This window comes from Streptococcus sp. Marseille-Q5986, assembly GCF_946902915.1.
Taxonomy (GTDB): Bacteria; Bacillota; Bacilli; order Lactobacillales; family Streptococcaceae; genus Streptococcus.
On sequence record NZ_CAMPPY010000009.1, the window covers coordinates 1 to 54,811 of the forward strand.

The window sequence follows — 54,811 nt, forward strand, 5'->3', positions numbered from 1 at the left end:
GATACCTTATCTGCTATCCATTTAGGAACTCCTAACTTAAGCAATCCCCACAATCGTCTAGATTTCTTCTTCCATTGCTTCTAAATAATCACTCGTAGGCGAGTACGCAAGCGCTCATGAGACCTCACGGGATAAGTCGTACATTTTTCCTCGTTTATACAAGATATGAGGACATTAAAAGGTTACAGTGAAAATAGGAAATCTGACGCAGAGTCTTTAGACTCTAGGAAGATTTATCTTTTTCACACAAACCTTAGTCCGAATTCAATTACTCTCGTGATTTACGTATATAGGTTACGACTACCTTTTTGGACTTTAGAGTTTGAAGCCCCCTTATCCGCTATATACGCCTTACTATCACGTTCCTGTTCGTAGAGCCACGATTTCGCTATCCCTTCCTCTGACGATTCTTATTTCCAGCGTCAGACTTAAAACGGTCTATCCCCAGACCGTTTTAATCCGCTACCTCACGATAGTCAGGCTTGGGAATCGCTATTGGTTTCACCGGTAGCGGGTGCCCACGGAGGACTTACACCTCAGATGCACGACATGCCCGTCGTACGTAAAAAAAGAGCAGTTCACATCTGAACTGCTTTTTTTGCTATTCTGTCTCTTCCTTCTTTTCTTCATTTTTAACTGGAGCTGGTTCATAAGCTCGGATAATTTGAGCGACAACTGGGTGGCGAACCACATCCTTGGCTGAAAAATGAACAAAGTCGATTTGGTGAATGTTCTTGAGCTTTTCTTGGGCATCAATCAAACCGGACTTGACATTACGCGGCAGGTCAATCTGACTGATATCTCCATTGACAATCATCTTCGAATTAAATCCTAAACGAGTCAGGAACATCTTCATCTGCATGATGGTCGTATTTTGTGCCTCATCGAGAATGACAAAAGCATCGTCCAAGGTCCGACCACGCATGTAAGCAAGGGGCGCAATTTCGATAATCTCACGCTCCATAAGACGAGTCGTTTGGTCTTTGCCGAGAATCTGATACAAGGCATCATAAACTGGTCGAAGATAAGGATCCACCTTCTCCTTGAGATCACCCGGAAGAAAACCTAGACTCTCTCCTGCCTCCACTGCTGGACGAGTCAGGATAATCCGCTTGACTTGCCCACGTTTAAGGGCAGTCACTGCCAAGGTCACTGCAAGAAAGGTCTTCCCTGTCCCTGCAGGCCCAATTCCAAAGGTCACATCATGCTGTTTGACACTGTCCACATAAAGCTTTTGACCCAAGGTTTTGACACGAATAGGCTTCCCTGTATTGTCCTTGATAATTTCTTCTTCGTAAAGGGCGACAAACTTATCAATTTCATCGTTTTTGACCATACTAATCGCAGTCACCACATCTGGCGTACCAACCGTCATCCCACGGTTCACCAAGACCATCAAAGATTGGATAACCTGACGAGCTTCCTCGCAAGCAGACTCTTCTCCCAAAACCTGGACAATCTCCGTACGAGCATGAATGACAACATCAAGCTCTTCTTCCATCAAACGAAGATGGCGCTCATTGGAACCAAAAAGATGAAACAGGTCATCAGGATGACTCAGTTGAATGTCTATTGAATGTTCCTTCAAATAAAGAACCTCTCTAATCCGTTTATTTCTTTTTATTATAGCAAAGAGAACAATAAAATACTAGCCTCATCTCATTGTCTCTAGTGTTCTAAGTATTCTTGCCAGATGGCGTCAAAGTCTCCTAGGTTGAAAGAGAAACTAGCATGCTCCTCCAAAAAGCGACTCACCTCATCAAAATCATCCGTGTGTTTTGGGAAGGCTGACTCCTCAAAAGAGAGGTCTGCCAAGATAGCTTTGGGACTGTTACTTTTAGGATTGCGCTCGGTCATGAGCCAAGTGTAAAATGATTTTCTCATATGTCACCCTAGATCAACTCAGTCCCAAACTGGTCTTGTTTGATTTTGCCAGCCTTCATCAAGCCCCCGAGTGCTTTCTTGAACTGACCTTTAGAAATACCAAAGGTTGCCTTGATGTCGTCTGGAGATGACTTGTCATTTAAGGTCATGAAACCGCCATTGCTTTCCAAATAAGTCAAAATCATCTGAGCATCGTTTTCCAACATTTCAAAGGAGCGTGGTTTGAGGGAGAGGTTCAGAGTGCGATCCACTTCACGGAACCCAATAACGCGCGCATCTAAAACTTGACCCAAACGTGGCTCTGCGTAACGCTCACTTGGGTGGATAAAGCCAAGCATGTTATTTTCTGGTAGGTAAACAAAGGTTCCTGACAGCTTGAGGCGGTAAACAATGGCTGGCCAGTTTTGGTTCTGCATGTTGTTGTAGGCAGGACGAGCCAAACGTTGGAAGTCTTCTTGATAAGCCAAGAGGCCCCAGATACGGTCTTTCTTGTCCACCTCAAGACGGATGTAGAGTTGGTCGCCCTTCTTAGGCCAGAGTTCCTTGAGCTCTGGAAGGATATCGAGTGACACTACGATTTCCTTGTCAGGTAGGCCTGTATCCACAAAGACACCCAAGTCCTTGCGTACTTCTGTGACACGACCCCATCCAAATTGGTCCTGAGTGGCAGTCACTTCTAGAGTTGTCAATCGGAGTTTTTGCTTCATATCCGTGTAGGCAAAACCTTTGACCGTATCCCCTACTGTATGTTGACCTTCTTCCTTAGCAAGAGCATAGGTTTGACCATCCTTTTGCACAAAGTAAAAACGGTCGTTTTCATCGATGATCAGTCCAACGATAAAACTTGCAAGATTTGTATTCATATTTCCTTCTTTCGAATAAAACTCAGCCAGCAATGCCAACTGAGTTTTTCTGTTTATTTTTAGACTTCCAAAAGTTCTTTCTCTTTGTTGGCAGTCATGTCGTCGATGTGTTTGACAGCATCATCTGTTACTTTTTGAATATCTTTTTCAAGAGTCTTCAATTCGTCTTCAGTGATTTCTTTTGCTTTTTCTTGTTTCTTAGCTTCGTCCATAGCATCGCGACGGATATTGCGGACAGCCACTTTAGCATTCTCACCGACCTTCTTCACTTCTTTAGCAAGGTCACGACGAGTTTCTTCTGTAAGAGCTGGGATAACCAAACGAATAACAGAACCGTCGTTAGCTGGTGTGATACCAAGATCAGAAGCGTTCAAGGCACGTTCGATGTCTTTCAATGAAGACTTGTCAAATGGTGTTACCAACAAAACACGTGCTTCTGGAATCGTAATTGAAGCGATTTGGTTAAGAGGAGTTTCTACTCCATAGTATTCTACATGTACACGGTCAAGCAAGCTTGCATTGGCACGACCGGCACGGATACCACCAAATTCACGAGCAAGTGATTGGTGAGACTGGGTCATTCTCTCTTTAGCTTTTTCAATAATTGCGTTAGCCATAATCTTTCTTATTCCTTTTCTTCGATATTATTTGAAACTGTTGTTCCGATATTTTCACCAAATACGACACGTTTAATGTTGCCTGGTTGGTTCATGTTGAAGACAACCAAGTCAATGTCGTTATCCATTGAGAGGGTTGAAGCAGTTGAGTCCATGATACGAAGACCTTTGTTGATAACATCACGGTGGGTCAATTCTTCCAACTTAACGGCTGTCTTGTCTTTCTTAGGATCGGCATTGTAAACACCGTCTACGCCATTTTTAGCCATAAGGATGGCATCCGCTTCGATTTCAGCCGCACGAAGAGCCGCTGTTGTATCTGTTGAGAAGTAAGGTGAACCAATTCCGGCACCAAAGATAACGATACGGCCTTTTTCAAGATGACGAAGGGCACGTCCACGGACGTAAGGTTCTGCCACTTGTTGCATAGCAATGGCTGTTTGCACTCGCGTATCGACACCAACTTGTTGCAATGAATCTGCCATCACAAGAGCATTCATAACGGTCCCAAGCATTCCAGTGTAATCTGCCTGAACACGGTCCATTCCTGCTTCTGCAGCAGGTTCTCCACGCCAGAGATTTCCTCCACCGATAACAAGGGCAATTTCGATACCTAAGCTATGAACTTCTTGAATCTCTTTTGCGATTGTTTGAACTGTTTGGATATCAATCCCTACGCCTCGTTCACCGGCAAGGGCTTCACCTGATAACTTGATTAAAATACGTTTGTACTTGGGATTCGCCATTTTCACTCTCCTTTTTTTATCCTACCTATTTTATCACAATTTCTAAGATTTTTATAGTATCATGAGCAATTCTTTCAAAAAAATTAGACCGTTAAAAATTCCTCTAAGTCGCCAAGAGCACGCTCTGCAATTTTTTCATAACGAGCCTTCTTATCACGAATACGCTCGCCTTCCAACTCCTTGATGATTCCAAAATTGACATTCATTGGTTGGAAATGTTTGCTGTCCGCATGGGTGATGTAATGAGCTAAGCTTCCAATCGCTGTTGTTTCTGGGAAAATAGCCTCGCTTTCTCCCTTGAAGAGACGAACCGCGTTAACTCCCGCAACCAAGCCTGACGCTGCGGACTCAACATAGCCTTCCACACCCGTCATTTGACCAGCAAAGAAGAGGTTTGGCTGTTTCTTGGAACGATAGGTTTGCTCAAGAAGATTTGGTGAATCCATGTAAGAATTGCGGTGCATGACACCATAGCGAACAAACTCCGCATTTTCAAGACCTGGAATCATTTGGAAGACACGCTTTTGTTCTCCCCATTTGAGGTGGGTTTGGAAACCAACAATATTATAGAGACTACCAGCTGCATTGTCCTGACGAAGCTGAACCACCGCATAAGGTGTTTTGAAATCGCCATCACGAGGTCCTGTGTAGTCGTCTGGATACTCAAGACCGACTGGTTTCATAGGGCCATAAAGCATGGTTTTAATACCTCGTTTGGCCATGACTTCGATTGGCATACATCCTTCAAAGTACTTTTCTTTTTCAAAAGAATTGAGCGGTGCTTCTTCCGCATTGACCAAGGCTTCATGGAAATCCATAAACTCTTGCTTGGTCATAGGGGCATTGAGGTAGGCCGCTTCTCCCTTATCATAACGAGATTTGAGATAAACCTTACTCATATCGATAGTGTTGACGTCGATAATAGGCGCTGCCGCATCATAGAAATAGAATCCATCGCCGTCATTAAGGGCGTGAATCTTTTCAGCCAAAGCATCACTAGTCAAAGGACCAGTCGCCACAACTGTAATAACATCTGTTGGTAATTCTGTAATCTCATCACGCACTACTTCGATTAAGGGGTGGTTGGCAACTTTTTCGGTTACCATTTGGGAGAAACCATCGCGGTCAACCGCAAGGGCTCCTCCAGCGGGAACACGTGTAGCTTCAGCAGATTCCAAGATAACAGAACCCAAGCGACGCATTTCTTCCTTGAGGAGACCCACTGCATTTGTCAAAGCATCCCCACGAAGAGAATTGGAACAAACCAACTCAGCAAAATTGTCTGTTTTGTGCTGGGGTGTTGACTTGACACCACGCATTTCATAAAGTTTAACTGGAATACCACGCTCTGCGATTTGGTAGGCTGCTTCAGAACCTGCCAAACCAGCACCGATAACATTGATATAAGATTGAGACACGACACTAATACCTCTTTGGGAGTGTGAAAACAAATTTCACATTGAAAAAGCCAATCGGACTTAAGAGCTTTCGAATTTCTTGGCTCAGGCTGAAAAAGTCCCCCAGACTTTTTCACTCCCACAAATCTTTCTAATTTTTTCTTCTACTAGTATAACAAAAAAAGGGAAGAAGGCAAACTTCCCTGTTTAGTCATTTTCTTGATTTTCTTCCCAGTCATGGTAGGCAGCGTATAGCTGGCTTTTATTCCACTGGTAAATCTTAGCGACTTCCTTGATAGCTTGGTTTTTCTTCATTCCTTGCTGGATACGGGCTTGGATTTCTAAGAACAAGTCCTCCTCGGCTTTTTCCTCCACATCCTGACTGGCACCTTCAACAATGAAAAGGCATTCACCCTTGAGAGACGTTTCAGCAATGCTTTCCAATAACTCAGAAATGGTACCTCTTTGATATTCTTCATAGATTTTGGTCAATTCCCTGACCAAGACGACCGAGCGGTCACCGTAGACTTCTAGCATATTTTCTAACGTATCTACCACACGATGGGGCGATTCATAGAAAATCTGAGTTTCAGGATAGCCTTTTTTTGAGTCGAAAAATTGCTTTTGCTGGCCTGATTTTCTCGGTAAGAAACCGTAAAAGATATGTGGCTGTGGCGCTAAACCACTGGCAATCAAGGCAGAAATCCCTGCAGAGGCACCCGGAACTGTGACAACTGCAATCTCTTCCTCGATGGCTGCCTTGACTAAATCATGACCAGGGTCCGAGATGCTAGGCAGACCCGCATCAGAGACCTGAGCGATACTTTGTCCCGCCTTCAGAAAACCAATCAAATCAGGAATTTTTTCCTTGGCATTGTGCTCATGAAAACTAATCTGCTTGGTAGAAATATCAAAATGTTTGAGCAAAAGCCCTGTATTGCGCGTATCCTCAGCAGCAATCCAATCCACTTCTTTCAAGGTCTGGATGGCGCGAAAGGTCATATCATCTAGATTTCCAATCGGTGTTGCCACTAGGTACAGCTTGCCATAGGGAGACTGCCCCTTAAAACTTTTTTGAATCTGCATGCCTACTCCCTGTATAACAACTCGTCACAGAACATACATTCCTCATCCTGCTCTCGACGTTGTCCATAAAAATCATTACAAACGTGAAATCCATCACGGTAAATGCGACGAACACTTTCGCGAACATGCTTGGCCTTGACGGGGGCATCTGCTTCCACCTCACCTAAGCGTTCCCGCAACTTACTATTTTCCAAGCGAAGAGCTGTATTTTCTTCTACTAGGCTCTTGAGATTCTTCTTGATGGCTTCCACATCGGCCAAGGTCACCAATAACTGTTGGGAAAAATCGTCCAGCGCGTCAAATAATTCTTTTTTGTCCATAAAACAGCCCTTTCCTTTCTTTATTGTTCATTTTTTAGTTTATATTTCTTTCAAGACCAGATATTCCATGGCATTTTGAAAGCTGACATTAGCTTGCCACATTTTTCTAGCTTCTAGTAAATCTTGTAGAATCATCCGCACTCTTGCTTGCAGAAGGTCCTGCCCACAGCGGACTTCAAGAATCCGTAAAATCTGATCTTGTTTTTCCTTGTCATCTGCCAAGCTAGCTAATTTGGCAACTTGCAAATAACTTTCTTTTTTCTTAGCTACTAACCGAGTCAGTAGGCGTTCACTTTCAGCGACCAAGGTCCAAAAACTTGCCTGATTTGCCAACTTCTCTGCTTCAGCGCGCGATTGACTAAACTGAGCTAGGAGAGTCGCTTTTTTCTTAACCATCCCCATTTGTTCTAAGATCAAGATGAGCTTTTCTTCTTGTTTTTTAAAGTAGAAAATCTGGGTCCGACTTCGGATGGTCGGTAAAATCTTTTCCTCATCGCTGGTCAAGAAGAAAATATACACCTCACTCTGGGGTTCTTCGATGACCTTGAGCAGAGAATTAGCTGCGTTGGGATGCATCTTCTCAGCTTGCTCGATAATAAAAACCTGTTGTTGGTTTTCAATCCCTGCTTGAGAAAACTGCCCCACCAATTCCCGAATCCGTTCTGTCTTAATGACCTGATTAACTGGCTTAATCAAAGTAACATCGGGAAACTCTCCCTGTTCAATCAGCTTACAATTTCGGCAGTTTTCACATGGCAACACGCCAACCTTATCTCTACAAAAGAGGCTCTTAGCTAGAAATTGAGCCATTTCCAAGCTTCCAAAAAAACCTGAAAAGAGATAGGTGTGATTGAGCTGGTCTTGTTCTAGGATACGGACAAAGCGCTCAAACTGGGCTGGTTGCCAAGCCTTTAGTTGATCTTGTTTCATTTGGCCAAGCCCATTCTGTCAAACAAGACAGCCTTGGTAATTTCCACAACTTGGTCCAAGGGGAGACTCGCATCAATCTTGACAATGCGATTTCCCTCTTTTTCCAGAAGAGAAAGATAGCCTTGACGGACTTTTTTGTGCAAGTCCAACCCTTCCAAGTCCAAACGATTGACCTCGCGATTGCTATTAGCAGCAATGCGAGCCAGTCCTTCTTCCACCTCGATGTCAAAATAGAGTGTCAAATCAGGTTTAAGACCATCTGTCGCAAAGTGATTGAGCCAGTCAATGGCGTCAATATCCAAGCCACGACCAAATCCCTGATAGGCAACGGAACTATCGATGAAGCGGTCCATAATGACCAACTTACCATCTTCAAGGGCAGGGAGAACTTTTTCCACCAAGTGCTGTCTGCGACTGGCGATATAGAGAAGGAGTTCTGTCTTCGCATCCATCTGAGTATGACTTGGGTCTAAAATCACTTCCCGAATCTTCTCCCCAATCAAGACTCCGCCAGGTTCACGGGTCGTCAGCACCTCTACCCCTTTTTCCTCTAAAATTGGGAGCAGATCCTCTAAAACACTGGTCTTGCCTGCTCCCTCTGGTCCCTCAAGAGAGACTAAAAATCCTTTTGACATGTCTAACTCATTTCTTTTTTACTACTTCTATTCTATCAAAAAAATGGAGGTTTGTGACAATCTTTTTGTCTTCTCATTTCAACCACCATAAAAGAGGCAGTCAAAGCCACCTCTTATTTACCTAGTTCTTGTGTTCGTTTATAGGCTTGCTGAACTGCCTCCATGACTGTCCCTCGAAAAGCATGCGTTTCTAGGCTTGCTACTCCAGCGATAGTCGAACCGCCTGGGCTACATACTTGGTCTTTCAAAACTCCAGGATGTTGCTGGCTTTCAAGGACCAATTGCCCAGCTCCTACCACAGTTTGGGCTGCCATTTTCAAGGCTGTTTCTCGTGGTAATCCCGTCTGAACACCCGCATCTGCCAAGGCCTCAATAAAGAGATAGACAAAGGCAGGTCCACAACCTGCAAGACCTGTCGCCGCGTCGATTAAGCCTTCTCCTAGTTCAACCAAGAGACCAGCCTTGGCTAAAAGCTGACAAAAGAGCTCACTGTCCTCAACCCTGCAATTAGGAGACAAGGCATAACTAATCACTCCTTGACCGATAGAAGCAGGGGTATTGGGCATCATACGAATAATTCGGTGTTGACTTGGAAGAAGACTAGCCAGTTTTTCTAAGGTCAATCCAGCTGCCATGGAAATCAAAAGAAGACTCTCTCTTTTTTCAAGGATGGTCTGATATTGAGAAAGCAGTTCAGAAAACTGAGCTGGCTTAACACCTAGAAAAATCACATCTGCTTCTGCGAAAATTTCTTCATTGCTGGAAGCCTGACCACTGAAGTCGTCAATAAAAGCATCCACCTTGGCTTGACTACGATTGGCAAGAAGAATGTCATCACACGTCTTGGCCTGCGAGACAGCCTTAGCCAAACTAGCTCCCATATTCCCCAAACCGATAAATCCAATCTTCATCTCTTACTCCCTTATCTGTCCGTCACCAGTAACCACATACTTGTAGCTGGTCAACTCTTTTAATCCCATTGGCCCACGCGCGTGCAGTTTCTGAGTAGAAATCCCCATCTCACAGCCAAGACCAAATTGTCCCCCATCGGTGAAACGAGTTGAGGCATTGACATAAACCGCTGCAGAGTCCACTTGATCTGTAAAGTAAGCTGCAGCTTCAGCATTTTCCGTCACAATGGCATCCGAATGATGGGTACTGTGGGTTTCAATATGGGCAACCGCTTCTTCTAAACTGCTCACAACCTTAACAGCTAGGACATAGTCTAAAAACTCGGTATCAAAGTCTTGTGCTTCAGCTGCTTGGCCTGAAACAAACTGACTTGCTTGGCTATCCAAGCGGAATTGAATTGGTTCAAGCCCAGCTTCTTTACGCTCTGCAACCAGCACGTGCTCCAAGCGGGGAAGGAAGCTTGCTACCTTGTCTTCATGAACCAGCAGAACCTCCATGGCATTACATACAGAAGGACGACTAGTTTTGGCATTGTTGATGATAGACAGAGCCTTGTCGTCGTCTGCGTCCTTATCCACATAAACATGGACAATCCCAGTTCCTGTCTCGATAACGGGTACAATAGCATTTTCAACCACGGCATTGATCAAACCAGCTCCTCCACGAGGAATGAGAAGGTCTAGATAGCCCTTGGCTTTCATCATAGCATAGCTACTTTCACGGCTGGTATCTTCCACCAGTTGAATCACATCTGGATGAATAGTCGTTGTCTCCAAGCCCTTTTTCAAAGCTTTAACAATAGCATGGGCAGTTTGATAGGCATCCTTCCCACTACGAAGAACAACCGCATTTCCACTCTTGAGAGCCAAAGCAGCCGCATCAGACGTCACATTTGGACGGCTTTCATAGATAATACCGATAACACCCATGGCCACACGTTTTTTGGTGATAACCAAACCATTTTCAAGATGATTGGTTTCTAAAACTTCACCGATTGGATCTGGTAAGGCAACCACTTCACGAATCCCAGTTGCCATCGCTTCTATACGCCCTGCATCCAAATAAAGACGATCCAGCATCACATCTGAGATTTTACCCTTGGCCGCTTCCATATCGAGGGCATTGGCCACTAAAATCTCCTCAGTAGCAGCCACTAAGTGATCAGCCATGGCTAACAAGGCTTGGTTTTTCATCTCTTCACTAGCTGTGTTGATCGATTTTTTAACAGCCTGTACCTGTTCAAATTGTTCTTGTGTACTTACCATAGTTTACCTCTAAAATTCTGTAAAGAGTAGTTGGATTTCAGGAGTAATGGAAATCCAGTCATCACGGTGAATCAAGACACCCTTGGCTTTTTGAGAACGCAACATATCCTCCAAAGCAGATGCTCCAAATTGCACGCGTCCTTTTCCAAGTGATTTTCCACTTTCCTTGTCAAATACTGTCACAATATCACCGTAAGAAAAGGCTCCTTCTGCTTCAACAATACCAGATAAGAGAAGACTCTTTCCATGTTGAGAGAGAGCTTCCGCAGCCCCTTTATCAACCCAAATAGAACCTTGGCTCTGAGCATAAAAGGCCAGCCATTGTTTCTGGGTACGAAGCCCCTTCTCTTGAGCAACAAAGTAAGAACCATTCTTAGTTTCATTTGCCGCCTCAATCATGGCATCTGCCTTCAAGGATGAGCAGATATAAACAGGAACTCCTGATTCTGTCGCGATAGTTGCAGCTTTGATTTTGGTTAACATGCCACCTGTACCATTAGACGAACCTGCTCCACCGGCCATATCAATAATCTCACGATTGATGCTCTCAATTTTCTCCAAGCGTTTGGCTCTTGGATCTGAATTAGGATTTCCTGTATAGAGACCGTCTACATCTGTCAAGAGGACCAAAAGGTCTGCTTGGACCATGGCCGCTACCTGCGCACTCAGAGTATCATTGTCCCCAACCTTGAGCTCATCAATAACAACACTATCATTCTCATTGATGATAGGAATCGCGCCACGGCTAAGTAAAACTGATAAAGCCTGATGGGCATTTTTATAACGGCGCTTATCCACAAAGTCATCCTGGGTCAGCAAGATTTGTGCAGAAACGATTTGGCGCAAGAGAAGATTGGTCGTGTATTCTTCCAACAAAAGCCCCTGCCCTACCGCTGCTGAAGCCTGTTTATCAGCAATCTTAGTCGGACGCTTTTTAAATCCTAAGGCTCCAAAACCAGCCGCAATGGCTCCCGACGACACCAAAATCAACTCATGACCCGCCTCGTGTAACATAGCCAACTGTTGAGTAATAGCCTTTACCTTACTACGTGATAAACTTCCATCCTCATTTGTCAGAGAAGAAGTCCCCACCTTAAAGACAATCCGTTTGTATTTCATAGTCTCACTCCGATTCTTCATATTTATCCATTATAACATGAATAGCAGGAAATAGAAAAGAGTTGATAGGAAAAAGGTCGAGACAAGCTATCTCAACCTTTTATCAAATCTAATTCTTTCTCAATCTCTCCAATGTTTCCTTAAAAATCTCTGGTATATCTGCTGTAAATTCCAAGGTCTCACCCGTTCTCGGATGCGTAAAACCTAAAGTCTTGGCATGAAGAAATTGTCCATGCCCTTTCAGGGTCTTACGTGGACCATAGACTTCATCACCAGCGACTGGATGGCCGATATAAGCCATGTGGACACGAATCTGGTGAGTGCGACCTGTCTCCAGTTGCAACTCTACTAAGCTGTAATCACCAAAACGTTCCAAGACGTGAAAACGGGTCACTGCAGGCTTACCTTTGGCAGTCACAGCCTGTTTCTTACGGTCTTTTTCACTACGGCCAATCGGTGCTTCAATTACACCCCGATCATTGGGCAAATTTCCATGAACAATCGCCCAATATTTGCGAAGAGACTTTTTATCCTTGAGTTCTTGGGCAAGTGCTAGATGCGCCTCATCGTTTTTAGCAATCATGAGAAGGCCTGATGTATCCTTATCAATACGGTGAACAATTCCTGGACGCAGAACCCCATTAATACCCGACAAGTCCTTAATATGATACATAAGGGCATTTACCAGAGTTCCACAAGTATGACCAGCACTCGGATGCACAACCATCCCTTGAGGTTTGTTGACAACAGCTACATCCTCATCTTGATAGATGATTTCGAGTGGTAGATTCTCAGCCTCATACTCTAAAACCTCTGGTTCTGGCACATGGTAGGAGACGATATCCCCCTCTTGGACAGTGTATTTTGCTTTCTTGGCTTGCCCATTAACCAAGACTTGTCCAGCCTTGATTTGTTCATTAGCGAGACTGCGCGACAATTCTGTAAGATCCGACAGGGCCTTGTCTAAACGTTGCCCACCAGTTTCAATTTTTATTTCCATTTACTTCCTCTTTAAGCATTGCAATCAATAGAACAATGACACCAACTGTTAAATAGCTATCAGCAACATTGAAAATTGCAAAGTTGATAAAGTCTAGGTGAAACATATCCACCACAAAACCTTGACTCATTCTGTCAATAAAGTTGCCAAGACCTCCCGCGATTATCAAGGTCAGTCCAAAGACCAGCCAGAGAGAGTCCTCCATGTGCTTATGTAGATACCAAATGGCACCTACCATAACGACCAGTGTAATGACAGCAAATAACCACTGCTGGTCTTGTAGCATCGAAAAGGCAGCCCCTCGATTTTGCAGGTAGGTTAGGCTAACGAGATTGGGTATCCACGAACGAACTTCACCCAGTGGAATCTGCTGGACGATATAGGATTTGACTAACTGATCCAGCGCAATCAAAAGCAGTACAATGACTGCCACCATTCCTCTTTTTTTCATGATTTCCTCTTCTGATCAAAATATTCTTGCATGACTTCTACGAAAAGAGTTCCAGCCTGACTAAGCTCCACTTCCTCACGTTTAACATAGACCATGTGATTATCCAAATTATCCTTGAGACGAATGACTGTGATGCCATTGACACTGTCACTATCTAAAAATCCTGAACCTGCCGCATAGGCGTCCGTCCGCTCCAAAATACCATTCAAAGTAGCACGGTCGGTCACATTGAACATCTGCGAGCTCGCGCTGGTGTCGACAAAGTTCTCTGAGTAGTAAAGGTACTCGTCTTTCTCTTGAGTGAAACGAACCGTTGGCAGATCCGCTAAATCCTCCATAACCAATTCCTCTTTCTGCGCTAAAGGATGCCCTTCACGCAGATAGATGTGAGTGTGAAAAGGAATTAGTTCAATAACTTCTAAACCAAGCTTTTCAACCCGTTGCATGATGCCCTTTTTATTTTGGTTGTTGAGGTAGATAATCCCAATTTCACTGTGTCCTTGGGCCACTTCGTCTAAGATTTGAACTGTAGTAGACTCAAAAATACGAAAGTTCTTGTAGTCAGGATAACGTTCTGAGAAGGCTGTAATGGTTGGTGGCAAGAAGTCATAGTGCTGGCTGGCAATGGAAAATTCAGCCTTTTCTTCCTCAGGATTGGCATACTGATTTTGAAAAACATCGAAGCCTTTGACCAACTCCTGCGCTTTCTCATAAAATTCCATTCCACGACGGGTCAAGAAAGTCCCTGAGCTGGTCCGACGGAAAATCTTAAAGCCCAATTCTTTTTCCAAATCACGAACAGAAATAGACAGACTCGGCTGACTGACATACATCTTTTCGGCAGCTTCACGGAAAGTACCACTATTGGCAATAGCCACAACATAGCGTAACTGTTGAATGTTCATCTTCTATCCCCAACTTCTCTATCTGTTCATTATACCATATTTTAGAAGTTTTCCACCTAGGAAAAATAATGTCACTCATAAAATTTATCTACACTAGTAACAAAGAATTATGGGTATCAAAACAAAAAATAGGCTCTCCGAAATCTCAGAAAGCCTTATTTGATGCTAGTTCTAGCTTCCTCGCCTTTACAGTTCAAGGCTCGGGATAAAAAGGTTCACTGGACCTTTTTATTTAGCGATTGGGTAAACAGAAACTTGCTTTTTATCGCGTCCTTTACGTTCAAAGCGTACTACGCCTTCAACTTTAGCGAACAAAGTATCGTCTCCACCACGTCCAACGTTTACACCTGGATAGATATGTGTACCACGTTGACGGTAAAGGATTGATCCACCTGTTACAGTTTGTCCATCGGCTGCTTTAGCTCCAAGACGTTTCGCTTGTGAATCACGTCCGTTTGATGTAGAACCTCCACCTTTTTTGTGGGCGAAAAGTTGCAAGTTGTTAAGAGTCATTTTTAACATAATGTTTTCCTCCGTGTTAGTTTTCTGTGATAACTCTGGTTTGGACGAACTCAGAAGAGCTCTCCGATAAGTTTGCCATACCTAAGAAAAATGATTCAAAGAATAACTGGGTCATTTCTCTCTGGTGTGAAGGAAGATCTTTTGGTATTTCAACCATCAGATAGCCACCTTCATCTTCGTTTAATTCTAGGATTGGTTCATAGCCTGCAAATTTTTCAATGGAATTGATAAAGTTAATGGCAAGCGTAGAAACCGATGCACACACGACATCTAAGCCGTATTCGCCACTCTCAGCGTGTCCAGTAATTTCCGCACTCCTCAGCTCGCCATCTTCGGCTCTCTCAAAGACTGCTTGTATCATGTGTTCTCCTTAAAATTAAGCGTTGATTGCGTTGATGACAACTTTTGTATATGGTTGACGGTGACCTTGTTTACGGTGGCTACCTTTTTTAGGTTTGTACTTGTAAGTAACAACTTTCTTTTGTTTTCCTTGTTTTTCAACAGTTCCAACTACAGTAGCTCCAGCAACAAGTGGAGTTCCGACAACAGTGTTTTCACCACCAACAAGAACAACTTCGTTAAAAGTAACTTCTTGACCAGCTTCAACGTTCAATTTTTCAACGTAAACTGCTTGACCAACTTCAACTTTAACTTGTTTTCCGCCAGTTTTGATAATTGCGTATGTGCTCATTATGCACCTCCTATGATTTTTATGGGTTTACCCGAATTTTTGTGAAGACTCGCCTAGCATCGTGGGACGAACCACTTAAAAGAAGAGCTCTAAGTATAACAAAGAATAAACTAGAAATTGAACCGAAGACTTAACTTATGCTAGTCAATGCGACAATGACGAAGTTTAAATTTGTTATACGATGAGCAACGATGTTCGTGCGGTTGCACAGGATCGTGCACAGTCAACTCTTCAAGTATAGCATATCTCCTATTTTCTTACAAGTAATAACACCTAAAATCAAGCTTTTTCTTTTACATTTTTCTGCCATGAAGCAAAAAGCATACTGAGATAAAAAATGCTCATTATAATAGGAACACCAAGAATGGTCTTTTCCTGATAGAAAATCGTCAAATAGGCCGCAAAAACCACTCCAAGGACAAAACTAGTAAGCAGGCTAACAAATATGAAACCTTCACGTAAAAAAGGCGTATGCTTGGTCCGGAAATAATCTCCAAAAGCTAACATGGTCCGTTTGATATTTCCTGTCATAAATGCATTGTTATAAGCAATCCCAGATACTTCTCCAAAAGCGGTTGTCACCAACCCCATACAAAAGGCCAGGGGCGGTACTAGATAGATATTATCTACAGTTTGCGGTACAAATCCAATAACTATTGATAGGATTGCCAAAGGAATCAATGACAAAATAGGTTTTTTTACAATTCTCAATTTTTCCTTATAAACAGTTAGTAAAAAGACCCCCATCATAAAAGCTAGCAAGGTGAAAATCTTGTCCCTAACATCTGAAACATTATTTTGGATTAATTCTACTGATAGAAAGACGACATTCCCCGTTTGTCCAGCTACAAGAGTATTTCCTCGCACAATAAAGGTATAGGCATCTACATATCCTGCACAAAAAGTCAAAAAAAGCGCTAGTCTCTTAGACTGACGTGATATTTTTCTTATAGGTAATAATCTCATTTTCCCTCCCATTTCATTATTGTACCACTTTCTTTAGAAAAGGCCTAGTAGCTTATTTGAAAATTTTTACCCCTTGTTGGATAGTCTCTGCCATCTATGTTATAATGAAGGAAGGATTTAAAATCGGAAAAGGAGTATCTATGCTTAAATTAGGTGTCATCGGAACAGGCGCTATCAGCCATCATTTCATAGAAGCAGCCCATGCTAGCGGAGAATACCAGCTGGTCGCAGTCTATTCTAGAAAACGAGAAACTGCCGCAACCTTTGCTTCCCGCTATCAAAATGTCCAACTCTTTGATCAATTAGAAGACTTCTTTAAGTCTTCCTTTGATGTAGTCTATATCGCTAGTCCAAACTCCTTGCATTTTGTTCAAGCCAAGGCTGCCTTGTCTTTTGGCAAGCATGTCATTCTTGAAAAGCCAGCTGTCACTCAGCCACATGAATGGCTGGATTTGAGACAGACAGCTGAGAAAAATCACTGTTTTATCTTTGAAGCGGCACGTAATTACCACGAGGAAGCTTTTACCACTATCAAAAACTTTTTAGCAGACAAGCAAGTGCTGGGAGCTGATTTCAACTATGCCAAGTATTCTTCCAAGATGCCAGACTTGTTGGCTGGGCAGACGCCAAATGTCTTTTCAGACCGTTTTGCTGGTGGAGCACTTATGGATTTGGGGATTTATCCTCTCTACGCTGCCGTTCGCCTCTTTGGAAAGGCTCAGGACGCGACTTATCAGGCTCAACAGCTTGACAATAGCATTGACCTAAATGGAGATGGCATCCTCTTCTACCCTGACTTTCAAGTTCATATCAAGGCTGGAAAAAATATCACTTCCAATCTTCCTTGTAAGATTTACACAACAGATGGAACCTTGACCCTCAACACGATTGAACATATCTGCTCAGCTATTTTTACCGACCACCAAGGAAATCAAGTTCAATTCCCTATCCAACAGTCTCCTCATACGATGACTGAAGAAGTTGCTGCATTCGCACAGATGATCCAGCAACCAGACCAGACGCTCTACCAAACTTGGCTAGATGATGCAGGCTCTGTTCATGATTTACTCTATACCATGCGCCAGACTGCTGGCATTAGATTTGAGGCAGAAAATGAAAACTAAACTACCGACTGAATGGCAGAAATTGAGCGACCAACTCGGTTTCCAAGAATTTACCCCCATTCAAACTCAACTATTTGAGCCAATACTTGCTGGAGAAAACCTCCTAGGAGTAAGTCCAACAGGAACTGGTAAGACTCTCGCTTACCTCCTACCAAATCTTCTCAGACTACAAAAGAAAAAAGCCCGACAACTCTTGATTCTAGCACCAAATACAGAACTTGCTGGACAAATTTTTGATGTGTGTAAAACGTGGGCAGAGGCTATCGGATTGACTGCTCAGCTCTTCCTATCAGGTTCGAGTCAGAAACGCCAGATTGAACGCCTTAAAAAAGGACCAGAAATTCTAATTGGAACCCCTGGTCGTATCTTTGAGTTGATTAAATTGAAAAAAATCAAGATGATGAATGTGGAAACCATCATCCTGGATGAATTTGACCAATTGCTCGATGATTCTCAGATTCACTTTGTCGAGAAAATCACTCACTACGCACCTCGTGACTACCAACTCATCTACATGAGTGCGACGACCAAATTTGGCCAAGAAAAGATTGCACCGAACACACGTACCATTAATCTCTCTGATCAAAAACTGGACAACATTCAACATTTCTACATGCAGGTAAACCAACGTCACCGAGTAGATATGCTGCGAAAACTGGCTCATGTAGAGGATTTCCGTGGTTTAGTCTTCTTTAACAGCCTATCAGACCTTGGAAGTGCAGAAGAAAAATTACAGTATCGGGATATCTTGGCTGTCTCCCTCGCTAGCGATGTCAATGTCAAGTTTAGAAAGGTTATCCTAGAAAAGTTTAAGGACAAGCAGCTAACCCTACTCCTTTCAACTGACCTTTTGGCTCGTGGAATTGATATCGATAGTCTAGAATGCGTCGTAAACTTTGATGTTCCTAGAGATATTGAAACCTACACTCACCGTGCTGGCCGTACAGGTCGTATGGGCAAGGAAGGTTATGTTATCACTCTCGTCACTCATCCAGAAGAAATCAAAAAACTCAAAAAGTTTACAAGTGTACGAGAAATTGTCCTAAAAAATCAAGAACTCTATATCAAATAAGGTTGGCATTTGCCAACCTTTTTCTTATCCCCAGGTAATTTCTAATTGATAGCTGGCAAAGGGGTGTCCCTCTTTATTTTGCAGTTGATAGGCGAGCTCAATCTTTTGCCCATCCACTTGATAACGATTCGTTTGAATGATAAATTCCTGCATTCCCATAGGAGTCGGAATATAGGCTAAACTATCGCTATCCTTTAGAAATCTCATAATGGTTTTGGGACTCGAGAAACGTGTCATCACCAGTTCTTCTTCATGAAACTTGAGAACCACTTTTTCCTTTTCCTCATTGTAGAAAAGCAGATAGCGATAATCTCCTTTTTCATGCACTTCCACGTCATAAAGCTGGTCAATCACTTCCAACTGCTCATCAAACTGAATCGTATTTCGCATCCGAATCTTCACATCAGGTCCTCTTTCTTGTCTCTTGTCCTACTATTTTACCAAAAAGAGCAGGATTTTGCTATAATGGTCATATGAACGAAAAAGTATTCCGTGACCCAGTTCACAACTACATCCATGTCAATAATCAAATCATCTATGACTTGATTAATACAAAAGAATTTCAGCGTTTGCGTCGTATCAAACAACTGGGAACTTCCAGTTATACCTTCCACGGTGGGGAACACAGTCGCTTCTCTCATTGTCTAGGCGTCTATGAAATTGCACGACGCATCACGGAGATTTTTGAAGAAAAATATCCAGAAGAATGGAACCCTGACGAGTCTCTCTTGACCATGACCGCTGCTCTTTTACACGACCTTGGGCATGGTGCCTACTCCCATACTTTTGAAAATCTCTTTGATACAGACCATGAAGCCATTACTCAGGAGATTATCCAAAGTCCTGAGACAGAGATTCACCAAGTCCTGCTACAAGTGGCGCCCGATTTCCCAGAAAAGGTAGCCAGTGTCATCGACCATACCTATCCTAACAAGCAGGTCGTGCAACTCATTTCTAGTCAGATTGATGCGGATCGTATGGACTATCTCTTGCGCGACTCCTATTTTACAGGTGCTTCCTATGGGGAATTTGACCTGACTCGTATCCTACGGGTCATTCGACCTGTCGAAAGCGGGATCGCCTTTCAGCGCAATGGCATGCACGCTATCGAAGACTATGTCCTCAGTCGCTACCAGATGTATATGCAGGTTTATTTCCACCCAGCAACACGTGCCATGGAAGTTCTCCTACAAAATCTCCTCAAACGCGCCAAGGAACTCTATCCTGAAGACAAAGATTTCTTTGCACGAACTTCTCCACATCTCCTCCCTTTCTTTGAAAAAAATGTGACCTTGTCTGACTATCTAGCTCTGGATGACGGCGTGATGAATACCTACTTCCAACTCTGGATGACCAGTCCTGACAAGATTCTCGCAGATTTGTCGCAACGCTTTATCAACCGCAAGGTCTTTAAATCCATTACTTTTTCACAAGAAGAACAAGACCAACTCACTAGCATGAGAAAATTGGTTGAGAATATCGGCTTTGATCCGGCCTACTACACTGCTATTCATAAGAACTTTGACCTCCCTTATGATATCTATCGTCCCGAATCTGAAAATCCACGGACACAGATTGAGATTTTACAGAAAAATGGTCAACTGGCAGAACTCTCTAGCCTATCTCCTATCGTCCAATCCCTTGCTGGCAGTCGCCACGGAGATAATCGTTTCTATTTCCCAAAAGAAATGTTGGATCAAAACAGCATCTTCGCAAGCATCACCCAGCAATTTTTACACTTGATTGAGAACGATCATTTTACCCCAAATAAAAAGTAGAAGAGGAAATTTATGAGTATTAAACTAATCGCCGTCGATATTGACGGAACCCTAGTCAACAGCCAAAAAGAAATCACTCCTGAAGTTTGTTCTGCCATCCAAGATGCCAAAGAAGCTGGTGTCAAAGTCGTCATTGCAACTGGCCGCCCTATCGCAGGTGTTTCCAAACTTCTGGACGACTTGCAGTTGAGAGATGAAGGTGACTATGTCGTGACCTTCAACGGTGCCCTTGTCCAAGAAACTGCTACAGGTCATGAGATTATCAGCGAATCCTTGACCTATGAGGATTATCTGGTTATGGAATTCCTCAGTCGCAAGCTCAGTGTTCACATGCACGCTATTACCAAAGACGGTATCTACACGGCCAATCGCAATATCGGAAAATATACAGTGCACGAATCAACCCTCGTCAGCATGCCTATTTTCTACCGCACTCCTGAAGAAATGGCTGACAAGGAAATTATCAAATGTATGTTCATAGATGAGCCAGAAATTCTCGATGCTGTGATTGAAAAGATACCAGCAGAATTTTATGAGCGCTACTCTATTAACAAATCTGCTCCTTTCTACCTTGAACTCCTTAAAAAGAATGTAGATAAGGGTTCAGCTATTACCCACCTAGCTGAAAAACTCGGATTGACCAAAGATGAAACCATGGCAATCGGTGACGAAGAAAATGACCGTGCCATGCTGGAAGTCGTTGGCAACCCTGTAGTCATGGAAAATGGAAATCCAGAAATCAAAAAAATCGCCAAATACATCACTAAAACAAATGACGAATCCGGCGTTGCCCATGCCATTCGTACATGGGTACTGTAAAAGGGAAGAATATACGAAAACTGCTCAGCTGAGCGATTTTTCATATCTAATTACTGCCCCCTGCCGGAATCGAACCAGCAACTACTCCTTAGGAGGGAGTTGTTATATCCATTGAACTAAGGGAGCTAGATAAAAACTCTGCTGAAGAAGCAGAGTTTTTTAGTCGAATTAACGACGGATTTCTTTGATACGAGCTGCCTTACCTTGAAGAGCACGTAAGTAGTACAATTTCGCACGACGTACTTTACCGTAACGAACAACTTCGATTTTTTCAACACGTGGAGTGTGGATTGGGAAGATACGCTCAACACCTACACCGTTAGAGATTTTACGAACTGTGTAGTTTTCTGAGATGCCAGCACCTTTACGTGCGATAACAACACCTTCAAAAATCTGGATACGTTCACGGTTACCTTCGACAACTTTCGCGTGTACACGAACAGTGTCACCAGGACGGAATGATGGGATATCTGTACGAAGTTGACCTTCAGTCAAGCTTTGGATTAATGGATTCATTTTATTCTCCTATCTTTGTCAATCTTGAGGAATCTTCCTCAGCGGATAAACTGTATTCTTGTGCGTCCATTACACACAAGATACAGTTTACCAAATTTCCACAAAAAAGTAAAGAAATTTACAACAGAATTCCTAAAAAAATCGCAATCAAACCACCTAGGTAGGTCAAAGTCAAATAAGAATAAAATACCTTCTTATCACTTAACAGTCTTTGGAGTTCGTCATTCAAGGTCGAAAAGGTTGTTAAACCTCCACAAAAACCCGTCGCTAAAATAGCATAAACTTCCTTAGACTCTACATGATTGTAGAATAATCCAATCAAAAAGCAACCTAGAAGATTGGCTATGAGCGTTCCCAGGGGTAATTTAGAAGCTTGATTATAGCGGGAAAAGAAATACCGTACGAGTGCTCCGAAGCCACAAGCGATTGCAAGATAGACGATTACCATTTCTTCCTCCCCAAATAGTAAGCTAAAAGCAGACCTCCACCGATACTCAAAAGCAAATACAGTATCAAACTAAGATAACGCCCTGTATCCAGTAATTTCACAGCATCAAGCATGAGACTAGAAAAGGTTGTTAAACCTCCACAAAAGCCCGTCCCCAGTGCTAAAACCAATCCTTTACTACTTCCCTTATAAACTAGATAGCCCTTAACAAGATAAACCAAGCAGAAAATGCCTAGATAGTTGACAAGAAGGGTTCCCCAAGGAAAATCTGGACTGGCTGGTAAGCAAGTAGAAACCAAGTAGCGAACCAATCCCCCCAACATAGCAGCTAGAAAAATCCCTAGCGGATAAAATTGTTCTTTTTTCATTTGATGTTTTGATCCTGATAATCACGCGAACGTTTGAGTATGTCCGAAAAAGTCGCGACAATAGTCTCCTGATAGCGCTTGTTCTCTACATGACTCCTAACCTTTTCAAAAATAACTGCTTCTCTCTTGGTATCTAAAATCGGTTTACCTGAAGCCTTCTTATAAGCGACAACGCCCTCAACCAAATGCATTCGTTCTTCTAATAGTTTGACAATTTGATCGTCGATTTGATCAATTTCTTGGCGAATAATATCTAAATCCATACAGTCTCCTCCTTTATTTGAATTATTGTATCAAAAAGCCATCAAATAGGCTAGTAAAATCCAAAAAAGTAATAAAAAACTGCATAGACTTATTCCAGTCAGCGCAGTTCGCTTCTTATCCTACTTTTGCAGCCAATTCTTCTGCGAATTGTTCCAAGCGTTCGATGTCTTCTTCTTCAGCAGAAAGGTCTACTTTAACACACTCTGAACCTTTTTCTGCTCCTGTCGCTACAAAAACGCGATCAAAATCATCGACAGCCTTACAGAATTCGTCATAGAAGGTATCACCTGAGCCGACCACTCCGTAGATTTTGCCATTCAAGTTGAGGTCTGCTAGATCTTCGTAAAAGTCCATCATCTCATCAGGCAATTCTCCATCACCATAAGTATAGGTCGCAACGATAGCGATGTCTGCTTCCAAGAAGTCTGAAGCGTCAACAGTTGTACATTCATCAACATCGACATCCAAGCCCAAGTCACGTAATTTGTCTGCTACAATATCTGCAATTTCTTCGGTATTACCGGTCATACTGGCAAATACAATTTTTGCTAATGCCATATCGTCCTCCTCAATTCATCTTTCTCCATTATATCACATCTTTTTCATTTTAAAAATAAAAATTCTTGTGCTACAATGAAATGAGAAAGAATTGAGGTTATTTATGGACATTTGCCATCAAATTTTAGAAAAAATCAAAGAATACGACACGATTATCATTCACCGTCATATGAAACCAGATCCCGATGCCATAGGGAGTCAGGTAGGCTTGAAAGCTCTTCTCACACACCATTTTCCAGAAAAGACCATCAAAGCAGTCGGTTTTAACGAACCAACTCTAACCTGGATGGCAGAAATGGATACTGTCCAAGATAGTGACTACCACGAAGCTCTTGCTATTATTTGTGATACAGCAAATCGTCCTCGTATCGATGATAAACGCTATGAACAAGCTGCTTTCACCATCAAAATCGATCACCATCCAAATGATGATATCTATGGTGACCTATCTTGGGTGGATACAAGTTCAAGCAGTGCTAGTGAAATGATTGCTCTATTTGCTCAAGAAAATCAGCTGGCTTTGTCTAGTGAAGTGGCACGACTTCTCTATGCAGGAATTGTCGGGGACACTGGGCGTTTTCTCTACCCTTCAACTAGTGCCCGTACCTTTAGAATAGCTGGCCAGCTCCGAGAAGTTGATTTTGACTTTGCTGGATTGTCTCGTCAAATGGATACCATGAGCTTCAAGATTGCAAAATTGCAAGGGTATGTTTATGATCACTTAGAAGTTGATGATAATGGGGCTGCACGCGTTCTGCTTACTCAAGACATCTTGGAAAAATATAAGGTTACGGATGCTGAAACGGCTGCGATTGTCGGAGCACCTGGTCGAATTAATACCGTTAAGGCTTGGGCCATCTTTGTTGAGCAAGTTGACGGTCACTTTCGTGTGCGTATGCGCAGTAAAATCACCCCTATCAATGAAATTGCCAAAGAACACGACGGAGGAGGACATCCATTAGCTAGTGGCGCCAATTCCTATAGTCTAGAAGAAAACGAAATCATCTATCAAAAGTTAAAAAACTTGCTTAAAAACTGATAAAATACTTGCCAAACTTTTCAGAATCTGATAGACTAGTATGGTGACAATCTATGGCTCGCAAAGAGACCATGGCAGAAAGGAAATATTGCAAAATGAAAAAAGATATCCATCCAGAATATCGCCCAGTTGTCTTCATGGACACAACTACTGGTTACAAATTCCTTAGCGGTTCAACTAAACGCTCTAACGAAACTGTTGAGTTCGAAGGCGAAACTTACCCATTGATCCGTGTGGAAATTTCATCAGACTCACACCCATTCTACACTGGACGTCAAAAGTTCACTCAAGCAGATGGACGCGTGGATCGTTTCAACAAAAAATACGGTCTCAAATAATCATAAAAAGAACAGTTACCACTGTTCTTTTTTTTACTTCTTTTTATGTTTTAATGAACCAACCACTACTATTATCTCAATATCAAGCTTCAAGCTAGTGCCGAAAACTAATTTGAACAAGTTTAAAAAATATCAAAAAGAAGTTTGATATTGAGAATAGTTAAGATAATGGAAACCGCGTAACCTAGGATTGTGTTCCACTTGGCATTGGTGAATTCTCCCATCAGTGACTTTTTAGAGGTTAGATAAATCAAGGGAAAGATTGAAAACGGAAGAGCGATTGACAAAAAGACCTGTGAATAGACCAATAACTGATCCAAGGTTTTTTCTTGATGTCCAAACAAAACGGCAACAATAATCACAGGAAGCAATGCAAAAATACGTGTACCGATACGGATAAGCCACTGAGGTAATCTTAGATGCAAGAACCCTTCCATGACAATCTGTCCTGTCAGGGTACCTGTAATAGTCGAATTTTGACCACTTGCTAAGAGGGCTAGAGCAAACAAAGTTGACAGAGTCGAGCTGGCTATGGCTCCTGCTATTGTCGAATCCTGTAAAGCATTGTACATTTGAGAAAAAGCTGAAATTTCAGATGCATGACCAAAAAAGAGGGAGGCACCTAAAATGAGAAGTAAGGAATTGACGATAAAGGCTAGGGACAACTGAAGATTTGAATCCCAGGTCATAAAGCGCACTGCTTTTCGAACATCCTTCTTATCTTTGTGATTGATTTTCCTTGTTTGGGATAGAGAGGAATGGAGATAGAGATTATGGGGCATGACTGTCGCACCTACAATCCCTAGAGCCAAGGTCAATTGACTTTCATGACCTGGTAACGGTGTTTCAAATAAAGTTGAAGTTGGTAAATAACCACCAATAATCCCCTGGATACTTGGATTGGATAAGGCCACAAGATAGGTAAAGATGGCTAATATGGTTAAAATAAGAGTCGTAACAATAGCTTCAATTTTTTTGAAACCAAATTTCATCAATAAAAGTAACAAAAATACATCTAAAACGGTTAGAAGGATAGCAATCATAATCGGTATTTTAAACAAAAGATTTAAGGCAATTGCTGAACCTAAAACTTCAGCCAAATCTGTCGCCATTAAAGCTAATTCTAAAATCACCCACAAACTATAGCGAAGCCACTTGGGAGCATGATGAGCTGTTGCCTGTGCTAGGTCCATCCTAGTCACGATACCGAGCTTCCCAGCCATCTGTTGTAGCTGCATAGCAATGATGGATGAAATTAAAATAACAAATAAAAGACTGTACTTGTAGGAGGCACCACCAACCACACTGGTGATCCAGTTTCCTGGATCCATGTAGCCAACTGCCACAAGTGCACCAGGCCCTAAGAATGCTTTTAGATTTTGCCAAAAATGATTGTTATTTGGAGTCTCAATAGATTGATTGATCTCAGAAAGAGAGACTTTTTTATAAGAAGACATAGGAATATTCACTTTCTAATCTTGTCTTTGCCTATTTTATTAATGGAATTTTTGAAAAAATGATGAAAACAGTTTTCTATTTCCAATTCATCCTTATTATATCACATTTTAGAATAATGCTTAAGGAAAGCATGATAGTTGAAATAAGCAACATTAGTATTGTAAAAGCCAGCGATTTCCGACACTGGCTTTAAAACTGTGAAAATTCTGTCTCAACTAGATCGCTTCTGTGACAAAGCTACGGCTTTCCAGCACTTTAAGCATGGCATTAGCTGTATCTAGGGCTGTGAAGAGGGGCACACCGTGTTCAATGGCTGAACGGCGGATTTTCTCTCCATCTTCGTCAGCAGTTCGTTTGGTTCCGACAGTATTGATGATCGCTTGGATTTTTCCCTTACGGACATAGCTTGGGATATCCTGTTCATCGTCTCCAATCTTACCAACAGGTTGGGCTTCGAGTCCATGGCTGACAAAGAAGGCTGCTGTCCCTTCTGTTGCGAGAATACCATAACCGATATTTTGGAAACGACGAGCCAAGACCAAGGCCTCTTCTTTGGTATCATCAGAGATGGTAAAGACAACATTCCCAAAGGTTGGCAAGTGAAGATAAGAAGCTTCAAAGGCTTTATAAAGAGCTTTTTCAAGAGTGGTATCAGACCCCATGACTTCCCCTGTTGACTTCATTTCAGGTCCGAGCAAGCTGTCTACCTTAGCTAGTTTCGTAAAGGAGAAGACTGGTGCCTTGATATGAACGCGAGTGCTTTCTGGATAAAGTCCATCTTGGTAACCAAGTTCTTCAAGACTTTGACCAAGAATGAGCTTAGTCGCTACCTGAGCCATAGGAATATTGGTTACCTTAGAAAGGAATGGAACCGTACGGCTAGCACGTGGATTGACCTCAATAACATAGACTTTTTCATCCTTGATGACAAACTGGATGTTCATCATCCCAAGACAGTTAAGACCGATTGCTAGGCGTTTGGTATAGTCTGCGATGGTTTCCTGCACCTTTTGAGACAAGGTTTGTGGTGGGTAAACGGTCATTGAGTCACCTGAGTGGACACCGGCACGTTCGATGTGATCCATGATACCAGGGATAAGAACATTTTCTCCGTCTGAGATAGCATCAACTTCACACTCTTGCCCAACGATATAAGAGTCGACAAGAACTGGGTGATCTGGACTAGCCTTAACAGCAGTTCGCATGTAAGAACGAAGGTCTTCTTCGTTTTCAACGATTTCCATAGCACGTCCACCAAGTACATAAGATGGGCGGACAAGAACTGGGAAGCCAATCTTGCGAGCAGCAAGGACTGCTTCTTCTTCATTGGTAGCCGTTTGCCCTGGTGGCTGTGGAATGTCCAGGTCTTTTAGAGCTTGCTCAAAGAGGTCACGGTCTTCGGCACGGTCTAGGTCAGCGACCTGTGTACCAAGGATGGTCACACACGCTTTTGCCAATGGCTCCGCAAGGTTGATAGCTGTTTGACCACCAAACTGAACGATAACACCTTTTGGTTGCTCTAGGTCGATAACATTCATAACATCTTCGAATGTCAATGGCTCAAAGTAAAGCTTATCTGATACAGAGAAGTCTGTTGAAACGGTCTCTGGGTTTGAGTTCATGATGATAGCTTCGTAACCAGCTGCCTGGATAGCCTTAACAGAGTGAACGGTTGCATAGTCAAACTCAACCCCTTGCCCGATACGGATTGGACCTGAACCTAGGACTAGGACAGATTCCTTATCAGACTTGATAGACTCGTTTTCCCAACCATAGGTTGAATAGAAGTATGGTGTTTCAGAGTTGAACTCTGCCGCACAGGTATCGACCATCTTGTAAACTGGGACAATCTTATTTTCCAAGCGAAGTTGGCGAACTTGGTCAGCTGTCGTTTTCCAGAGTTCAGCAATCTTACGGTCTGAGAAACCATTGAGTTTGGCTGTTTTCAAGATTTCTAAATCTTGTGGATGGGCACCCAATTCCTGCTCAATTTCAAAGATGTGCAAGAGTTTATCAAGATAGAAGATATCAATCTTGGTCAATTCAGCAATTTCTTCTGGTGTGTAACCACGGCGAATAGCCTCTGATACGTAGAAGAGACGGTCATCTTGGGCTTTAACAACTTTTTCAATCAAGGCATCATCAGAAACTGCTGCAAGTTCAGGCATTTCATTGTGGTGAACCCCAATTTCAAGAGAGCGACATGCTTTAAGAAGAGACTCCTCGATGTTCCGACCGATGGCCATAACTTCTCCAGTCGCCTTCATCTGAGTACCAAGACGACGCTCACCCTTTTCAAACTTGTCAAATGGGAAACGTGGAATCTTGGCAACGATATAGTCGAGGGCTGGTTCAAACATGGCGTAGGTTGAACCTGTAACTGGGTTGATGACCTCATCCAAGGTCAAACCGACGGCAATCTTAGCTGCCAATTTAGCAATCGGATAACCTGTCGCCTTAGAAGCAAGGGCAGAAGAGCGCGATACACGAGGGTTTACTTCGATAACATAGTACTTAAAGCTATGGGGATCAAGGGCTAGCTGAACATTACATCCACCTTCAATCTTGAGGGCACGAATGATGCTCAAGCTCGCGTCACGAAGCATTTGGTTTTCATAGTCTGACATGGTTTGCGCAGGGGCAAATACGATGGAATCCCCTGTGTGAATCCCAACTGGGTCAAAGTTTTCCATGTTACAAACAACTAGGGCATTGTCAGCCGAGTCACGCATAACTTCGTATTCGATTTCCTTGAAACCTGCAATGGAACGCTCAATCAAACATTGTGTAACAGGTGACAATTTCAATCCATTTTCAGCGATTTCACGCAATTCTTCCTCGTTGGCACACATACCACCACCAGTACCACCAAGTGTAAAGGCTGGACGAACGATGACTGGGTAGCCAATTGTCGCTGCAAAGGCAACTGCTTCTTCGACAGTGTTAACAATTTCAGATTCTGGAATTGGTTGGTTGAGCTCTTCCATCAATTGTTTAAAGAGGTCACGGTCCTCGGCTTGGTCAATGGCAGATAATTTAGTACCCAGAAGTTCAACACCAAGCTCATCGAGGATACCATTTTTAGACAATTCCATGGCCATATTAAGACCAGTTTGCCCACCAAGGGTTGGAAGTAAGGCATCTGGACCTTCCTTACGAAGAATACGTGTCACAAACTCAAGTGTAATCGGTTCGATGTAAACCTTGTCCGCAATCTCCTTGTCCGTCATGATGGTGGCAGGATTTGAGTTCACCAAGACAACCTCATAGCCTTCCTCTTTCAAAGACAAGCAGGCCTGGGTCCCAGCGTAGTCAAACTCAGCAGCCTGACCAATAATAATCGGACCAGAACCAATCACCATAATTTTTTGAATATCAGTACGTTTAGGCATTTATAAGATATTAAGGGCGTCAAGCGGACAAAGCTAAAATAGGAGTTATGACGAAGAACTATCAGTTCTAGGAATAACTATCTTTTTAGCACCGTCCGTAGCCCGTATTCAGTTCAGCAAATACGGACCACCCTTCTCCTTTCTATTCGGCAACTCTCGGGTTGCCATTAAATAAATTCTCCGACGATTTTTTAGCGAAACGATACTTTTCGATAAAAAATCTAGTGCAGGGAGTTTTTAGTTCGCCTGATAGCGACTAAAAGAAACGACCTGTCTTTCTATTCGTCGCCTCACAGAGCGACATTAAATAAGATACAAAGGACGAATAGAAAGCGATTGAATTTTAGAAAACCAAGGAAGGATTGACAATCCAAGTTGGTTTCTCTAAATTCCGAGCTTTCCGTCCGTGTTTAGTTATATAAATTCTCCGACGAGCTTTTACTCGTTCTCAGTTTGATTGTTTAAAGGCTTCCATCATCTCGATAAACTCATCAAAGAGGTAGCTTGCATCGTGTGGACCAGGAGCTGCGTCTGGGTGGAATTGTACAGAAAAACCTGGTTGGTATCTGTGACGTACACCTTCCACTGACTTGTCATTGATTTCTTCGTGGGTAACAATCAAATGCTCTGGCAAGTCCTCACGGCTAACTGCATAACCATGGTTTTGGCTGGTAAAGTCTACGCGTCCTGTAGCAATCTCACGTACCGCGTGGTTAAATCCACGGTGACCAAATTTCATCTTGTAGGTCTTAGCCCCATTTGCCATGGCGAAGAGTTGGTGCCCCATACAGATACCAAAGATTGGAATTTTTCCTTGCACACCACGAATCATATCGAGTGCAGCCGGAACGTCTTCTGGGTTACCTGGACCATTTGACAACATAACTCCGTCAGGATTGAGGTGAAGAATTTCTTCTGCCGTTGTCGAATAAGGAACAACGGTCACGTTACAGTTACGCTTAGAAAGTTCACGTAGAATTGAGTGCTTGAGACCAAAGTCCACTAGCACCACGCTCAAACCAACTCCTGGAGCTGGATAGGAAGTTTTAGTAGAAACCTGTTTGATATTGTCTGTCGGCAAGACTGTTGCTTGGAGCTGGGCTGTGATATGGTCCATGGTATCGCCAACATGTGTAAGGGTTGCACGCATAGTACCATGCTTGCGGATAATTTTTGTCAGAGCACGGGTGTCAATTCCTGAAATACCAGGGATTTTCTTGGCTTTCAAAAATTCATCCAAGGTCATTTGGTTGCGCCAGTTACTTGCTCTACGTGCTTCTTCAAAAACGACAACTCCCTTACAAGTCGGAATGATGGATTCGTAATCATCACGATTAATTCCATAATTTCCCACCAAAGGATAAGTAAAGGTCAAGATTTGTCCATTATAAGACTGGTCTGTAATGGATTCTTGATAGCCGGTCATCCCTGTATTAAAGACGATCTCACCTGTTACATCAATATCTGCTCCGAAGGCCTTGCCCTCAAAAACTGTGCCATCTTCTAATACTAGAAGTCTTTTTGTCATATTCTCACCTCTCGTGGACGCTCACTGGCGTCTTTTAACGTCTTGTGTTTTAGTTGGCGTTTCTACTCGCCAGTACGGATTCTAAGATTGCCATTCGAACAAACACACCATTAGTCATTTGTTGGACAATCCGTGATTTTGGTGCTTCAACCAAGTGATCTGCAATTTCTACATCGCGATTGACTGGAGCTGGGTGCATGAGGATTGCTGTTTCTTTCAAACGGTCATAACGTTCTTGAGTCAAGCCATGTTGGGCATGGTAGTCTTCTTTTGAAAAGACCGCTCCACTTTCGTGGCGTTCATGTTGCACACGGAGAAACATCATGACATCCACCTGATCAATGATTTCATCAATGGTTACAAACTGTCCATAGTCTGCAAACTCTTGACTTCTCCATTCCTCAGGTCCTGCAAAGAAAAGTTCAGCTCCCAAGCGTTTCAAAATCTGCATATCGGATTTGGCAACACGTGAGTGATCCAAGTCACCTGCAATAGCAACCTTGAGACACTCAAAGTGACCAAATTCCTCATAAATGGTCATCAAATCAAGCAAGCTCTGACTAGGATGTTGACCTGAACCATCTCCACCATTGATAATGGAAGTCGTAATGGTTGGACTCGCAATCAGTTCTTTATAATAATCGACCTCTGGATGACGAATCACACAGACATCCACTCCTAAAGCAGACAGAGTCAGGATGGTATCATAAAGTGTCTCCCCTTTATTAACTGAACTAGTCTTCACATCAAAGTCAAGTCGCTCCAGCCCTAGCTTAATCTCTGCCACTTCAAAGGACTTATGCGTCCGTGTAGAATCCTCAAAGAAAAGATTGGAAACAATCGGATGGTCTTCATAAGGAAGCTGGGCTCCATTTTTAAACTCAATTCCTCGCTTAATCAATTTCATCACTTGATTAACAGTGAGGTCTTCCATAGAAACCACATGGTTCAATGCTTGTTGATTTTCTGACATGGCTACTCCTTCAGCTTTCTAAGCTTCTTCAGTAATCAGAACTCTGTCTTGGCCATCAAGTTCTGTCATCTCTACGATGATTTCTTCAGAACGACTGGTTGGGATATTTTTCCCAACGTAATCTGGACGGATAGGCAATTCTCTATGTCCACGATCGACTAGAACTGCTAAACTCACGCGCGCAGGACGACCATGACCTACAATATTATCAATAGCAGCACGGATGGTACGGCCTGTATAGAGTACATCATCCACCAAGATAACTTCACGGTCTGTCACATCAACAGAAATCAAAGAAGTATCTTCTCCGCTTTTAACATCGTCACGGAAAGGTTTGGTGTCCAATTCCACAACAGGAACTGAAAGGTTTTCAAGCTGCTCCAAACGTTCTTGGATACGGTGGGCGATAAAGACACCACGAGTTTTAATACCAGCCAAGACGATTTTATTCAAATCTTTATTGCGCTCGATAATCTCATAAGTAATTCGCGTAATCGCTCGTTTGACAGTCAATTCGTCTACAACTTCTTTTGTCTTCATGACAAACCTCCAAAAAGAAAAGTCTCCTTCTACAAGGAGACTTGAAATGTATAGCCAAGCGAGCCCTACTGTATACAGTATAGACTTCACCCTTCTACTTTATCGCGCTCCTTGCCTGCCTCACAGGACAGGTTTAAAGGACTATTTAGTTATCAATCATAATAGCACAAAGCATGCTTAAAATCAAGCAAAAACTTTTGAAACCCCATCTTATAAATTGCTAAAATCATATAACTGTGGGTACTGGTCACACTCTGGATTTTTGGGATGACAGATAGCTCGTCCAAAGTAAATCATGGCCTGATGAGCTGCTAGCCACTGCTCCGGTGGCAAGATATCCATGACCCGCTTTTCCACCTCAAGCGGCGTAGCTGATTTTTTAACGATATCGTGATGCTTACAGATACGCTCCACATGGGTGTCCACTGCAAAGGCCGGAATCCCAAAGCCCACACTCATGACAACATTGGCTGTCTTGCGACCAACACCTGCTAGACTTTCTAATTCCTCACGTGTCTGAGGGACTTGACCATCAAAATCGTCTAGTAACTGTTGGGCACATTTTTTAAGGAATTTAGCCTTATTTCGATACAATCCCAGACGAGAAATATGTGAAGCAATTTCATTCTCTGTCGCGACAGACATGGCTTGGGGCGTTGGAAAGGCGGCAAAGAGACTTGGTGTTGCCTTATTTACCGCTGCATCCGTCGTCTGGGCTGACAACATGACCGCAACCAGGAGTTCAAAATGATTGGTAAAGTCAAGACTAGGCTTGGCATCTGGAAAGAGGGCAATAATTTCCTCTATGACATGACGAGCACGTTTCTTGGATAAAACCATCTACTCGTCTCCATTAAATAGTCCTTGTAAACCTGCAAAAGGACTATTTTCTTCTTTCTTGACTGCTTGTTGGGCTTGGTACTCTTCCTCCGTCATGATTTGCCAGTCATTCCCTGACACAAAACCTTGGCCCGCCTCTTCTTCTGCCGTCAAGACCTTGATTGGAATATTGAGCAAGATATTATCTGCCACACTTTCAGCAAGGTCCAGTTCTCCATTTTCGATAGGCAAGACCAAATCATCATCTAGTACTTCTTGATCTAGCTGGTTGCTTGCTCCTTCCATGAAAACTTCCGTGACTGGATAAGACTCAGCCAACTCAACTGGCTCCATACTGCGGCTGGAAGCAAGGACAATGGTATAAGATAGCTGATAGTCTAAGAAATACAGACGGTCTTCGTGCTGTACTTTCCCCACTGCAAGGATATCTTTGACATCTAAGATTTCTTGATTGCGTGCACGCAGGTCTGCGACTAGGTCTAAAGCTTGTTTAAAGTGCAGGCCTTCAGACTGCTTACGAATTTCTTGAATATTTAACTTCATACTTCCTCCATAAAGATTTACTCTCTTGATTATACCATGAAAAGGCTACAAGTAAGCCTTCCAAACTTTGATATTAAAATTATAGTTTTTAACATGTTTACTTCCATTAAATTTGAGTCTGCCTATCCCTTGACTGTTCTTCCCTTTCACAAACGAGTCGCTTATTCAAGTATAAGTTTAGGTGCTCAGAGTCACAGTTCTTGTGCTTGTTGATAGGAATAAGGACACCTATAAACATGCGAGCTAGTGGCTCTACCACTTGCTTATTCACCTCCCCATGATTTGTAGTAGTGATAGGCTTTCTCATTTCTATTATAGACTAAAACAAAGAGCACAAGACCTTTTCATTCTGTCTTGTGCCTTGAGTGAAACCAAAGGAATGAATTCTAATTATGACTCTAGTAAAGCATTCTCCGAGAGCCATTTTAAAGGTCGAGTTGGAATTAAAAAAGAGAAAACTATCTAAAATTCATATCTATTTAACATTTCTAGGATAGACTGGTAAAAAATAAAAATATATTGGAGGATCTTACTCATGAGAGGAAGACATGAACGACGGAACCGATATTCTATTCGGAAATTTAGTGTAGGGGTAGCCAGTGTATTGGTTGCGACCTTCTTCTGCGCCGGGGGGGGGGGACAAGTAGTCCAGGCTGCTGATGGACCGAGGCCACAAGGAGTATCTTCGGACTTAGATATCTATAGGAAAGATTTACATGATCAGTTACAAAACTTGTATCTGCCTGAACAACAAAGAACAAAATTTGAAAAAGAAATTAAAGACGGAGATCGGGCAATGTTAGATCAATTAAGTAATATTTTTGCTCAGCTTCGAGACCAACAAGCTGAGGAGGCTATACACAAAGCAAATCTAACTTTGCGTAAATATATGGCTGATCGTTTAGATGAAGTTGACGTGTCGCATCCTAATTTTAAAATGCTTGTCCAAAAACTTGCGGGAATTGTAGACAACTACCGCAATCTATTTGATATCGCTCCAAATAGAAAAGAAGTTGAAAATCTGGAGAAGAAAGCCCGAGAGGAAATAGATACCCATGTTGCCGAATATAAAAAAGGATTAACTGCTGGTAAAGGCGACGCTGGTAAAGGCGATGCTGGACAAGGCGACGCTGGACAAGGCGACGCTGGACAAGGCGATGCTGGACAAGGCGATGCTGGACAAGGCGATGCTGGACAAGGCGATGCTGGACAAGGCGACGCTGGTAAAGGCGATGCTGGTAAAGGCGATGCTGGTAAAGGCGATGCTGGACAAGGCGACGCTGGACAAGGCGATGCTGGTAAAGGCGATGCTGGACAAGGCGACGCTGGTAAAGGCGATGCTGGACAAGGCGATGCTGGACAAGGCGATGCTGGACAAGGCGATGCTGGTAAAGGCGACGCTGGACAAGGCGATGCTGGACAAGGCGATGCTGGTAAAGGCGATGCTGGACAAGGCGATGCTGGACAAGGCGATGCTGGTAAAGGCCAAGCCGGCGATGCAGGTAAAGGCCAAGCCGGCGATGCAGGTAAAGGCCAAGCCGGCGATGCTGGACAAGACCAAGCCGGTGATGCAGGTAAAGGCGATGCTGGACAAGGCGATGCTGGACAAGGCGATGCTGGACAAGGCGATGCTGGACAAGGCGATGCTGGACAAGGCGATGCTGGACAAGGCGATGCTGGACAAGGCGATGCTGGACAAGGCGATGCTAAGCCAGACGCTGATGCTGGACAAGGCAATGCTAAGCCAGACGCTGATGCTGGACAAGGCAATGCTAAGCCAGACGCTGATGCTGGACAAGGCAATGCTGGTAAGCCAAGCTCTAAAAACCAAACCTTTACAGGTACAGTTGGAGGTGTAAGTGTAACCGTCTTGTTTGACAAGCCGGTTAATGCAGAAAAAGTGACCGTCAAGGAGATCACTCAACCAGATCTTGTTGATAGGATCAGTCGCCAAGTAGGTGGAGGTTCTATTCGCCTATTTGACCTATCCTTAACAAGAAATGGCAAGGAAACACACGTAAATGAAGAGCGGACTGTTCGTCTTGCGCTTGATGGTCTTGGAGGAGATGTTCAAGTTTACCATGTGAAATCAAATGGGCAACTCGAACTTCTTAATTCTAAAGTAGAAGATGGGCATGTCATCTTTAGAATCAATCATTTCAGCTTGTTTGCTATTAAGACTACGTCTAGCAAGTCTGGTCAGGAGACACCTTCTAACCAAGCAACTCCTAAAGAAACGACCAAGGATACTACAAGCAAGAAAACATTGCCAAATACAGGAACTGCTGATTCAACAGCCTTGCTTGCTGCTGCAGCAAGCACTGCTATCTTAGGACTTGGTCTAGCAGGACGTCGTCGCAAAGAAGATTAAGGGAAAAGACCCTCTATCCCCTCTAGCCTTGCCTAACAGAGCTAGGAACCTGGGATAAAAGTCTAACCTTAAATATAAAAAATGAACAAGACCAGTTTTCTGATACTCAGAATACGGTCTTGTTCATTTTTTGTCTCATCTATCCATTTTAAGAATGAATACTCTTCGAAAATTTCTTCAAACCACGTTAGCTTCGCCTTGCCGTTGGTATGGGTTACTGACTTCGCCAGCTCTATCTGCAACCTCAAAGCTGTGCTTTAAGCAGTCTTCGGGTCGCTTCCTAGTTTGCTCTTTGATTTTCATTGAGTATAAAAACTAGAATTTCCTGTTTTCTATTGACAAAATTTCCTGAAAGGTATAGGATAGAGGTACTAATACTCGGAGGTAAGGGAGACATGAACAACTAAGTCTATCAAATAAAGAATCTTTATTTAGTAGATCTTGTTTTTGTCTCTTTTTGTGTTCTCTTTTAATACTAGATTTTCTAGTATCTTGTCCTCATTGAAAATCAAAAAACTAGAAAGCTATGCTCCTCTTGACTTGGATAGGGTTAGACTGACCTAGTTTGATGGGATTTTTGATAGGGATAATGGCGTTTTTGACAGTGACTTTGGGCTCTACTAGGTAAAGTAGAGCTTTTTGTTATGCACTATGGACATTCTAGAAAGGGCGACAATATGATAAAAATCAATCATCTAACCATCATTCAAAACAAAGATCTACGAGATCTTGTATCTGACCTAACCATGACTATCCAAGACGGGGAAAAGGTTGCTATTATTGGTGAAGAAGGAAATGGTAAATCGACTTTACTAGGAGCTTTAATGGGGGAAGCATTACCTAATTTTACTATCAAGGGCGACATTCAGTCTGACCTTCAATCACTGGCCTACATTCCTCAAAAACTCCCCGAGATTCTGAAAAATAGGACTCTACACGACTACTTCTTTTTAGATCCCACTGATTTAGACTACAGTATTCTTTATCGTTTGGCGGAGGAGTTGCACTTTGATAGCGACCGTTTTGCTAGCGACCAAGAAATTGGCAGTCTATCAGGTGGCGAATCTTTGAAAATTCAGCTCATACATGAGTTAGCCAAACCCTTTGAAATTCTTTTTTTAGATGAACCTTCAAATGACCTAGACCTTGAGACGGTTGATTGGCTAAAAGGTCAGATTCAAAAGATTAGGCAAACTGTTATTTTCATTTCCCATGATGAAGACTTTCTTTCTCAAACGGCAGATACTATTGTCCACTTGCGACTGGTCAAGCATCGGAAAGAAGCGGAAACGCTTGTAGAGCATTTAGACTATGATCGCTACAGTGAGCAGAGAAAGGCTAATTTTGCCAGACAAAGTCAGCAAGCTGCTAACGACCAGAGAGCCTATGATAAAAGCATGGAAAAGCATCGCCGAGTCAAGCAAAATGTAGAAACTGTACTTCGAGCTACCAAAGACAGTACTGCTGGACGCCTATTGGCTAAAAAGATGAAAACTGTTCTCTCTCAAGAAAAACGCTTTGAAAAGGAAGCTCAGTCCATGACCCAAAAGCCACTTGAAGAGGAACAAATCCAACTTTTCTTTTCAGATATCCAACCATTACCGGCTTCTAAAGTCTTAATCCAACTGGAAAAAGAAAATTTGTCCATTGGCCAGCGCGTTTTAGCTCAGGGGTTACAACTAACGGTCCATGGGCAAGAAAAAATCGGTATCATCGGGCCAAATGGTGTTGGAAAATCGACTCTGCTAGACAAGTTGCACCCACTCCTAAGCACCAAAAGAGAAATATCGCTTGGTTTTATGCCACAAGATTACCATAAAAAACTGCAATTGGATCTATCTCCAGTAGCCTATCTCAGCAAAACTGGGGAAAAAGAGGAACTACAGAAAATCCAATCTCACCTAGCCAGTCTCAATTTCAGCTATCCAGAGATGCACCACCAAATTCGCTCCTTATCTGGCGGGCAACAAGGTAAACTCCTGCTTTTAGATTTAGTGTTACGCAAACCAAACTTTCTCCTTCTGGATGAGCCTACACGTAATTTTTCTCCCACTTCTCAACCCGAAATCAGAAAACTCTTTGCCTCTTATCCCGGCGGTCTGATCACTGTTTCACATGATCGACGTTTCTTAAAAGAGGTCTGTACGAGTATCTATCGTTTGACAGAAAATGGTTTGGAAGTTGTTGATTTACAAGATTTATAAATTTGCAACATAGCAGATAGGTGGGGCAAAAACACAATTTTATGAGAAAAGGAAGTAAATCTTCCCATAATAAAACGCATCATATCAAGTTTTTTGCACACCTGATATGATGCGTTTTTCAGATTTTAAAGACTTTTTCCAGCCTTCATTTTACATATGTTTTAAACGTTCGATTCGTTCTGAAATAGGTGGGTGGGTATAAAAGAGTTTTTGGAACCCCCCACCTTTCTTGGGATCAGTGATATAAAGTGCACTGCTGGCATCATCGACGTGGCGACTCATGGGTTTGCTAGTTTCTAACTTGCGCAAGGCATTGATCATTCCTTGCGGATTGCGGGTCAGCTCGACACTGGAAGCATCAGCTAGGAATTCCCTTTGACGAGAAATGGCGAGCTGCACCAAGGTTGCTGCGAGAGGTGCTAAAACAATGGCTAGCAGAGAAACCACTAGCATAATGATTTCAAGGACATTCCCATCTCGATCATTATCGCTCCGTCTGCGACCAGCGCCTCCCCACCACATCATACGACCTGCCATACTAGACAGAAGGGTAATGGCACTGGCAAGGGCAACAGCAATAGTCGAAATGCGGATATCGTAGTTCCGGATATGGCTGACCTCATGCCCCATAACAGCTTCCAGTTCTTCGCGATTCATGATAGCTAGAAGACCCGAGGTGGCTGCTACTGCTGCATTTTGAGGATTGGAACCTGTCGCAAAGGCATTTAAAGATGAATCCTCAATGATGAAAACACGTGGCATGGGAATCTGAGCGACCATGGCCATATCTTCCACTACATGGTAGAGGTCTGGTGCTGTTTGCTCATCAACCTCACGCGCCCCATTCATAGACATGACAATATCTGTTGATTGAAAAATCATGGTTAAAGCATAGATAAGACCAATAATCAAGGCAATAATCATACCGCCAAGACCTGAACGCATGAAGAGATAGCCAACCGCATAACCAACCAAGGTCAAGAGTAGGAAGAAAACCAGCAATAAAATCCAGGTTTTTCGTTTATTGCTCGCAATTTGATTAAACAACATCTTAGTCACCTAAACCGCTAAAGTCAACTTTAGGAACTGCCTTTTCCTCTTCAGGTGTTTGGAGGAAGTCTGCAGCTTTAAAGCCAAATAGTCCTGCGATGATATTGCTTGGGAAAGTTTCTAATTTTACATTGTAGTTGCTGACAACACTGTTGTAGAGTTGGCGTGAGTAAGAAATTTTATTTTCAGTATTGGTCAACTCTTCTTGCAATTTGATAAAGTTAGCACTAGCTTTCAAGTCTGGGTAATTCTCTGCTACTGCAAAGATACCAGAAATCTGACGGGTAAGAGCGTCACTGACCTTCATAGCTTCTGCCGGTGAAGTTGCCGCGGCTACTTGTCTACGAAGTTCTGTCACTTTTTCCAAGGTAGAACCTTCATATTTCGCATAGCCTTTGACTGTTTCAATCAAGTTTGGGAGGAGATCATTACGACGCTTCAACTGAACATCAATCTGGCTCCAAGCCTCCTTTGTTTGCATACGATTTTTAACCAAACCGTTATAGCTAACAATCACAAAAATAACAATCAGAGCTAAAACTCCAAGAATAATCCAAGTCATGATATAAATCCTTTCTGCTTTTAGATTAATACCAGTATATCAAAATTTTAATAAATATGGTAAAATAAGATGATACTAAAGAAGGAAAAACTATGAAACCAGAAACATTTTACAGCCTACTAGCTGAGCAAAATCTTCCACTTTCGGACCAGCAAAAGAACCAATTTGAACGGTATTTTGAACTCTTGGTCGAGTGGAATGAAAAGATTAACCTGACCGCTATTACAGACAAGGAAGAAGTTTATCTCAAACATTTTTACGATTCGATTGCTCCCATCCTGCAAGGCTTGATTCCCAATGAAACTATCAAATTGCTTGATATTGGAGCCGGGGCAGGATTTCCTAGTCTACCAATGAAAATCCTCTATCCGGAGTTAGATGTGACCATTATTGATTCACTCAATAAGCGCATCAACTTCCTTCAGCTTTTAGCTCAGGAGCTGGATTTGGATGGTGTTCACTTCTACCATGGACGAGCAGAAGACTTTGCCCAGGCCAAGAACTTCCGTGCCCAGTTTGATACGGTGACGGCTCGCGCGGTTGCCCGCATGCAGATCTTATCTGAACTGACCATTCCCTATCTTAAAGTTGGCGGAAAACTATTGGCACTCAAGGCCAGCAATGCCCCCGAGGAATTGCTAGAAGCCAAGAATGCTCTCAATCTCCTCTTCAGCAAGGTAGAGGACAACCTCAGCTATGCCCTGCCAAATGGAGAGCCGCGCTACATCACTATCGTAGAAAAGAAAAAGGAAACACCTAACAAGTACCCAAGAAAGGCTGGCATGCCCAACAAACGCCCACTTTAAACAATGGTGCGCCCTTGTTTAAAATTCAGAAAACCATTTACAAAATCAACCTCGCTCTCGCATTTCCGGGCTCGGGAAAAATTCGTTTACAAAACGAATTTTTTCTGCTATACTATCCTAAGCAAAGGTTTTTAATGTCATCCTGTGAGGTGACGAAGGCGCAGATTTATATAAATTTTTAAAAGATAGCTATTTTTTAAAAAGTCTTACTCCGAGGGCCTATTGCTGCAAAATAATGGGCTCTTTTTTGGTGCCCAAAAGTGAGGTTTTTATGAAACAGAAATCAACTGTTGACTTGTTACTAGACGTTGATCAACGTCCTTCTGCTGGTAAAGGGATTCTTCTAAGCTTCCAGCACGTGTTTGCCATGTTTGGTGCAACCATTCTCGTTCCCTTAATTTTGAGAATGCCCGTATCGGTTGCTCTCTTTTCATCCGGTATTGGAACACTTATCTACATGATTTCTACTGGCTTTAAGGTTCCAGTGTATCTAGGTTCTTCATTCGCCTTTATCACGGCTATGTCTCTAGCCATGAAAGAAATGGGAGGCGATGTATCTGCCGCTCAAACTGGGGTTATCCTGACTGGTTTGGTCTATGTCCTTGTAGCGACAAGTGTTCGTTTTGCAGGTACGAAATGGATTGACAAACTCTTGCCCCCAATCATTATCGGACCTATGATTATCGTTATCGGTCTTGGTCTTGCTGGTTCTGCTGTAACGAATGCTGGACTTGTAGCAGATGGAAACTGGAAAAATGCCCTTGTAGCCGTTGTTACGTTCTTGATTGCAGCCTTTATCAATACAAAAGGAAAAGGTTTCCTCCGTATCATTCCTTTCCTCTTTGCCATCATCGGTGGATACCTATTTGCCCTAGTTCTTGGATTAGTTGACTTCACTCCTATTCTTCAAGCCAACTGGTTTGAAGTCCCTGGTTTCTACTTGCCATTTAATACGGGTGGTGCCTTTAAAGAGTACAACTTATACTTCGGTCCTGAAACAATCGCAATCTTGCCTATCGCTATCGTAACCATTTCAGAACACATCGGTGACCATACAGTTCTAAGCCAAATCTGTGGCCGTCAATTCTTGAAAGATCCAGGTCTTCACCGTACTCTTCTCGGTGACGGTATCGCGACATCTGTATCTGCTTTCCTCGGTGGACCTGCTAATACGACTTACGGAGAAAATACAGGGGTTATCGGGATGACTCGTATCGCTTCCGTCTCTGTTATCCGTAACGCAGCCTTTATCGCGATTGCTCTTAGCTTCCTAGGTAAATTCACTGCCTTGATTTCAACCATTCCAAATGCTGTGCTTGGTGGCATGTCCATCCTTCTCTACGGAGTTATCGCCAGCAACGGTCTGAAAGTTTTGATTAAGGAACGTGTTGACTTTAGCCAGATGCGTAACCTCATCATCGCAAGTGCCATGTTGGTACTTGGACTTGGTGGGGCTATCCTCAAACTTGGCCCACTTACACTTTCAGGTACTGCTCTATCAGCCATGACAGGAATCATCTTAAACTTAATCTTGCCACACGAAAATAAAGACTAATCATCTATACACACAAACTCCACTCGATTGAGTGGAGTTTTAATTACTTACTCTTTATTTCCAGCAGTAAATCTTTCAATGAAATAATGGTCACGGCTAGTAAAATCATGGCCATACCGACAAAATCAATCGCATAAAACTGTTCCTTCATAATCAGAAAGGCAAAGAAAACAGCTGAAATTGGCTCTATGGAAGCTAATAAACTAGACTTAACAGGGCCTATCAGACTAGCCCCTTTTAGGAAAGCTGTATAGGCAAAAACCGTTCCGATGATGATAATCCCAGCAAATGCAAAGAGAGAATCCAAGCTAGTCGGTATACTGGCCTGTAAGACTCCTGTAAAGGGAAGAGCCACCACACCAGAAATAACCATCCCAACACCAATCACCAAAATACTGCCCCATTTCTTAATCAAAGTGATGGGAAGGATAATATAGAGGGCATAGGTCAAGGCAGAAAAGAGACCCCAGAAAAGACCAGCAGGTGTGACAGACAACTGGTCGAATTTCCCGTGCGTCGCAATCAGAAAAGTTCCTCCTATAGCCAATCCAATCGAAATAATCTCAGCCAGTGTCGGTGCTACCTTATCCTTGATACAGGTATAAACCAAGATCCCAACGGGGCATACATACTGGAGAACTGTCGCCGTTCCAGCATTGGTTTCCTGAATGGCAGAAAGATAGGCGAACTGGTTTAAGAAAAGTCCAAACAAGGCAAACAACAGCAGAGATAAAAGACTTTTTCTGTCTTTTAAAAAAGCATAGAGTTTATCCCTTGCAGTCATATAGGATAAGACTACCAGTGCCAGGCCTGCAATGATAAGCCGCAAATTGGTCAAGACTAGAGCGGAAATTCCGTGTCCCATCAGGTATTGGCCACTGGTTCCAGACAAGCCCCAAGCAATCCCTGCCACTACTGTATATAGAATTCCTTTTAATGTTTTTGACATGATTCTCCCTACTCCTCTTGACGAATCATTTCCATGACTTGATTTCGATCGACTATCCACTGGGAACGCTCATCCTTCTCATACGTTCGATTGGACAGAAAGATGGCAGCCTCCTGCTTCTCTCGATTCCACATAATGAAGGTCCCTGTATAACCCGTATGGTCGAGCCAAGCCCCTTCCAGATTCCAGGCTAGGGAACGCTCCTTATCATCTAAGGGAGAAAAATTTTGGCTCAAATCTGCCGCAAAATCATCTTTCAAGTAATGTTCCAGAAATATTTGTAGATCCGTGACAGTCGAAAATAAACCTGCACTTCCAGCGTGCTTCCCTAATAGACGTGCTTTGGGATCGTGAACCTTTCCGGTCTCCACTCCTCTCACTGTTGGTACAGCTTGCTCAACAGGACCAAACATCGTTTCCTTCATTCCCCATGCTTCCAAAACTTGTTCTTCTATAATCTGATCCAAGTCTTGGTTAAAGATTTTTTCCAAAAGAAAGCCCAAGAGTAAAAAGTGAACATCTGAGTATAGGAAGGCTGTCTGACTTCGTCTCTTGAGGTGAAACATGGCTTCTCTCAATTCCTCAGCGCTTAACTGGTCTCTGTTAGGAATAAAGGGGTCCAGGTCTGTAGCATGGGTCAGAAGCAGCCGTATAGTGATATCAGGATAATCACACTCAGGTAAAAAATCCGTCACCGGTCGATCAATATCGAATTGCCCCTGCTGCCACAAGAAGATGAGAACCGTCCCCACTCCCACGACCTTACTCACACTGGCCAAATCATAGACCAAACCGTTCCCTGTTTTCAAGCCCCGTTCTGGATCACTCAATCCCAGATAAGACTCTTTCCATTCACCATCCTTATAATATGCAAAAGAGACCCCGGGATAAATCCCTGCCTCGATTTGATTTTCTATTTTTCTTAGAATTTTTTCCAACTTCATGCTTCTTCAAACCACAATTCAATGTTATTGGTATCTTTACCAAGGAAGAATTTTTCAGACTTAGGGACAAAGTAGCCTGTCTTTTCAAACTTCTGACGAAGACTGGTTAGATCAAAATTTCTTACTAAAAATTTCAACATCGTCAGGTCCCAAGTGACATTGTTTTCAACAGCCAAATCTGACCCTTGCCCTTTAGTAAAGGTGATTGCTGGCGCTACTCCTTCAGAATCAAGTAAACTCTCTGTCCCTTCAGGCAAACGCAACTCCATAGAAACCTCAAATTGACTCACGTATTTTATACCTGTATTTGAATAAAATTCAGGAACAGTTTCCAATGGAACCAAATTTCTTATATCATTTTCTGCATGAACAAGGATCACATCCTCTTCAGGAGAGACAATCTCAAAAGCATATCCACGGCTTCCTTTAAACAAGCGAGGAAGAGACTTCATCTGAGAAAGAAGGGACTCGATTTCAGAAGGATCCTCAACCTTTATCAAGAGTCTAGCTAGCTTCTTAAGTCCTTCAACTCTGCGAGTTCGCATGCTTGGAGCTTCTTCTAAAATCAATCTCTCCGTACCCGTCTGGTCGCCTAATGAAAGAAAGGCAGACTCTTCTAGTAAGGGTTTCATCCCCAGAGTTCTAATGTAAAATGTTTCATTTAATCTTCGGTTATTGACCTTCAAAGTCGGAATAATTTGTATCATTTGATTTGCATTCATAGCTTCCTCCAACTCTTTTATTTTAAAGGATTTTCGAATATTTTACAAGCCATATCTATTTTATTTAGAAATTTTACAAGAAAAAAACTGGGTTTCCCCAGTTTCGTTTCTTATAGGTAAAGTAGTTTGAATAGTGCTACTGCTGCAATACCCGCTGCAATTGGAGCTACAACCGGAACCCAAGCATACCACCATTTTGAATCACCCTTATGTTGACCAAGAACTGATTTTGGAAGGAGTTCATGAAGAAGACGTGGTCCGAAGTCACGAGCCGGGTTCAAACCAGGTCCTGTAGGTCCACCAAGTGATGTTACCAAGGCCATAACAAGGAATCCAAGTGCCAAGTGAGATACTGAAAGTCCTGAAGCAGTATGTGGTGCTACTTGGGCTTTGATTGCTAAATCAGAAAAGTCAACATTTTGACCTGCTTGACTAGCCATTTGTTTCATGTATTGAAGCACTTCAGAACCAAAGAAGTTTTTAGTCAATCCAAGGGCTGCAAAGAAAAGAACAAATGAACCAACAAACTCATTTACAAAACCATTAACAGTTGCTGCAAAATGTGATTCTTTTGACCCATTATCCAAACTTGAAATCGTTGAGAAAGTACCCAAAATGTTATTAGAATTCTCTGTTTTCAAGTAGTAAGGACGGTGAGTTGCCACAACCATAGCTTGACCAAAAAACGCTCCTAAAACTTGCGCAAGGATGTAATATGGTACTTGTTCCCAAGGGAAAAGTCCGCTCACAGCAAGTCCAAGTGTGAAGGCTGGGTTGATGTGGTTACCAGATACATTACCAAACATCAAGGCTGGGATCATAACCGCTATACCATAACCAACCGCGATAACGAGCCAGCCACTTTGGTGACCTTTCGTACCTTTAAGTTCAACGTTAGCAACTGCACCATTACCAAGAATGATCAAAATGGCAGTTCCCAAAAATTCAGTGGCATATTTAATAGCCCATGTAAAATCCATTTGATAGATTCTCCTTAATTTTTTTAGATAATTCTTATTCTATCAATTTTTAGACCTTTTAGCAACAAATTAGCTTAGCAACAGATTTTCTAAAAGAATCTATGGAAAACGCTTCATTTAACTTATCTTTAAGAAAAGGACAAAAAGAAGTCAAACTCCTTTCATCCTTTTCGTTACTCTTGACGCCGACCAAAGTCTGCAATCATCTGTTCCATTTCTTGTCGACTCGGAGTTGTCAGCATATAAAGGTAATCTCCTTGAAGTTCCGCAAAGGCCGCTGGCATGATGTTTTTAACCTTGAACTGCTGGCTATATTTAGCAAGCAAGTCCTCCTCAGAATAAACATAGTGGGCATTGGCACGGCGAGAAGTAGCCAAACAATACTGAGGTTCAAATTCTGACACTGGGAACTCTTCTCCTGCGACAATCGCCGCATAGCCTCGGTAGAGGTCCAAGGAATGAGCAAAGTTATAAACGTCAATGGTAAAGCCACCTGCAGGACGATTGTTGTACTCAATGGCAATGTAATCATCCCCTTCACGGAAGAACTCAATATGGAAGAACCGTTCTTTCATACCAAATTCTTTGACAATGGCCTCACCATATTTACGTAATTTAGGATCCATATCCTTAAGAACGTAATAAGAATTGTCCATCTTATACATCATGAGATCAAGCGGTGTATAGGCATAGTCAAAAGTTGTTGAAAAGACAATCTTTCCATCCTTATCCACTAGACCATCAAAAGTGCAAATTTCGCTGGAAGTGACAAATTTTTCAAAGAAATAAAGGGTTGAATGGTCCCACTCAGTCTTGAAGTGATTGATATCGTCTTCTGTTTCAAGCTTAAAGGTCGCGGCTGCTCCTACTCCATTATCAGGTTTGGCAATCATTGGAAGGCCGATTTCGTTTACTGCTTGATCAACATCTGCTTCTATCTTGATAACAGCTCCAGGAACCACAGGGACACCTGCTTTTTTGAAAAGTTTCTTCATTTCAGACTTATATTTCGTCTTTTTGAGTTCCTCTAGTTTGGCACCAAAAACATTGAATTGCTCACGAAGACTTGCATCTAACTCAAGCCAGTATTCATTATGAGATTCGATACGATCAATTGGACCATGTTTATAGAAAAGGAAAGCAACTGCTCTCTTGACTTCATCTATGTTTTCAAGATTATCAACACGGAAATACTCTGTTAGGCTATTGCGTAAAGGCTCATCCAATTGCTCGTATGGTTCCTGACCAATTCCCAAGACGGTGATGCCTTTATTGGCTAGTTCAATAGTAAACTGTTGAAAGTTTTGTGGATAGTAGGGAGAAATAACAAGGTAATTCATAGGTCACTCCTTTTATAAATAGAGATTGCCGAGGAAATAAGGCATTTGTTTGCGCCACCATTCCCAGTCGTGGGCGACATCGTGTCCCCATTCAGCAAACCAGGCTGGAATTTGTTTCTGGTCAAAGGCTTCTTTGAGCTTGTAGAAAGATGGTAGACCGTCTTGTTCCCAGGCACCAAGACCCGTACACAGCACAATCTCTGCCTGACGATAACGGTCAATAAACCAGCCGTCGTTCTGATTCCAGATATAATCTACTGGCGAATTTTGGTAAATAGCATCGTCATTGTAGTAATCGCCGACAAAGAAACGTGCGTCGTAAACACCACTGAGAGCAATCACTTTGGTAAAGACATCTGGATGCTGGAGGAAGAAATTGACTGCATGATAGGCGCCCATCGAGCAACCTGTCGTCATCATGCCATCAAACCACCCTGTCTTGTGCTTGATAAAAGGAATGGCCTCCTCAATCACATAGCGCTCATAGGCGCGATGCATCTCCGCTTGGTCGTGACCGTTTTTCCAAGTGGCCAACCAGCTCTCACTGTCTACACTGGATAGGGTAAAGAACTGAACACGGCCTTCCTCGATAAAGGAAGCACAGGCATCAATCATGCCAAAATCATAGTATTCGTTGTGACTGCCACCAGATGAAGCAAAAACAACAACTGGAATCCCAGCATGCCCATAACGGTTGAGGTACATTTCACGGTTGAGATAGCCACTCCAATGGCTGAGGTTTTCAATATGCATTGGGTTTCTCCTTTCCTAACTTACCATTTCTCTGCAAAAAATCTCAGACAGTCTGGTAAATTTTCCGACCAAGGTATTTCACTATGGAGGGCACCAGACTGAACTTTCAAGACAAGATTATCCAAGTGTACTCCACCTGCAATCAAATCATGGTAATAGCGAAGCGACGAGTCGATATAGGCTTGCTTGATATTACCAGCCATCAGGGTCTTGTCCGTATCGTCTGCTTCTTCTGTTCCCACATAGATGAAAATGCGCTGGTCAGGCGATAGTTGCTGACGCTCGATATAGCGATTAAAGGCTTCTTGGTGGAGCCAGTTGGCAGATGAAAAGACGCCCAAGCAACCAATTTGGTCTTGGTATTCCAAACCGATAAACTGGGTAATATTGCCTCCTAGTGACGAACCAATCATAGCAGTGTGCTGGCGGTCTGCTTTAGTACGGTAGTTCTCATCGATAAAAGGCTTGACCACCTCCATGACAAACTCGGCATACTCTACACCCTTACCACCAAATTGCTGCCCTGGGATAGGAGATTCTTGGAACTTCCAAGCCGCATATTCATTCATCCGCCCCATACCATCATTATCAATGGTTACGACAATCATGCGACTGATATCTGGATTTCGCTTAATAGCTGGGACAATCTTCCATGAATGACCAATGAAAGACTCCTTGCTGTAAAAGACATTTTGCCCGTCATGAAAGTAAACAACAGGGTAAAAACGGTCTGTATCTTTCTCGTAGTCCTTTGGCAGGAGCACACGCACACGACGCTCTTTTCCTGTATAAGGAACCTTGAGTTTGTGTTCTTTCATTTTCAAGTAAAAGTAGGAATGATTCATTGTCAGAAAACTCTCTATATTCAAAATTTTATCTTATTATACCATAAAAATAGAAAAAAAGTCAGTAGATGTCCATTTTAAGGATAAATAACTAACTTTTTCATTTAATTTTCTAAATTCTTTTGGATTTTCCGATTATAGGAGATTGTCAATCAAGTTATCGACTTCATCTTTTTCAGCTTGAGGTGTAATCTCAGTAATCATAATCCCTGCCACTGCTCGCTCAACCAAAGCTTCAACATCCATACGTGCTTCATACTGCTCTGCATTCTTAATCTTAGGATTGGTCTTAGGACGGTCAGGTGCAAAAATCGTACAACAGTCTTCAAACGGTTGGATTGAAATGTCAAAGGTATCAATTTCTTGTGCAATATCGATGATTTCCAACTTATCCATGGTAACAACTGGACGGATGATTGGAGTGTTGCTAACAGCATTGATAGCCTGCATACTTTCAAGAGTTTGACTAGCTACTTGACCAAGACTTTCCCCATTGATGATAACCAAACCATTTCGTACCTCACGAATACGGTCGGTAATCCGCATCATAAAGCGACGAGTCAGAGTCATGAGGTAGGCTTCTGGCGCTTTGGCCTTGATTTCCTCTTGAATCTCTGTGAAAGGTACTTCGATAAACTGGATATTTCCCCCAAACTTGGTCAATTTACGAGTCAAATATTGGGCTTTTTTAAGGGCTCCAGGACTGGTGTAAGGTGGGCTGGCAAAGTGAACAGCTTCAATATCTACTCCACGTTTAAGGGCTAGATAACCTGCTACAGGCGAGTCAATCCCTCCTGACAACATGAGCATCCCCTTACCAGAAGTCCCCACAGGCAAACCACCCGCTCCACGAATAGTTTCATAGGAAAGATAGGCAGCCTCTTCACGAATCTCCACCTGAAGATTGATGTCCGGATTTTTCATCTGGGCTTGAATCGTTGGAATAGCTTCGAATACAGCCCCTCCAAGTGTTTGATTGAGTTCACGACTGTCAAGTTCAAAGTTGTGGTCGCTACGCTTACTAGAGATTTTAAAGGTCATGCCCTCCTTGTAGATATCTTTCATAATCTCTTGGACAGAAGACTTCAGAACTTCTACAGATTTTTCAACCTTATATACTGGAGAAAAATTTTGAATCCCGAAGACTTTTTTGAGAGATTCTGCAACTGCTGTGTAGTCGAATCCATTGAGGTAAACGTGGGCACGGTCGCGATCAGCGGTTACCTTAACTTGGGGATAGATGGACAAGACGTCCGAAATATTATTACGAAGTTTATTGATGAACCGCATACGGTTTTTGCCCTTGGTTGATAACTCTCCGTAGCGAATCATAATTTCTGAATACTGCATGAATGCTCCTATCTTACTTTTCTAGTTTGATTGTAAATTAATTTTAGCTTGGTCAAAAACTGCTCGACCTGACTCATATCATTTTCAAGGTCTAGGCTAAGACGTACAGCTGACTGGGCCTTATCTTTGTCCACTCCCATGGCAATCAAGGTTCCCGCAGGTTTCCCAGCCTTGGATGAACAAGCAGAAGTCGTTGATATGAAAATATCATAGTCTTCAAAGGCGTGAACAATGACTTCTCCACGAACACCCTTAATCCCAAAAGTCAGGATATGAGGGGCAAAGTCTTCCACATCTGAAAAGACAAATATATCCGGATAGTCCAAAAGAGCTTGGCGAATCACCGCCTTCATCTGCCCTGTCTTGCTAATAAAGATATCTAGCTTTTCCATAGACAAACGGAGAGCCTTAGCAGTCGCTGCAATCCCTGCTACATTTTCAGTTGTCGAACGATAGTCTCGCTCCTGACCACCGCCAGTCAACAGAGGCGTAATCTTCTTGCCAGACTTGATATAGACAAAGCCAACACCTCTGACACCATGAAATTTATGACTTGAGAAGGTCGCAAAATCCACACGATCTGTCAGATATTTTTCAGTCGGAATCTTAGCGAGTGCCTGAACTGCATCAACGTGGAAGGAAATAGTTGGCTTGTCTGCCAAGAGTTCTGAGATGGCCTCAATAGGTTGAATAGACCCAATTTCATTGTTTACTGCCATAATGGAGACGAGGGTCGTATCAGGTCGTATCAAAGCTCCTAGAGCCTCAACATCCACAAACCCTTTCTCATCAACTGGAGCAAAATCCACCTCAAAACCTTGACTTTTCAGCCAGAGGGCTGATTCCTTAACTGCTGGATGTTCAATGGCTGATACGATGATGTGCTTGCCAAACTGGGCTTTTTCAAAGGCCACACCTTTGATGACCCAGTTATCCCCTTCTGTTCCACCAGAAGTAAAGAAGATTTCATCACTCTTCTTACCGATTAAATCTGCAATCTGTTGACGGGAAGCATCTAAGATTCGTGTTGCCTGATCTCCCAAACGATGGAGACTAGATGGATTTCCTACAATTTTTGAAGCCACCTGCATATAGGTTTCAAGGGCTTCTGGATAAGGCTTGGTCGTCGCCGAATTATCAAAGTAAATCATGTTTTCTCACTCTTTCTAAAATCACTTTCTCTATTGTATCATGAAACGGAGCCTGCGACAAGAAAGGGTAAGTCCTCTTTTTTTAAGATTTTTTTAAAGAAATGAGGTATAATAAATCATAATTAAAGGAGAGTATCATGTCTAACTATCATAGAACTTCAAAACCAAAAACTGAGCATATCAAAAAGGGGTTTACTGTCTTTCAAAAAACGATTGCTACCATCGGTAGTATCCTTGGCCTAATCACCGCTACTATTACCATCATGAACGCCGTGGATAATAACAAGAATAACAAAAAAGAACCAACGACGACTCAAACAACTGTTGTCAAAGAAATTCAAAAAGAATCCCCTCAGGAAAATACCAGTCCCAATAAGGAAAATAATACTAGTCAAGAAAAAATACAACAAGAAGAAACGCCAAAATCTAGCGTCAAGGAAGATAAAAAAGAAGAGCAGAAAACATCAACTCAGGATTCTTCTACACCTTCCTCAACAAAAGAAATAACTGATAGTGGAAACTCGTCCAAAACGACTAGTTCCGAAAACAAAAGCATTCAATAATCACTAAAATAGCTTCCTTCCAGCTTTGGAAAGAAGCTATTTTTTATTGTTGCAATACTTTTCGTGGTTTGGTACCTTCAGCTGGACCGATGACACCGGCAATTTCAAGTTCTTCCATAAGGCGGGTCGCACGGTTAAATCCAACCGACAAACGACGCTGAATCATCGAAGCACTGGCTTTCTGCGTCTCGATAACCAGATCCTTAGCTTCTTCAAAAAGCGGATCTCCACCAGCTTCACCATCTGAAAATTCACCGTCATTTTCAGAAACCTCACCTGGATCAAAACTCTCATCGTAGTCCGCGTCTGCCTGAGCCTTGATGAAATTTACGATGCGTTCGACATCATCATCCGAGATAAAGGATCCCTGCAGACGGACAGGGTGATTTTCATCGATTGGTTTAAAGAGCATATCTCCTCGACCAAGCAGTTTTTCAGCTCCATTTTCATCCAAGATGGTTCGTGAATCTGTACCTGATGAAACTGCAAAAGCCACACGAGATGGGACATTGGCCTTGATGAGACCAGAAATGACATCAACTGATGGACGTTGCGTTGCGAGAATCATGTGAATTCCTGCGGCACGCGCCTTCTGGCCGAGACGAATGATTGCATCTTCCACTTCCTTGCTAGCCACCATCATGAGGTCTGCCAACTCATCTACAATGACAATAATCAAAGGTAGCGGTACTTGTTTGTACTCAGATTGGCTATTAAATTCCTCGACCTTAGCATTGTAACCAGCGATATTTCGCACACCAACCTTAGCAAAGAGTTCATAACGGTTTTCCATCTCATCCACAACCTTTTGCAGAGCCTTGCTGGCCTTGCGTGGATTGGTTACAACTGGAATCAAGAGATGAGGAATGTCATTGTAAACCGATAACTCAACCATCTTTGGATCCACCATCATAAACTTGACCTGGTCAGGTCTTGCTTTCATAAGAATGCTAGCGATAATACCATTAACTGCGACTGATTTCCCTGATCCTGTCGAACCTGCTACAAGTAGGTGGGGCATCTTGGAAAGGTCAAAGGTGCGAGCCGTTCCATTAACCGCCTTCCCTAGAGGAATTTCGAGGAGATTTTCTGCTTTTGTTTGAGACTGTTCCCAGAGTTCGCGGAAGGAGATGGTCGCAATCTCAGAGTTGGGTACTTCAATTCCGACTAAGGGTTTACCAGGGATCGGAGCTTCAATCCGAACATCCTTGGCCGCCAGAGCCAGCGCTAAGTCGTCTGCCAGATTGGAAATGCGGTTGACCCGTACACCGACTGCTGGCTTGACTTCATACTTGGTCACTGATGGTCCAATTTCAGCTCGTTCAACCATTACCTTGATACCAAAGCTAGCAAAGGTTTCTTCTAGGACTTTGATATTTTCTCGAACAATCTTCTTTTCCTTGGACTGATCTTTGGGTTTATCTGGCGCAAAGAGTTGCAAGTTTGGTAGCTTGTATTCAAGGGCTTCCTTGGCAGAAAAATCAACCTGCACCTCTTCATCCTCAAAGTCTTCTTCCACATCTGGAACGTCAAAATCAGCTTGGGGGAGGATAATCTCCGGTTCAATCCATTCTTTTTCAGGAATTGGTGGAAGATCATAGTCTGGAACTTCTGATAAGATTTCTCCCGTTTCAGGATCTACAGGAGGAAGCGGTAGTGCATCCTGTTCTTCTTGTTCTCTCTTGATTCTGGCAGCTTCTTCAGCTTCTTGACGACCCTTCTCTTCTTCTCTCTTGATGAAGCGTTCCTGTTGTCTCTGTTCCTGTTTTTCCATGAAGGATCTGAACTGAGCTCCAATAAAGGCTGCAACATCATAAATAGACCAAGGACTGACCAAGAGAGCCCCAACTAAAATCAAGAGAACTCCAATAAAGTATGAACCGATATTTGAGAAAAGAAAGGCAATGGGGATATAAAGTCCAACACCAAGCAGACCTCCACCAGCAAAGCTAGTCACCCGGATACCAGTCAGATCCGTCATAACTTGAGCCAGAGTCCCTTTTAGAACTGACTGCTCCAAACCAAACTTCCAGACAAGATAGGCCTCAAAAATCAAGAGCAAGCCAGCGAAGATAGTGAAAAAGCCAGATAAAAGACCTTCCTGTTTTCGGATCCACTTGAAAAAGAAAAGATAGACCAAGAGGCCAAATATTGCCAGATAGGCTAGGCTCCCCACCATCAAGCGAATTAAATTATAAAGAGTGATACCTGCAGCCCCTAATTTAAAAGCTGCGAAAATCAATAAAATCGCGATTCCTAATGAAATCAACATTCGTTGAATCGCTTCTTTTCTTTCGAGTTCTGCTTTAGACGGTCTCCGTCTTGTTTTACTTGTATTCTTGTTTGCCATTCTTCTATTATATCATATTTCAAACCCATTTCGAAAAAGGTCCATATTCTCCTTGAATAGTTCGGTATTAAGAGATTCAAATAAGATTTTCTTATCCATAGTTTCTTTCTCTAAGCCATTTCAGAATATCTTTTTGATAGCCTTTATGATCCAGCTGACTGTTCATTAAAAAAAGAAGAGATGCAAAATTTTGAAATTTTGATATAATAGAACTATCAAAAAGTAAAGGAATGATTGGTATGAACACAATCACAGCTCACAGCTCACAGCTCACAGCTCACAGCTCACAGCTAACAGATCACTGTTCACAGCTCACAGCTCACAGCTCACAGCTCCACTCTAACTGCCGACTGCTGCCTGCTGAAAGAAAAAAACACACATCTCACAGCTCACAGCTCACAGCTCACAG

Annotated in this window: 56 protein-coding genes, 1 tRNA gene and 1 other annotated feature; of the genes, 11 read left to right on the top strand and 46 right to left on the bottom strand. The window is 42.7% G+C overall.

Annotated elements, in window-relative coordinates; all coding sequences use genetic code 11:
- Positions 1-601: 601 nt before the first annotated feature.
- The 20 genes from OVN21_RS09620 to OVN21_RS09720 form a co-directional block, all read right to left on the bottom strand.
- A complete protein-coding gene (locus OVN21_RS09620) occupies positions 602-1,588 on the bottom strand; it encodes a PhoH family protein (protein ID WP_267248240.1) in 987 nt (328 codons plus the stop codon).
- Positions 1,589-1,668: 80 nt separating this feature from the next.
- Positions 1,669-1,884: a YozE family protein gene (locus OVN21_RS09625; protein ID WP_267248241.1), complete on the bottom strand. Its 216-nt coding sequence runs from the start codon at positions 1,882-1,884 to the stop codon at positions 1,669-1,671.
- 8 nt (positions 1,885-1,892) lie between these two features.
- Positions 1,893-2,747 (bottom strand): RNA-binding virulence regulatory protein CvfB, encoded by an 855-nt coding sequence (cvfB, locus tag OVN21_RS09630; RefSeq protein WP_001095445.1) that lies wholly within the window; start codon positions 2,745-2,747, stop codon positions 1,893-1,895.
- 59 nt (positions 2,748-2,806) lie between these two features.
- A complete protein-coding gene (gene frr, locus OVN21_RS09635; RefSeq protein ID WP_001262225.1) occupies positions 2,807-3,364 on the bottom strand; it encodes a ribosome recycling factor in 558 nt (185 codons plus the stop codon).
- 8 nt (positions 3,365-3,372) lie between these two features.
- Entirely contained in the window at positions 3,373-4,110 is a 738-nt protein-coding gene (pyrH, locus tag OVN21_RS09640) for a UMP kinase (protein WP_267248242.1), read from the bottom strand.
- A gap of 83 nt (positions 4,111-4,193) precedes the next feature.
- The gene (trmFO, locus tag OVN21_RS09645; RefSeq protein ID WP_267248243.1) at positions 4,194-5,528 is read right to left on the bottom strand and encodes a methylenetetrahydrofolate--tRNA-(uracil(54)-C(5))-methyltransferase (FADH(2)-oxidizing) TrmFO; all 1,335 of its coding nucleotides are present in this window, start codon (positions 5,526-5,528) and stop codon (positions 4,194-4,196) included.
- Between the two features lie 186 nt (positions 5,529-5,714).
- A complete protein-coding gene (gene rsmI / locus OVN21_RS09650) occupies positions 5,715-6,593 on the bottom strand; it encodes a 16S rRNA (cytidine(1402)-2'-O)-methyltransferase (protein ID WP_267248244.1) in 879 nt (292 codons plus the stop codon).
- 2 nt (positions 6,594-6,595) lie between these two features.
- Positions 6,596-6,913: a DNA replication initiation control protein YabA gene (gene yabA / locus OVN21_RS09655; RefSeq protein ID WP_000358228.1), complete on the bottom strand. Its 318-nt coding sequence runs from the start codon at positions 6,911-6,913 to the stop codon at positions 6,596-6,598.
- Between the two features lie 39 nt (positions 6,914-6,952).
- The gene (locus tag OVN21_RS09660; RefSeq protein ID WP_267248245.1) at positions 6,953-7,843 is read right to left on the bottom strand and encodes a DNA polymerase III subunit delta'; all 891 of its coding nucleotides are present in this window, start codon (positions 7,841-7,843) and stop codon (positions 6,953-6,955) included.
- On the bottom strand, positions 7,840-8,478 hold the full coding sequence (gene tmk, locus OVN21_RS09665; RefSeq protein WP_267248246.1) for a dTMP kinase: 639 nt from the start codon (positions 8,476-8,478) through the stop codon (positions 7,840-7,842). The genes OVN21_RS09660 and tmk overlap by 4 nt, the downstream gene beginning before the upstream one ends.
- 113 nt (positions 8,479-8,591) lie before the next feature.
- A complete protein-coding gene (gene proC / locus OVN21_RS09670) occupies positions 8,592-9,389 on the bottom strand; it encodes a pyrroline-5-carboxylate reductase (protein ID WP_267248247.1) in 798 nt (265 codons plus the stop codon).
- A 3-nt stretch (positions 9,390-9,392) separates the two neighbouring features.
- A complete protein-coding gene (locus OVN21_RS09675) occupies positions 9,393-10,655 on the bottom strand; it encodes a glutamate-5-semialdehyde dehydrogenase (protein WP_267248248.1) in 1,263 nt (420 codons plus the stop codon).
- 9 nt (positions 10,656-10,664) lie between these two features.
- Positions 10,665-11,774 (bottom strand): glutamate 5-kinase, encoded by a 1,110-nt coding sequence (gene proB, locus OVN21_RS09680; RefSeq protein ID WP_267248249.1) that lies wholly within the window; start codon positions 11,772-11,774, stop codon positions 10,665-10,667.
- A 109-nt stretch (positions 11,775-11,883) separates the two neighbouring features.
- Positions 11,884-12,774 (bottom strand): RluA family pseudouridine synthase, encoded by an 891-nt coding sequence (locus OVN21_RS09685; RefSeq protein ID WP_267248250.1) that lies wholly within the window; start codon positions 12,772-12,774, stop codon positions 11,884-11,886.
- Positions 12,758-13,225, bottom strand: coding sequence for a signal peptidase II (gene lspA / locus OVN21_RS09690; protein WP_267248251.1), 468 nt, complete (start codon positions 13,223-13,225; stop codon positions 12,758-12,760). Before lspA ends, OVN21_RS09685 begins: the two co-directional genes overlap by 17 nt.
- Positions 13,222-14,130, bottom strand: coding sequence for a LysR family transcriptional regulator (locus tag OVN21_RS09695; protein ID WP_267248252.1), 909 nt, complete (start codon positions 14,128-14,130; stop codon positions 13,222-13,224). Before OVN21_RS09695 ends, lspA begins: the two co-directional genes overlap by 4 nt.
- A gap of 228 nt (positions 14,131-14,358) precedes the next feature.
- Positions 14,359-14,652 (bottom strand): 50S ribosomal protein L27, encoded by a 294-nt coding sequence (gene rpmA / locus OVN21_RS09705; RefSeq protein ID WP_000916509.1) that lies wholly within the window; start codon positions 14,650-14,652, stop codon positions 14,359-14,361.
- 16 nt (positions 14,653-14,668) lie between these two features.
- Positions 14,669-15,013, bottom strand: coding sequence for a ribosomal-processing cysteine protease Prp (locus tag OVN21_RS09710; RefSeq protein ID WP_267248253.1), 345 nt, complete (start codon positions 15,011-15,013; stop codon positions 14,669-14,671).
- Positions 15,014-15,028: 15 nt separating this feature from the next.
- Complete coding sequence (gene rplU / locus OVN21_RS09715; RefSeq protein ID WP_000109141.1) at positions 15,029-15,343, bottom strand: 50S ribosomal protein L21; 315 nt, start codon at positions 15,341-15,343, stop codon at positions 15,029-15,031.
- Between the two features lie 35 nt (positions 15,344-15,378).
- Positions 15,379-15,558, bottom strand: a sequence feature (ribosomal protein L21 leader region).
- Between the two features lie 64 nt (positions 15,559-15,622).
- Positions 15,623-16,309 (bottom strand): YoaK family protein, encoded by a 687-nt coding sequence (locus OVN21_RS09720; RefSeq protein WP_267248254.1) that lies wholly within the window; start codon positions 16,307-16,309, stop codon positions 15,623-15,625.
- A gap of 140 nt (positions 16,310-16,449) precedes the next feature.
- On the opposite strand from OVN21_RS09720, the gene OVN21_RS09725 reads away from it, so the two are divergent.
- Positions 16,450-17,433 carry a Gfo/Idh/MocA family protein gene (locus OVN21_RS09725; protein ID WP_267248255.1) on the top strand — a complete coding sequence of 328 codons (984 nt, stop codon included), beginning with the start codon at positions 16,450-16,452 and terminating at the stop codon, positions 17,431-17,433.
- The gene (locus OVN21_RS09730) at positions 17,423-18,505 is read left to right on the top strand and encodes a DEAD/DEAH box helicase (RefSeq protein WP_267248256.1); all 1,083 of its coding nucleotides are present in this window, start codon (positions 17,423-17,425) and stop codon (positions 18,503-18,505) included. Before OVN21_RS09725 ends, OVN21_RS09730 begins: the two co-directional genes overlap by 11 nt.
- A gap of 24 nt (positions 18,506-18,529) precedes the next feature.
- Here the strand turns inward: OVN21_RS09730 and OVN21_RS09735 are convergent, their stop codons facing one another.
- Positions 18,530-18,907 (bottom strand): DUF1934 domain-containing protein, encoded by a 378-nt coding sequence (locus OVN21_RS09735; RefSeq protein WP_267248257.1) that lies wholly within the window; start codon positions 18,905-18,907, stop codon positions 18,530-18,532.
- 71 nt (positions 18,908-18,978) lie between these two features.
- On the opposite strand from OVN21_RS09735, the gene OVN21_RS09740 reads away from it, so the two are divergent.
- Positions 18,979-20,283 carry an HD domain-containing protein gene (locus OVN21_RS09740; protein ID WP_267248258.1) on the top strand — a complete coding sequence of 435 codons (1,305 nt, stop codon included), beginning with the start codon at positions 18,979-18,981 and terminating at the stop codon, positions 20,281-20,283.
- Between the two features lie 12 nt (positions 20,284-20,295).
- Complete coding sequence (gene yidA, locus OVN21_RS09745; RefSeq protein WP_267248259.1) at positions 20,296-21,102, top strand: sugar-phosphatase; 807 nt, start codon at positions 20,296-20,298, stop codon at positions 21,100-21,102.
- 54 nt (positions 21,103-21,156) lie between these two features.
- On the opposite strand, the gene OVN21_RS09750 is transcribed toward yidA, so the two are convergent.
- The 6 genes from OVN21_RS09750 to OVN21_RS09775 all read right to left on the bottom strand — a co-directional run bounded on the left by OVN21_RS09750 (position 21,157) and on the right by OVN21_RS09775 (position 23,256).
- A tRNA-Arg gene (locus OVN21_RS09750) sits at positions 21,157-21,228 on the bottom strand.
- A gap of 42 nt (positions 21,229-21,270) precedes the next feature.
- Positions 21,271-21,618, bottom strand: coding sequence for a 50S ribosomal protein L19 (gene rplS / locus OVN21_RS09755; RefSeq protein ID WP_001068669.1), 348 nt, complete (start codon positions 21,616-21,618; stop codon positions 21,271-21,273).
- A gap of 118 nt (positions 21,619-21,736) precedes the next feature.
- Positions 21,737-22,066, bottom strand: a complete 330-nt coding sequence (crcB, locus tag OVN21_RS09760; RefSeq protein ID WP_143951995.1) for a fluoride efflux transporter CrcB — start codon at positions 22,064-22,066, stop codon at positions 21,737-21,739.
- Positions 22,060-22,434, bottom strand: coding sequence for a fluoride efflux transporter CrcB (gene crcB / locus OVN21_RS09765; protein WP_267248260.1), 375 nt, complete (start codon positions 22,432-22,434; stop codon positions 22,060-22,062). The genes crcB (OVN21_RS09760) and crcB (OVN21_RS09765) overlap by 7 nt, the downstream gene beginning before the upstream one ends.
- Complete coding sequence (locus OVN21_RS09770; protein WP_267248261.1) at positions 22,431-22,697, bottom strand: chorismate mutase; 267 nt, start codon at positions 22,695-22,697, stop codon at positions 22,431-22,433. The genes crcB (OVN21_RS09765) and OVN21_RS09770 overlap by 4 nt, the downstream gene beginning before the upstream one ends.
- Positions 22,698-22,812: 115 nt before the next feature.
- On the bottom strand, positions 22,813-23,256 hold the full coding sequence (locus OVN21_RS09775) for a flavodoxin (protein ID WP_001162125.1): 444 nt from the start codon (positions 23,254-23,256) through the stop codon (positions 22,813-22,815).
- 103 nt (positions 23,257-23,359) lie between these two features.
- Between OVN21_RS09775 and OVN21_RS09780 the strand changes: the two genes are divergently transcribed.
- Positions 23,360-24,295 carry a DHH family phosphoesterase gene (locus tag OVN21_RS09780; RefSeq protein ID WP_267248262.1) on the top strand — a complete coding sequence of 312 codons (936 nt, stop codon included), beginning with the start codon at positions 23,360-23,362 and terminating at the stop codon, positions 24,293-24,295.
- 95 nt (positions 24,296-24,390) lie between these two features.
- Positions 24,391-24,633 (top strand): type B 50S ribosomal protein L31, encoded by a 243-nt coding sequence (locus OVN21_RS09785; protein WP_000710762.1) that lies wholly within the window; start codon positions 24,391-24,393, stop codon positions 24,631-24,633.
- Positions 24,634-24,755: 122 nt separating this feature from the next.
- Here the strand turns inward: OVN21_RS09785 and OVN21_RS09790 are convergent, their stop codons facing one another.
- From OVN21_RS09790 to OVN21_RS09820, 7 genes are all read right to left on the bottom strand, one after another.
- Positions 24,756-26,090: an Nramp family divalent metal transporter gene (locus tag OVN21_RS09790; protein ID WP_267248263.1), complete on the bottom strand. Its 1,335-nt coding sequence runs from the start codon at positions 26,088-26,090 to the stop codon at positions 24,756-24,758.
- 216 nt (positions 26,091-26,306) lie between these two features.
- Positions 26,307-29,483 (bottom strand): carbamoyl-phosphate synthase large subunit, encoded by a 3,177-nt coding sequence (carB, locus tag OVN21_RS09795; RefSeq protein ID WP_267248264.1) that lies wholly within the window; start codon positions 29,481-29,483, stop codon positions 26,307-26,309.
- Between the two features lie 448 nt (positions 29,484-29,931).
- The gene (locus OVN21_RS09800) at positions 29,932-31,011 is read right to left on the bottom strand and encodes a carbamoyl phosphate synthase small subunit (RefSeq protein ID WP_267248265.1); all 1,080 of its coding nucleotides are present in this window, start codon (positions 31,009-31,011) and stop codon (positions 29,932-29,934) included.
- A 49-nt stretch (positions 31,012-31,060) separates the two neighbouring features.
- Positions 31,061-31,984: an aspartate carbamoyltransferase catalytic subunit gene (locus OVN21_RS09805; RefSeq protein WP_267248266.1), complete on the bottom strand. Its 924-nt coding sequence runs from the start codon at positions 31,982-31,984 to the stop codon at positions 31,061-31,063.
- An 18-nt stretch (positions 31,985-32,002) separates the two neighbouring features.
- Positions 32,003-32,524 carry a bifunctional pyr operon transcriptional regulator/uracil phosphoribosyltransferase PyrR gene (gene pyrR / locus OVN21_RS09810; protein WP_267248267.1) on the bottom strand — a complete coding sequence of 174 codons (522 nt, stop codon included), beginning with the start codon at positions 32,522-32,524 and terminating at the stop codon, positions 32,003-32,005.
- A gap of 210 nt (positions 32,525-32,734) precedes the next feature.
- Entirely contained in the window at positions 32,735-33,364 is a 630-nt protein-coding gene (gene nth, locus OVN21_RS09815; protein WP_267248268.1) for an endonuclease III, read from the bottom strand.
- Positions 33,365-33,907: a YceD family protein gene (locus tag OVN21_RS09820; protein ID WP_267248269.1), complete on the bottom strand. Its 543-nt coding sequence runs from the start codon at positions 33,905-33,907 to the stop codon at positions 33,365-33,367.
- 535 nt (positions 33,908-34,442) lie between these two features.
- On the opposite strand from OVN21_RS09820, the gene OVN21_RS09825 reads away from it, so the two are divergent.
- Together OVN21_RS09825 and OVN21_RS09830 are read left to right on the top strand one after the other, a co-directional pair.
- Positions 34,443-36,278, top strand: a complete 1,836-nt coding sequence (locus OVN21_RS09825; RefSeq protein ID WP_267248016.1) for a YSIRK-type signal peptide-containing protein — start codon at positions 34,443-34,445, stop codon at positions 36,276-36,278.
- A gap of 644 nt (positions 36,279-36,922) precedes the next feature.
- Positions 36,923-38,482: an ATP-binding cassette domain-containing protein gene (locus OVN21_RS09830; RefSeq protein WP_267248270.1), complete on the top strand. Its 1,560-nt coding sequence runs from the start codon at positions 36,923-36,925 to the stop codon at positions 38,480-38,482.
- Positions 38,483-38,632: 150 nt separating this feature from the next.
- On the opposite strand, the gene htpX is transcribed toward OVN21_RS09830, so the two are convergent.
- On the bottom strand, positions 38,633-39,532 hold the full coding sequence (gene htpX, locus OVN21_RS09835) for a zinc metalloprotease HtpX (RefSeq protein ID WP_267248271.1): 900 nt from the start codon (positions 39,530-39,532) through the stop codon (positions 38,633-38,635).
- Position 39,533: 1 nt separating this feature from the next.
- Positions 39,534-40,094 carry a LemA family protein gene (locus OVN21_RS09840; protein ID WP_267248272.1) on the bottom strand — a complete coding sequence of 187 codons (561 nt, stop codon included), beginning with the start codon at positions 40,092-40,094 and terminating at the stop codon, positions 39,534-39,536.
- Positions 40,095-40,186: 92 nt separating this feature from the next.
- Here OVN21_RS09840 and rsmG point away from each other — a divergent pair, with 92 nt between their 5' ends.
- Positions 40,187-40,900, top strand: coding sequence for a 16S rRNA (guanine(527)-N(7))-methyltransferase RsmG (gene rsmG / locus OVN21_RS09845; protein WP_267248273.1), 714 nt, complete (start codon positions 40,187-40,189; stop codon positions 40,898-40,900).
- Between the two features lie 271 nt (positions 40,901-41,171).
- The gene (locus OVN21_RS09850) at positions 41,172-42,455 is read left to right on the top strand and encodes a uracil-xanthine permease family protein (RefSeq protein WP_267248274.1); all 1,284 of its coding nucleotides are present in this window, start codon (positions 41,172-41,174) and stop codon (positions 42,453-42,455) included.
- Positions 42,456-42,498: 43 nt separating this feature from the next.
- Here the strand turns inward: OVN21_RS09850 and OVN21_RS09855 are convergent, their stop codons facing one another.
- The 9 genes from OVN21_RS09855 to OVN21_RS09895 form a co-directional block, all read right to left on the bottom strand.
- Positions 42,499-43,404 (bottom strand): DMT family transporter, encoded by a 906-nt coding sequence (locus tag OVN21_RS09855; RefSeq protein ID WP_267248275.1) that lies wholly within the window; start codon positions 43,402-43,404, stop codon positions 42,499-42,501.
- 8 nt (positions 43,405-43,412) lie between these two features.
- Complete coding sequence (locus OVN21_RS09860) at positions 43,413-44,348, bottom strand: serine hydrolase domain-containing protein (protein ID WP_267248276.1); 936 nt, start codon at positions 44,346-44,348, stop codon at positions 43,413-43,415.
- Positions 44,345-45,070: a CppA N-terminal domain-containing protein gene (locus OVN21_RS09865; RefSeq protein WP_267248277.1), complete on the bottom strand. Its 726-nt coding sequence runs from the start codon at positions 45,068-45,070 to the stop codon at positions 44,345-44,347. Before OVN21_RS09865 ends, OVN21_RS09860 begins: the two co-directional genes overlap by 4 nt.
- A 110-nt stretch (positions 45,071-45,180) precedes the next feature.
- Positions 45,181-46,050: an aquaglyceroporin Gla gene (gene gla, locus OVN21_RS09870; protein WP_267248278.1), complete on the bottom strand. Its 870-nt coding sequence runs from the start codon at positions 46,048-46,050 to the stop codon at positions 45,181-45,183.
- Between the two features lie 173 nt (positions 46,051-46,223).
- Complete coding sequence (locus OVN21_RS09875; RefSeq protein ID WP_267248279.1) at positions 46,224-47,390, bottom strand: ATP-grasp domain-containing protein; 1,167 nt, start codon at positions 47,388-47,390, stop codon at positions 46,224-46,226.
- 12 nt (positions 47,391-47,402) lie between these two features.
- The gene (locus tag OVN21_RS09880; RefSeq protein ID WP_267248280.1) at positions 47,403-48,143 is read right to left on the bottom strand and encodes an esterase family protein; all 741 of its coding nucleotides are present in this window, start codon (positions 48,141-48,143) and stop codon (positions 47,403-47,405) included.
- A 20-nt stretch (positions 48,144-48,163) separates the two neighbouring features.
- Complete coding sequence (locus tag OVN21_RS09885) at positions 48,164-48,988, bottom strand: alpha/beta hydrolase (RefSeq protein WP_267248281.1); 825 nt, start codon at positions 48,986-48,988, stop codon at positions 48,164-48,166.
- A gap of 135 nt (positions 48,989-49,123) precedes the next feature.
- Positions 49,124-50,338, bottom strand: coding sequence for a tRNA uracil 4-sulfurtransferase ThiI (thiI, locus tag OVN21_RS09890; RefSeq protein ID WP_267248282.1), 1,215 nt, complete (start codon positions 50,336-50,338; stop codon positions 49,124-49,126).
- 8 nt (positions 50,339-50,346) lie between these two features.
- Complete coding sequence (locus OVN21_RS09895) at positions 50,347-51,489, bottom strand: cysteine desulfurase family protein (RefSeq protein ID WP_267248283.1); 1,143 nt, start codon at positions 51,487-51,489, stop codon at positions 50,347-50,349.
- Positions 51,490-51,626: 137 nt separating this feature from the next.
- Here OVN21_RS09895 and OVN21_RS09900 point away from each other — a divergent pair, with 137 nt between their 5' ends.
- The gene (locus tag OVN21_RS09900) at positions 51,627-52,052 is read left to right on the top strand and encodes a DUF6556 family protein (protein WP_267248284.1); all 426 of its coding nucleotides are present in this window, start codon (positions 51,627-51,629) and stop codon (positions 52,050-52,052) included.
- A gap of 43 nt (positions 52,053-52,095) precedes the next feature.
- On the opposite strand, the gene OVN21_RS09905 is transcribed toward OVN21_RS09900, so the two are convergent.
- Entirely contained in the window at positions 52,096-54,402 is a 2,307-nt protein-coding gene (locus tag OVN21_RS09905) for a DNA translocase FtsK (RefSeq protein WP_323744064.1), read from the bottom strand.
- Positions 54,403-54,811 lie beyond the last annotated feature (409 nt).

What these genes read in the sequence shown, in the direction of transcription:
- htpX (WP_267248271.1), bottom strand. Translation starts at nt 39,532, where the DNA reads ATGTTGTTTAATCAAATTGCGAGCAATAAACGAAAAACCTGGATTTTA.
- OVN21_RS09625 (WP_267248241.1), bottom strand. Translation starts at nt 1,884, where the DNA reads ATGAGAAAATCATTTTACACTTGGCTCATGACCGAGCGCAATCCTAAA.
- OVN21_RS09880 (WP_267248280.1), bottom strand. Translation starts at nt 48,143, where the DNA reads ATGCATATTGAAAACCTCAGCCATTGGAGTGGCTATCTCAACCGTGAA.
- pyrH (WP_267248242.1), bottom strand. Translation starts at nt 4,110, where the DNA reads ATGGCGAATCCCAAGTACAAACGTATTTTAATCAAGTTATCAGGTGAA.
- rplU (WP_000109141.1), bottom strand. Translation starts at nt 15,343, where the DNA reads ATGAGCACATACGCAATTATCAAAACTGGCGGAAAACAAGTTAAAGTT.
- rplS (WP_001068669.1), bottom strand. Translation starts at nt 21,618, where the DNA reads ATGAATCCATTAATCCAAAGCTTGACTGAAGGTCAACTTCGTACAGAT.
- carB (WP_267248264.1), bottom strand. Translation starts at nt 29,483, where the DNA reads ATGCCTAAACGTACTGATATTCAAAAAATTATGGTGATTGGTTCTGGT.
- OVN21_RS09695 (WP_267248252.1), bottom strand. Translation starts at nt 14,130, where the DNA reads ATGAACATTCAACAGTTACGCTATGTTGTGGCTATTGCCAATAGTGGT.
- crcB (WP_143951995.1), bottom strand. Translation starts at nt 22,066, where the DNA reads ATGGTAATCGTCTATCTTGCAATCGCTTGTGGCTTCGGAGCACTCGTA.
- lspA (WP_267248251.1), bottom strand. Translation starts at nt 13,225, where the DNA reads ATGAAAAAAAGAGGAATGGTGGCAGTCATTGTACTGCTTTTGATTGCG.
- OVN21_RS09825 (WP_267248016.1), top strand. Translation starts at nt 34,443, where the DNA reads ATGAGAGGAAGACATGAACGACGGAACCGATATTCTATTCGGAAATTT.
- OVN21_RS09865 (WP_267248277.1), bottom strand. Translation starts at nt 45,070, where the DNA reads ATGAATGCAAATCAAATGATACAAATTATTCCGACTTTGAAGGTCAAT.
- gla (WP_267248278.1), bottom strand. Translation starts at nt 46,050, where the DNA reads ATGGATTTTACATGGGCTATTAAATATGCCACTGAATTTTTGGGAACT.
- thiI (WP_267248282.1), bottom strand. Translation starts at nt 50,338, where the DNA reads ATGCAGTATTCAGAAATTATGATTCGCTACGGAGAGTTATCAACCAAG.
- OVN21_RS09830 (WP_267248270.1), top strand. Translation starts at nt 36,923, where the DNA reads ATGCACTATGGACATTCTAGAAAGGGCGACAATATGATAAAAATCAAT.
- OVN21_RS09675 (WP_267248248.1), bottom strand. Translation starts at nt 10,655, where the DNA reads ATGGTAAGTACACAAGAACAATTTGAACAGGTACAGGCTGTTAAAAAA.
- OVN21_RS09805 (WP_267248266.1), bottom strand. Translation starts at nt 31,984, where the DNA reads ATGTCAGAAAATCAACAAGCATTGAACCATGTGGTTTCTATGGAAGAC.
- OVN21_RS09875 (WP_267248279.1), bottom strand. Translation starts at nt 47,390, where the DNA reads ATGAATTACCTTGTTATTTCTCCCTACTATCCACAAAACTTTCAACAG.
- OVN21_RS09685 (WP_267248250.1), bottom strand. Translation starts at nt 12,774, where the DNA reads ATGGAAATAAAAATTGAAACTGGTGGGCAACGTTTAGACAAGGCCCTG.
- OVN21_RS09895 (WP_267248283.1), bottom strand. Translation starts at nt 51,489, where the DNA reads ATGATTTACTTTGATAATTCGGCGACGACCAAGCCTTATCCAGAAGCC.
- tmk (WP_267248246.1), bottom strand. Translation starts at nt 8,478, where the DNA reads ATGTCAAAAGGATTTTTAGTCTCTCTTGAGGGACCAGAGGGAGCAGGC.
- OVN21_RS09775 (WP_001162125.1), bottom strand. Translation starts at nt 23,256, where the DNA reads ATGGCATTAGCAAAAATTGTATTTGCCAGTATGACCGGTAATACCGAA.
- cvfB (WP_001095445.1), bottom strand. Translation starts at nt 2,747, where the DNA reads ATGAATACAAATCTTGCAAGTTTTATCGTTGGACTGATCATCGATGAA.
- OVN21_RS09710 (WP_267248253.1), bottom strand. Translation starts at nt 15,013, where the DNA reads ATGATACAAGCAGTCTTTGAGAGAGCCGAAGATGGCGAGCTGAGGAGT.
- OVN21_RS09885 (WP_267248281.1), bottom strand. Translation starts at nt 48,988, where the DNA reads ATGAATCATTCCTACTTTTACTTGAAAATGAAAGAACACAAACTCAAG.
- OVN21_RS09800 (WP_267248265.1), bottom strand. Translation starts at nt 31,011, where the DNA reads ATGACAAAAAGACTTCTAGTATTAGAAGATGGCACAGTTTTTGAGGGC.
- OVN21_RS09900 (WP_267248284.1), top strand. Translation starts at nt 51,627, where the DNA reads ATGTCTAACTATCATAGAACTTCAAAACCAAAAACTGAGCATATCAAA.
- proC (WP_267248247.1), bottom strand. Translation starts at nt 9,389, where the DNA reads ATGAAGATTGGATTTATCGGTTTGGGGAATATGGGAGCTAGTTTGGCT.
- OVN21_RS09855 (WP_267248275.1), bottom strand. Translation starts at nt 43,404, where the DNA reads ATGTCAAAAACATTAAAAGGAATTCTATATACAGTAGTGGCAGGGATT.
- OVN21_RS09860 (WP_267248276.1), bottom strand. Translation starts at nt 44,348, where the DNA reads ATGAAGTTGGAAAAAATTCTAAGAAAAATAGAAAATCAAATCGAGGCA.
- OVN21_RS09770 (WP_267248261.1), bottom strand. Translation starts at nt 22,697, where the DNA reads ATGGATTTAGATATTATTCGCCAAGAAATTGATCAAATCGACGATCAA.
- OVN21_RS09820 (WP_267248269.1), bottom strand. Translation starts at nt 33,907, where the DNA reads ATGAAGTTAAATATTCAAGAAATTCGTAAGCAGTCTGAAGGCCTGCAC.
- crcB (WP_267248260.1), bottom strand. Translation starts at nt 22,434, where the DNA reads ATGAAAAAAGAACAATTTTATCCGCTAGGGATTTTTCTAGCTGCTATG.
- OVN21_RS09730 (WP_267248256.1), top strand. Translation starts at nt 17,423, where the DNA reads ATGAAAACTAAACTACCGACTGAATGGCAGAAATTGAGCGACCAACTC.
- nth (WP_267248268.1), bottom strand. Translation starts at nt 33,364, where the DNA reads ATGGTTTTATCCAAGAAACGTGCTCGTCATGTCATAGAGGAAATTATT.
- rpmA (WP_000916509.1), bottom strand. Translation starts at nt 14,652, where the DNA reads ATGTTAAAAATGACTCTTAACAACTTGCAACTTTTCGCCCACAAAAAA.
- rsmG (WP_267248273.1), top strand. Translation starts at nt 40,187, where the DNA reads ATGAAACCAGAAACATTTTACAGCCTACTAGCTGAGCAAAATCTTCCA.
- OVN21_RS09780 (WP_267248262.1), top strand. Translation starts at nt 23,360, where the DNA reads ATGGACATTTGCCATCAAATTTTAGAAAAAATCAAAGAATACGACACG.
- yabA (WP_000358228.1), bottom strand. Translation starts at nt 6,913, where the DNA reads ATGGACAAAAAAGAATTATTTGACGCGCTGGACGATTTTTCCCAACAG.
- OVN21_RS09740 (WP_267248258.1), top strand. Translation starts at nt 18,979, where the DNA reads ATGAACGAAAAAGTATTCCGTGACCCAGTTCACAACTACATCCATGTC.
- rsmI (WP_267248244.1), bottom strand. Translation starts at nt 6,593, where the DNA reads ATGCAGATTCAAAAAAGTTTTAAGGGGCAGTCTCCCTATGGCAAGCTG.
- OVN21_RS09720 (WP_267248254.1), bottom strand. Translation starts at nt 16,309, where the DNA reads ATGAGATTATTACCTATAAGAAAAATATCACGTCAGTCTAAGAGACTA.
- OVN21_RS09660 (WP_267248245.1), bottom strand. Translation starts at nt 7,843, where the DNA reads ATGAAACAAGATCAACTAAAGGCTTGGCAACCAGCCCAGTTTGAGCGC.
- OVN21_RS09905 (WP_323744064.1), bottom strand. Translation starts at nt 54,402, where the DNA reads ATGGCAAACAAGAATACAAGTAAAACAAGACGGAGACCGTCTAAAGCA.
- OVN21_RS09725 (WP_267248255.1), top strand. Translation starts at nt 16,450, where the DNA reads ATGCTTAAATTAGGTGTCATCGGAACAGGCGCTATCAGCCATCATTTC.
- frr (WP_001262225.1), bottom strand. Translation starts at nt 3,364, where the DNA reads ATGGCTAACGCAATTATTGAAAAAGCTAAAGAGAGAATGACCCAGTCT.
- OVN21_RS09790 (WP_267248263.1), bottom strand. Translation starts at nt 26,090, where the DNA reads ATGTCTTCTTATAAAAAAGTCTCTCTTTCTGAGATCAATCAATCTATT.
- OVN21_RS09850 (WP_267248274.1), top strand. Translation starts at nt 41,172, where the DNA reads ATGAAACAGAAATCAACTGTTGACTTGTTACTAGACGTTGATCAACGT.
- yidA (WP_267248259.1), top strand. Translation starts at nt 20,296, where the DNA reads ATGAGTATTAAACTAATCGCCGTCGATATTGACGGAACCCTAGTCAAC.
- OVN21_RS09840 (WP_267248272.1), bottom strand. Translation starts at nt 40,094, where the DNA reads ATGACTTGGATTATTCTTGGAGTTTTAGCTCTGATTGTTATTTTTGTG.
- proB (WP_267248249.1), bottom strand. Translation starts at nt 11,774, where the DNA reads ATGAAATACAAACGGATTGTCTTTAAGGTGGGGACTTCTTCTCTGACA.
- OVN21_RS09785 (WP_000710762.1), top strand. Translation starts at nt 24,391, where the DNA reads ATGAAAAAAGATATCCATCCAGAATATCGCCCAGTTGTCTTCATGGAC.
- pyrR (WP_267248267.1), bottom strand. Translation starts at nt 32,524, where the DNA reads ATGAAGACAAAAGAAGTTGTAGACGAATTGACTGTCAAACGAGCGATT.